Raw genomic sequence first — 42706 nt, forward strand, 5'->3', positions numbered from 1 at the left:
CTGCCATTCTGTAGGGATTAGAAGTACTGCATAGTAATTATTTAAACTGCTGAACTCATAGACACGGTAAGTGTCCAGTATATCGTAACCTCTGACTTCTTTAAGTAAATTATCGGCTAGTATCGTGTCGCATGCCGTAATTGACCATCTGGTAGGTACAAGTTTTCTGTTTTTTTCAATTCCCATTGTTCCAACAGAAAAAGCCTTCTGTATACTTGAAAAAGGAACTCCTTTACTGTGAAGGTCAATTGTGGCTTCAGCAGCCTTAAAATCAGTGTCATAATACACTTTTTCCAGTTGATGATCCCATTTAACACTTTCAATGTCAAATTTTTCAATTAGCGCACTTGGACCATGTGGAGCAGTTTCATCACTAAATGAGAGACCTCGTGGACGGCTGCCAAATTCGGCCTCGCTTTCAATGGATGTTGATGAAAGAGATATTTCCTGTAATTTCTCAACAAAAGAATTATCAAGATCCTGTATGCCTACTGTCTGTTTTCCCCTGACAAGGCTTAATCTATAACCTATTATATCTTCCTGTGTCTTCTGATTTGGAATCCATGACTCGGGCATGTCCATAATAGATGTATCACCCTGTATTGGGGCAATCATTGGTCCTGCATACACTTTAGGATAGTTCCAGCTTCCAATAAAAATAGATGGTGGCGTACTGCCGTCAAGTTCCCTACCAACGTCCACAGATTTAACATTCAAGTTAGCTGTAAGCTTTTTAAGGTAAGCTTCTTTGCCCTTAATCATGTTCATATATATTCACATTCTTTAATAAAAAAGTAATGAGAGCGGATGAAAAGTAATTTTCACTAAACAATGAATTATTTATAGTGGAATTAAAATAAAAAGAACCTATATGTGATTTATAAATAAAAAAGGGATGTTATGAACAACTCTCCAGATGAAATTCTACAAATTATCAATAAAACTATTTCTTTAAGCAGAGGAAATATATTTCAGCTTAGAAAAGATTTTGAGCATTTATATCTTAAATTAAGGTCAGATAAAGAGTTATATGTTAAAAAACGGGTCTTAGGTACAATAGATGGCCTTAAAATCTGTGCTGAAAAAGTTATTGATGGCCATGTGATACTCTTTTTTCATGGAGGAGGTTTCATAACTGGTTCTACAAATGATCATTTAGATTTATGCGGAAAACTATCAGATTTATCAGGTGTTCCTGTCTTAAGTATTGACTATAGACTCGCCCCTGAGCATAAATTTCCTGCAGCAGTTGAAGATTGTCTTATATCTTATTTGTGGCTTCTTAAACAGGGAATTGATTCATCGAAAATTGTTCTTGCAGGAATATCTACTGGTGGAACCCTTGTTTTATCTACACTTTTATCTTTACGCAATAACGGAGTTAAACTTCCTGCAGCTGCTGTTTGCATGTCTCCAGCAGTAGATATGACATTTCAAGGCCAATCAATGATTACAAACCGGGAAAAAGACTGGTTAACGAAAGAAAGTCTTGATAATTTAAGAAAAATTTACTTGAAAGGTGAAGATCCAAAAAACATGCTGGCTTCTCCAATTTATGCTGATTTAAAGGGATTACCTCCAATCATGCTCCAGGCAGGTAGCCATGAGCTTCTTCTAGATGATATAATTAAATTTCATGGAAAATTAAAGGATTCAGATGTTAAAATAACCTTTGAATTATGGAAAGGAATGTTTCATTGTTTCCAGATGTTTTATTCAAATATTCCAGAGGGACAGGAAGCTCTTGAAAATGCTGGAATATATATAAAGAAGATATTATCAATATAATGGATATATCATGCTTTTTTGAGGTTGAAGAAAATCTTTAATTTTCTGAACCCAAATCCATAAAAATTATAGATTTTTGGATGTTAAAAAATGCTGCGCATTTTCTAAAATTCAAAGAATTTGAGGAAGAACATGAAAACTATTCTGTGTTACGGTGATTCTCTAACATGGGGCTATGACCCTGCAACAGGTAATCGAATTGCCATGGATAAAAGATGGACTCAGGTTTTAAAGCACGATTTAGGTAATGAATACATTATTATTGAAGAAGGTTTGAACGGCAGGACAACTGTCTGGGATGATCCTCTACATGGAGGATACAAAAACGGTAAGAAATATCTAATTCCGTGTCTCGCTTCACATCGGCCTATAGATCTTGTAATACTGTTTTTAGGTACAAATGATCTTAAAATGCGATTTTCTCTTTCTGCAGCTGAAATTGCTCAAGGTATTCGTGTTTTAGTAAATATCATTTTAAAAAGCGAGTCAGGACCCGGTGGCGGTGTTCCAAAATTTTTATTAGTTTCACCCCCACATATTAAAGAATTATCTGATTTTACCGAAGAATTTAAAGATGGGAAGCCCAAATCACGTCAATTAAGTTACCATTATAAGCAAGTTGCAGAAGAATATGGCTGTAACTTTTTAGATTCTTCAAAAGTTGTTGTTACCAGTGATATTGATGGAATTCATCTCGATGCTGGAGAACATGTTAAATTAGGGCATGAAATTTCTAAAATTATTGGAAAAATCTTATAATAATAGTTCACAAGGCAGATAACATGAATATAACAAAAAATAAGTTTCCCAATATTAATACAAAAAGACTTTTTTTACGTGAAATTAATCTAAATGATGCTAGAACTCTATTCCACTACTGGTCAGATGACGAAGTAACACAATATTTGAATATAGACTCTTTCATTAATATCGGACAAGCATTAAATATGATCAGGCTATTAAAAAGCCTTTTTCCCCGAAAAGAAGGTATTCGCTGGGTAATTGTGAGAAAAGAGGATAATGCTGTTATTGGAACATGTGGTTTTAATAGCTGGGTAAAAAAGAGTTCTCGTGGAGAGATAGGATACGAATTGGGGCGTACATATTGGGGAAATGGATATGCAAGTGAAGCACTGTCAGAAATCATTAAATATGGATTTAATGTTATGGAATTAAATAGAATTGAAGCTTTCACAGTTCCAGAAGCCGTTCGCTCAATAAATCTACTTAAAAAGTTTGGTTTTAAAAAGGAAGGGATTCTAAGGGAATATGGGTACTGGAATAATCAGTACTGGGACGAAAATATTTATTCTTTGTTAAAAAAGGACTGGGTTTCTCAAAATAAGGCAGATTAAGTGATTATTATGAATTATAAAGTTAGAAAAACAGATGAAGATGGTTACATCGACGTTTTTAATGGAATTAAACGAAAAACACTCGTTTACGGTGATAATACACTATTAACAGAATTTATACTTAAAAAAGGGAAAATTTTACCTATGCATAGCCATCCTGAAGAACAAACAGGTTATCTTGTTTCTGGCCACATAATACTGATTATTGGAGGTAACAGGCATGAAATGAAGCCAGGTGATAGCTGGGCAATTCCAGGGAATACAGAGCATGGGGCTGAAACACTGGAAGACTCCATTGCCATTGAAATTTTTTCTCCAATTAGAGAAGATTATATTCCAAAATAATTATTATTTTACCTCTTCCTCCCAACATAATAAAAACCATTGGATTTATGGCCATTCATAGTATCATAAACAGTATTTTCAAATATTAATTCATTAAAATCTTTTGTTAATTTTAAAATATGTTCTTTAGTATGATGTCTGAAAACAGCCCCCTCTGGAAGTTCAAAAATGCCGTAAGCCCCATATTTATTTTCATATTTTTTATAACGTTTTAGATTTCTTTCATCTTGATTTAATAAATAATCATTGACATATAAAATTCCATCTTCTTTTAGAACTCTGGAGATCTCAGAAATTAGATTTTTCTGCTCTTTATCCTTATAACTGGAAGTTAAGACTGCAAGAAGAATTACAGCATCAAATTCATTATCTGGAAAAGGTATGGTATTTCCATCATTCTTAATTAGGTTTAAATGAGGATGAAGTCTTAATCCTCTGTTTATCATACCTTGTGAATAATCTATACCTGTTAAATTCTTGAATCCTTGATTATAAAGTTCATTTAATGTTCTTCCATAGCCACAACCTACATCCAGGATTTTCATTTCCTTTGAAACATACTTTTTAAACTCTTCCATCTGAAAAGGCGTTGGAAATTCCTTTTCTTCAGCTACTTTATTCCAGTATTCTTTTTGATCGGGAATTTTCATTTATTTTCCTCAAGTTTTAATTAGATTAATATTTTATATCATCAGATATGAGTATTATGAAAAAAGCATTACTTGTAATCGATGTACAGAATGAGTATTTTACTGGTAAATTACCAGTTACCTATCCAGAAAACAGTTTTCAAAATATTCTTAAAGCGATAGATTCAGCAAATAAAATGGAAATTCCTGTAATTTTGGTTCAACATTCGAATCTTGATAAAGAGGCAGCTACTTTTAAAATAGGTACTGATGAACATGATATCCATGAAGGAGTGCTTAAAAGAGATTTTGATAAAATTATAGAGAAAAATTTACCCGGAAGCTTCACAGGAACGGAACTAAAGTCTTTTTTGGATGTAAATAACATAGATACAGTTGTAATTTGCGGATATATGACACAGATGTGCTGTGATACAACATCAAGACAGGCGATGCATCTGGGCTTTAATGTTGAATTTTTAAGTGATGCCACTGGAACACTTGATATATCTAACTCTGCTGGGGAAATAAGTGCTCAAAACTTGCATAAAGCAATTTTAATCACACAAACTATGAGATTCAGCAAAGTTATGAAAACTGACGAATGGATTGGAAAAATAGAACCCTGAAAAAATTGAAATTTTTTGACAGCCTCAAACACTGTCAAAATTCATAGGATTTTGACGTGCTGAATCGAAGTTAGAAAAATACTTTGTATTTTTCTATAAAAAAAATCTTCGATTTTTTAAGATTCGCACACAAAAAATGTTTTGGGCATGAGAAACCATGTTTCTCGGCTGCAAAACTTTCAGTTTTTGCAAGCATGTGAAAATTTCAATTTTTACGGTTACGAAATTAAACATGCAAATCTTCGATTTGCTGCATCGAAATCAAAGATTTCGAATTTTATCACATCATCTTTCATTTTCTCACACAAGAATATGATAGAAAAGAGAAAAATTAGATGAAAATAAATTAAATTAATAATATAAAATTCTTAAGCAAATTCAATTGTACTTGGTGGTTTATCACTAACTGAAAGTGATACATGGGTTACTTCTGGAACTTCCGCCGTAATTCTGGCTGAAATTGTTCTAATCATTTCCCATGGAAGTTCAGGCACATGAGCAGTCATAGCATCCCATGATTCAACCATTCTAAGCACTACAAGATATCCAAAGTCTCTTATATCCCCTTTAACTCCTGTAACTTTAGTATCAGTTAAAACAGCAAAGTACTGCCAGAGTGTAGCGTCCAATCCTTCTTTTTTAACTTCTTCCTCAACTATAGCATTCGCTTTTCTACATATTTCTATTTTTTCCTTAGTTAACTTTCCAACAACCCGTACAGCCAGTCCCGGGCCGGGGAAAGGTTGCCTGTTAACCATTTCATCAGGAAGACCAAGTTCAGAACCTATTATTCTCACTTCATCTTTGTAAAGTTCCCTTATGGGCTCTACAAGCTCTAAAACCAGCCCATGAGGTAATGCAACATTGTGATGAGATTTAATTTTTCCCTCACTTTCTATCCAATCCGGAGCTATTGTGCCTTGAACTAAAAATTTAGCCCCTATTTTTTCTGCTTCTCTTTCAAAGACCCTTATAAAAACTTCACCTATTATTTTACGTTTCTCTTCAGGATCTTCTACACCTTCAAGCTCCTTTAAAAATTCTTCTTTAGCATCAATGCAGTCAAAATTCAACCGTTTTTCAAATGTTTTCTGCACATATTCAGCTTCCCCTTCACGGAGAAGTCCATGATCAACAAATATAGCTATAAGATTATCCCCAATAGCTTCAGAAGTAAGAACTGATGCGACAGAGCTATCAACTCCGCCAGATAAAGCAATAACTGCTTTTTCATCCCCTATTTGTTTTTTAATATTTTCGATTGACTCTTTTATAAAATCAGATGGGTTAAGCATTCTATTTTCACCTAAAAAATTGTATTTTCTTGAACTTTAAATTATTTTTAATATATTTTTAATAAATATGGCAATAAAATATACTCTCAAATTCAAATATCAATTTTAATATTTATAATCTTTTAGTATTCAAAAATTAGGTCTACTTAATCATTCGATCATTTTTTTATAAATTAAAAAACAGAATTAAAATATATGTCGATGATAAGTAAATTCAGAGATATAAACCCTCATACTGCTTTTCTTATCATAGGATTGATTTATGGGATTGGTTTTCTTTTTGCCACCCCTGCATTTCAGGTTCCCGACGAATATGAACATTTTTACCGGGCGATATATGTAAGTGAAGGCCATATAGTTCCTGAGAAATTGGGAGATAAATCAGGAGTATATGTACCTGAAAGTGTTCGAATAACATCTCTAATTGTTTCTGATGAATGGTATTCTTTTATTGAGAATAGGGATAAGATGAACTTAACATCTCTTTTTTATGTTCCATTTAAGAGTAAATACCTGGTTTTTGAAGACATATCACGGATAGCTGTGGTTACATATTCACCTGTCCCTTATATAGTGTCTGGATTTGCCATTAGCCTTGGAAAACTGTTTAATTTATCTCCAATATTCTTAATGTATTTAGGGAGGTTAGCAAACTTACTAGCATGGGTTTTATTAACATACTATGCTATAAAAATCACTCCTGTCCATAAATGGGTTTTCTTTATGATTTCATTTATTCCAGTAACGTTATTTGAGGTCGCTTCTCTTTCAGCAGATAGTTTTATGCTTGGTTTATCTTTTTTAGTTATTGCAGTTTTTTTTAATATTGCACTGGACGATTATAAAAAGAAAATCAATTTAAAGGATATATACATCTTATTTATAATTTTACTGCTTTTAGCATTATCTAAACAGGTTTATTTTATTTTATTGTTCCTGGTATTTCTTATTCCTTTAGAAAAATTTGGTAGCAGGAAAAAAATGATTATTGTAAGCGCATTTTTATTTTCATCTATATTATTGATTACTGGATTATGGAGTTTTCTTGTTAAAGACCTTTATGTCCCTATAGTGCCCCAGATATCCGTTTTAGGTCAGATTTTATATATTTTAGGCGATCCTTTTAGATTTCCTTTTGTTGTATTAAACACATTTCTGCAGCTTGGTCTTTCTTATCAGATTTTGTTTGTAGGTAACTTTGTGCTGGATATTCCCCTCCCGGTTTGGTGGATAGGTATATATCTCTTTACCATACTTCCTGTATCGTTATTAGATAAATGCGATGTCGAAGTAAGATTTAAACATAAATTGATATCTTTTATTATTTTTATTATGACTTCCATACTTTTATGCGCTTTTGTATATTTTTCATGGACTCCTGTAGGGCAGAATACTATTGATGGTATTCAGGGTAGATATTTTATCCCGGTACTGCCCCTGCTGTTTATTTTATTTTATAAATGGAGCTATTTGAAAGACTTTGACAAAAAAATCCCCTCAATTGTTAGAAATAATTTAAATTTAATAATCACGGGCTATGTCTTTATTTATCTGTCAATCACCCTCTTAATTTTCATAATAAGATACCATATTTAATAATTGTAAAAAATTTATTTATTAAGTACCAATCATATGGAGAAATCATATAAAATATTAATAGACATATTCTATAAATATTAAACCCCCACTATATCCTTAAAAAGAGATAAACAATGAATAAATATCTTAAGGTTACAAAATAATGAAATATTTATTATATTTTTATTATATTCATATAATAAGTCAAAACTACAAAAATATACAATTAATGGTCTTCAAAGTAAGTATTATTAATAACTTTTTGACTATTTATTTCATATAAAATGGTTTACTTCTATTGATCATAAAATAGATTATTATAAAATTTTACTTAATGTTCAGTGATTAATTTATTAATTAAAAAGTCTTATATTACATAAGCTAATATAAAGTAAAAAAAGTTATAATTCAATCTATTAAAGAGTTTATGCTTAAATTATGATTCTAAAATCATTAATTGTCAAATAAACATTTTTCTCATCAATCGAAAAAACTTATACACAACAGACCCCATATTATGATAAATAATAATTTTTTTATTACTGGTGAACATATGTCCAACGAAAAAACCATAGATAAATTGATAAAAAATCAAACTGATAAGACCCACATCCAGTTTTTTCGCTATATTTTTGTTGGAGGAGCAGCATTTGTAGTTGATTTTGTGTCACTATATGCATTTACAGACATATTTGGCGTATATTACCTTATTTCTGCTGCATTGGCCTTCATAATAGGTTTAATGGCAAATTATGCATTAAGTGTCACCTGGGTATTCAATAGCCGTACATTAAATAATATGTGGTCTGAATTTACGGTTTTTGCCATAATTGGAGTGGTAGGATTAGGTTTAAATGAAATATTTATCTGGTTATTTACTGATTATGTAGACATGTATTATCTTCTTTCAAAAATCATTGCTGCTGCATTAATCTTATTCTGGAATTTCTCTGCAAGAAAAATTACTTTATTTAGATAAAAATACAATTAATTCAACTAATTTATAATTAATTCATCAGGAAGATCATATGAGTCAAAAAAAAGCAATTATTATTGGTGCAGGACCAGCAGGATTAACCGCTGCCTATGAATTACTTGATAAAACTGATATTAAACCAGTTATTTATGAAATGAGCGGACATATTGGAGGGATTTCGAAAACTGTAAATTATAAAGGCAATAGGATTGATATTGGTGGACACAGGTTTTTTTCTAAATCAGATAGAGTTATGAAATGGTGGCAGAATATCCTGCCACTACAGGGAGCACCAGCAAAAGATGATATCTTACTTGGAAGAAAAATTCCAATTTCTAAAGAATATCTTAAAAGAGAAATAGGCAATAATAAACCAGTTAAAATTAAAGCTCCTGATCCTGAAAAAGAAGACAAAGTAATGCTGAATCGTGGTCGTCTCTCAAGAATATTCTTCCTTAGAAGTTTCTTCGATTATCCTGTTTCACTTAATTTTAACACTTTTTCTAATCTTGGAATGTTGCGAACTGCCAAGATAGGTTTAAGTTATATTAAAACATCCATATCTCCTATTAAAAAGGAAAAATCACTTGAAGACTTTTTTATCAACCGGTTCGGGAAGGAACTTTATTTAACCTTCTTTAAAGATTACACAGAAAAAGTTTGGGGAATTGATTGCTGTGAAATAAATTCTGATTGGGGTGCTCAGAGAATAAAAGGTTTATCCATAACCAAAGCTGTTGTCCATGCAGTTAAAAGTAAATTCTCGAATGATTCATCTATAGAACAAAAAAAGGTTGAAACCAGTCTAATTGAACAATTTATGTATCCTAAATTTGGTCCCGGACAAATGTGGGAAGAAGTTGCTAGGATCATCACTGAAAATGGTGGGGAAATACATTTCAAGAAGGAAGTTGTTGGAATCAAACATAATGGAGAAAATTTAAAGCAGATCAAAGTAAAAGATCATTCAAGTGGAGAAATCAAAACTGTAGAAGGTGATTATTTTTTCTCAACAATGCCTGTAAAAGATCTGATCAATTCCATGAACGATGTTCCTGACGGTATTAAAGAGATTGCAAATGGATTAATGTACCGTGACTTTATTACTGTAGGATTGCTCTTAAATGAACTTAAAATAAAAAATGAAACAAAACAGAAAACCATTAATAATATAGTCCCTGATAACTGGATCTACATACAGGAAAGAGATGTTAAACTGGGTAGACTTCAAATATTTAATAATTGGAGCCCATATCTTGTAAATGATGATAGTAAATCATGGATAGGCCTTGAATACTTCTGTAATGAAGGTGATGAATTATGGAATATGACTGATGATGATTTTGCAAGTTTTGCAATAGAAGAACTTGAAAAAATTGATATTATCGATAAAGACGATGTATTAGACAACGTGGTTATCAGAGTCCCCAAGACATATCCAGCTTATTTCGGAGCTTATGAGAATTTTGATGAAATTAAGAATTATACTGACGCATTTAAAAACCTATTTTTAATAGGAAGAAATGGGATGCACCGATATAATAATATGGACCATTCAATGCTTACTGCAATGACTGCAGTTGAAAATATTATTAATAATGTAAATTCCAAAGATAATCTTTGGCTTATAAACGCTGAAGAAGAATATCACGAAGAAAAATAAATTAATCAGTGATCACATGAAATTTAAACTAATTTGTATTTTCCTATTATTTTTAATCACATTTTTTGTATTTCAATATACCCTCGAATTAAGAGAACCTTGGAGAGTAGATGGACTCAGTAATGAAGATCATCAATGGCTTACAGCAAGTACAGTAAAATACAGTAAAAATTGGTACATAGAAGATCCTATAAGCCTTAAATTTGCCATGCTGGATAATCCAAAATCTATAGAATTCAACACATTATCCAGCAGGAAACCATACACATCATATCCCCCAGGAACAATTATTCCCATATATATAATCAGTGAAATAAAAGGTTCTGAACCTACACCTTTGCTAGTAATGGATTACAACCTATTAAATCATTTTTTAATAGCATTTTTACTGTCTCTAATAGTATTTTTCACTTTTTTAAGGCTTAAATTAGATTTAATCAGCGCATTCATATTTTCTACCATTCCAATATTGCTGGAGTTACTATTACCTGGTCCTCTTTATTGGCATCAAAATGTATTTTTCGCAGATCAGGCTGTCATTTTACCATTTGTGAGTTTTATATTTCTTGAAATAATTATATCAAGTTATACAAAAAGTAAGGAAATTTTAACTGCTTTAAGTATTTTTCAGTCCATAATAATGTTTTATGGAATTTTAACAGATTGGTTTTTCATTTTTATAGCATTTGTAGTGTACTTAAAACGTATCTTTAATAGAGAAATGATTGATGAAATAAATATCTATAGTTTTTTAAAAGAAAGCTTAAAATACTGGCTTCCTGCTATTCTATCACTATCTTTATTTATTATGCAATTGTTATATTTAGGAACTATAAATCAAACAATAGATAAGGGTTTACTTAGGACTGGCGGCTCACGTATAACTGATTTCGTCAGTAAACTGCAAAGCCATCTTTTCAATGATTATGGGGCAATGCTCACCGGCATTCTTCTTATTTCCCTAATAATATGTAGCATAATAGCTCTTTTCATGATATTAAGATATCTTAGAAATAAAAAAATATATGAAGACATCAATAATACTTTGTATATAATTGGAATATTGGCCATACCCTGTTTTTTGCAAATATTAACATTTAAAGATCACACTTTTTTCCATGAATTTTCAGTACTTAAATTTTCTGTTCTTTATGCGACAATTCCCTTTGTTTTTACTCCACTTTTACTGTATTTAGTTTTTAAACATTCTAAATTCATTAATAATAATCTAAAAGGACGTAAAATAAGTGGTTTGTTAATTCTATCTTTATTATGTTTAACTATGGTTAGTGGTTTAGTAGTTTATGAAAATCCTGATAAAACAAACCTTTTTCCAGATGTAAATGATAATATTAAACTTTTAGGGAATTCTATTAATAAGAATGTAGGTTATAATGACATAGTATTTTCTCCAGACTTTGAAGTACGCATGAATCCGCCCCAAATTATTTCATATTCAATGAAAAGAGTTTATAAAGTAAATTCAACCGATGAAATAAAAGAGAAAATAAAAAACATTGAAGGCGATTATAGAGTGGTTATTTTATTTTTAAATAAAACCAGAAATTGGGAAATTCTTGATAATGCAACTTTAATAAAGGACAATAATTATTATTACTACATAATCAGTCCAAAGAGCTTAAAATAGATTTTATATATTCTATGCTCCTTGTAGTTGAAAATATATAACCATTTTAAGGATATTTATGATTTATTTAAGCCATTTTATTTATTCAAATTTTTGAATACGTTTTACACACTCCATAGAAGTTTTCAAATACTTTAGGGCCATTTTCTGTATGGTAGACCTCTGGATGGAATTGTATACCGTAAATTGGCTTATTTTCATGTTTCATGGCTTCAATATCACAAATTTCAGAGTTTGCCAGTATTTTAAAGTTTTCTGGGAGTTTTCTGACTTCATCTTTATGTGAAGCCCAAACTTTCATCCTGTTTCCAAGCCCTTTGAAAATATCGTTCTCATCTATTATGTTTAAATCTATTTTTGCATAGCTTTCAATCCCCGCTGCACCAGTTTCGCCACCATAAGCCTCTGCAATTATTTGATGGCCAAGGCAGATGCCCAGAATAGGATAATCTAATTCAGTTACATATTTAAAGCAGTTTCCAGCCCTTTCAATAGAAGGACCGCCCCCAAGAACCAAGCCCATAGGTTCTTTTTCATTTATTTTTTCAATAGATGTTGAATTAGGTATTATCTCTGAAGGAATTTTTAAATAGTGTAGGGTTCTGTGAATTCGGTGATTGTACTGCCCATAATTGTTTACAACAAGTATTTTCATAATATATCCTCTGATTAATCTTTTTTTGATAATTTACGTTATTATTAACAGAAATGTATAAATATATTAAATTATAATTTTTATATATGGAACTTAAAGATATTGTATATATAATAATAGCTATTATACTAGCAGTGATTCTATTTAATATAATCTGGTGGTTACTACCAATAATCATTGTACTTGTCATAGCCTATGTTATATACATATATTTAAAGAATAGGGACACATACTAAAATATTTTTTTAAATTTTTAGACTTTAATTATTTTTAAATAATTTATAAACCCACTGATAGATACTACAGGTGAAATAATGCAAGATCTCACTTCTCTTGGAATGGAAAATGGATTACTGTACGAAACTATTATAACCACCAATAATGATGTAGGTGAGCCCAATGCTGCACCCATAGGGGTTATTTGTAAAAATAAAATGGAAATTGTATTATACTTGTATGAAGGGACCCATACACTTCAAAATATAAAATTAAACTCACATTTTGTGGTTAATATCACAAAAAATCCTCTCATTTTTGTTGATAGCACTATAGGAGATTTATCTTCACATTACTTTGAAAAATATAATGATAGTTATTATATTAAAAGCGCTGATTCCTTTTTTACTGCAACTGTAAAAAGCATTAAAGAAGTGGAAAAAAAAGATAAAATAGGTAAATCACGGTTATATATTATAAAAGCTGATGTAAAGGATGTAATTATTAAAGAAAAGAATTTCGAACCATTAAACAGGGCTATTTTTGCCATAATAGAATCTCTAGTATATATTTCAAGGATAGAACTGGTAGATGAAACCACTGCACAGTTTTATTCTGATAGGATTAAGGAAATGTCCAGACTTGTAAATCGTGTTGGAGGAACAGACCATAAAGAATCTATGAATCGAATTTTAAAGTATTTAGAAAATAGATAAGTTATTATTTATGGTTTAAAATCCCTGAATGTAATTTTAAATGTGGTACCGTTATTAATTTCAAGTTCAATAATGCCGTCAAGCTGCCTTACCAAAGTATTAACCAGCTGTAGTCCAGGAGTTTCGGCATATATGTAATTTAATTCTTCTGAAAGACCAATACCATCGTCACTAACTGTTAATTCAAAATTATCATGATTTAAAGAGAGTGTGACATTTATTTCTCCATGAACTTTATTTTTAAATGCATGTTTCAATGAGTTTGAAATCAGCTCATTTAAGATTAAACCCGATGGAATCGCTGTGTCAATATCAAGTAAGATTCCATTTATTCCAATATTCACTTTAATAAGATCTGGATCAATTGCATAAGATTTAAAGAGATATTTGACCAGTTCATCTGTATATCTGGCAAAATCAATAACTGCAAAATCTTCAGATTTTGAGAGTGTTTCATGGATCAGTGCTATTGCTTTTACGCGATTCTGGCTTTCCTGATATATTTCAATTGGTTCTTTGTCAGTAAGCGTATATTCCATCCCGATTAAATTTGAAACAGTAATTAAATTATTTTCGACGCGGTGGTGGATTTCTTCAAGAAGTATCTTTTTCTCATTAAGTGATGCTCTAATTTCTTCTTCAGCCTTTTTACGTGCCTTTATTTCTCTTTTTAGTTTCTCATTTGATTTTTGGAGCTCGTTTGTACGTTCTTTAACCAGTTCCTCTAGATGTTCCTGATATTTTTTCAGTTCAATCTCAATCTGCTTACGTTCAATTGCATAGGATATAGAACGTGTGAGAAGATCACTATCTACCTTTCCTTTAGTTAAATAATCCTGTGCATCTTCCTTGACTGCTTCAACCGCAGTATATTCATCATCAAATGCTGTTAATATTATTATAGGGACATTTGGTGCTTTTTCATTTGCTTTCTGAAATGTATCAAGTCCCTGACTATCCGGCAAGTTTAAATCAAGTAATAATACGTCTATTTCATTTTCTTCAAGATATTTAAGCCCTTCATCAAGATAATGGGCATCATATAATTTAAAAGTAGTATTCAATGATTCTTTTAACATTTCTTTTATTAGTACTATATCTGCAAGATTGTCTTCAATTAAAAGAACCTTAATAATTTTACCATCCATTCTATCATCCATATACACTTATTTTATAATAGAAAGTTATTTAATAGTATTAATTTACAATTATGACTACTTTTTGCGCTTTTATTATTATATAAAATTTTATTTAGTTTTTATTTAAAAATTTAACCTATTTTAGCCCATTTATAAATGAAAATACTTATTTTTATTCAATCAATCATTAAGTTGATTAATTACTTAAAATAATGGATTTAAAACAAAATAGAAAAATATTTATTTAATAAGATGGACACTTTGTAATATTTTTTTGAATTTAAAGTAATTGGAGAATAACAATCCCAATTTATAAGTTATTACTTCTATAAAATTCCTTTCGCCTTGCTTCTAATAAATAAGGTTCTCTGTTAATAATCTCTGATGCAACCAATATTTTACCGCCAGATTCCTCTTTCACCGATTTTATAAAATCAAAACATCTGAGATCCCTTAAAAGATGATGATCCACAACGACTTCCGGTATTTTATTTGATATTTCAATCAGATTTTTTCTTGCATTCTCTATTTGAGCTTTTTCAATGGCAAACCCCTGAAGATAAATAGGTGGGCCACTTAATATCAAAATATCTGGCTTTTCATCAAGAATGGCCTGTTTAGCTTCTTCTGAAATAGGTCCCTGAACATCAGAGGCGTGCATCAAGCTCTTTCCATCCCATTTGATGGTTAGAGTTACTACATAGCCCAATTTGCTTCCTTCCCCACCATGTGAGAGCGGATTTGAAAATTTAAGCATCGTATCTCCTATTTCAAACGAATTACCATCAGCATAAGACACTTCACAGTTTAAATTTTCTAAATTCTTTAAGAAGTCACTAGCTCGTTTCTGCTGACTTTTATTAACTTGAGAAGTGGGATGTTTTATAAACAGTTTTTTATCTTGATATAGCTTTTCTGCAGCCTTAGGAGATGAATCAAGAAACTTTCCAAGCTCAAATGGAGTATAATGATCATGATGATAATGACTGATGGTAATAATATCTGCAATTTCTCCATATTCCATTATTCTATTTCTTGTTTGATATAGTGCATCAAATTCGTTTTTCCATGGCGGATAGCCAAATCTTTTAGGGGCAATAGATGTTCCAGGGTCAATTAGGATTTTTTGATCAGTTTCGACGTATGTGGACATGGATCTTACGCCCATACTTTCAAAAGCAAGAGGTATTATTTTCATTTTGTCACCATAATCTAAAATATAATCATTATTTCATTACATCAACAAATTCAAACTTTTCAACGTCAAATAATCCCATATCACTGATTTTGAGCTTTGGAACCACCAGAAGAGCCATGAATGACATGGTCATGAAAGGTGAATCGAGTTTACATCCCATTTCCTTTAAGACATCATGTAATTTTTTAAGTTTGTTTGCAACTTCTTCAGCAGTTCCTGTACTCATAAGCCCTCCTATTGGTAGATTCAATGAATAATATTTGCCTTTTGATACTGCAACAAGCCCTCCTTTGTTTTGAACAAGTTTATTAACAGCGTCTGCCATATCCTCACTATTTGTTCCAGCTACAATTATGTTATGGGAATCATGAGCAACACTTGAAGCTATTGATCCTTCTTGAAGCCCAAAGCCGTTAATAAATGCATTAGTCATTCTATTATAACCATATCTTTCAAGAACAGCTATTTTTAGAATATCGTTTTCTATGTCTGGCTCTATATTACCATTTACAACTGGTAATATTGCTTCAGATTCTTCTGTAAGTAGCTGTCCTTCTATAGTCCTTATTACTCTTACTATTTCTTCTTTTTTGCCCGATGTGATTTCAAAATCTTCTGGTTTTTTATAATTCAATTTAAATGTGCTTTGAAGTTTTAATGGTTCAATTGAAAATAGAGGTTTACCATTGCTTGCCACTCTACTTCCACCAATGAAAACTTCTTTTACATTGAAATTTTTAAGATCATCAACAACAACTATGTCTGCAGCTTTTCCCGGAGCAATTAACCCTCTATTCAAATTATAATGAGTTGCTGGATTAAGGGTTACCATTTTAATTGCTTCAATTTCATCTAAACCTAACTCAACTGCTTCTTTTAGCATTAAATTAACATGTCCCTTCAGGAGATCTTCTGGATGTTTATCATCTGAAATGATGAAATCTCCACCAGCATCAATTAGGTTCTCTAAGTTCCTGGCAGATGAACCCTGCCTGAGCATTACCTTCATTCCAAGCTTTCTTTTCTCTTTTACTTCCTCAGGAATTGTGCATTCATGATCAGTTGATATTCCAACTCTTATATATTTACAAAGGTCTTTTCCGCTTAAAAGGGGTGCATGGCCATCAACTGGCTTTTTATGTTTTCTGGCTGCTTCAATTTTAGCCATGACTTCTGGATCATCACCTAAAACTCCTGGAAAATTCATCATTTCCCCCAAAGCAACTATTTCATCCATATCAAGCAGCATATCTATTTCTTTTGCACTGATTACTGCTCCTGAAGTTTCAAAAGGTGTTGCAGGAACACAAGAGGGGGCTGTGAAAAAAACATTCAATGGAACACTGACGGCATCTTTAATCATGTATTCTATTCCGCGGGTTCCCACAACATTTGCAATTTCATGGGGATCAGATACAACAGAAGTTGTTCCGTGAGGCACAACAGTTTCAGCAAATCTTGAAGGAGTAATCATTGAACTTTCGATATGTATATGTGCATCTATAAATCCCGGTAAAATATACTGGTTGAATTTACCTTCAACTGGCTTCACGCATTCTATCACATTGTTCTTAATTATTATTTCTGCTGGATAGATCTCTCCAGTAAATACATCAACTAAATTGCCTCTGATCATGATAATTACCCCATTTTTGAATGAATAAATTAGTTATAATCTCAGCATCTTATATTTTCTCCGCATATAACCCAAAGCAACTGGATAAATCAATCTGTAAATAAAATTAGAATTATGGAAATAATTGAGAAATTTTAAAGGATCCTTTGCCCCATGAATCCTGTTTACTATGAATGAATAATCCATAAAGTCCAATCTCTCCCATAAATAACGGTTAACAAGACTTACCTTTAATTTTTCCCTGAAATTCTCCTCTGCAGTTTTTTTATAATCTTCTCCATTAATTATATCTCTTGCAGCAAGATATCCGGAAGTTACAGCATATTTTATTCCAAATCCCCAGAGAAAATCCTGTAATCCAGCAGCTTCACCAACATATAAACTTTTTCCCCTCTTAAAGACATTATTATTGGAAAAACAGCCTATACCTCCCATTTTTCCCACTTCTTTTAGGTTCAAATCAAATTTATTATTAAAAATCCTCTTTGTTTTTTCAAAATATGAATTTGCATTCCTGAAATCGCCGAATAGAACAGTGACCATGCAACCCTGCCCATCAGCAATTAAAAGATACGAATAACCATTCCTTGCAGAAGTATAATTAACAAGCCCCACTGCAAGGTTTTCATGAGAAGTTTCAAAAGTAATCCCCTTTGCCACAGCGCAAATTTCACTTTTTATTGGCCCCGTTGCAACGATATCTGCTTCATTTTCAGGAATTGTTTCCCTAAAGCTAATATTTACCCCTAAATCCATAGCCTGATTTTTTAATGCTTCATCTAAAGTTCCCTCTTTTGATCCTCTCTTTACAAGATAAAATGCAGGTCGGTTACATTTAAAATCCCATATTTTGGATCCATTGGAAATTTTAAGCTCTAAAAAAGAATTATAATTAAAATTAGCATCAATATTCATACTTTTAAATAATTCAAGCGTATCTTTCCTATCAGACCAATTTTCAAGTCCTTGAAAGTCTCTGTGAAATCTTGAACCTACATCAGCATTCTTTTCAAAAATATCTACATTATAACCTGCTTTGGCAAGATTTATGGCTGCAGATAGACCTGCTGGACCTGCACCTAAAATTTTAACTTTATCCATATGATAATAATATTATTATTACAAATTAATAAATTTTAGCTAAATGTTAAAAAGAAGATTTAAAAACTGTATTTGTATCAAAGATTATGTAAAAATAAATTTAAAAACAAAAAGAATTGAAATATGGATATTCAATCATTGATGCATTCCAATCCTTCAAGATTTTCGTACAGAATTGGTAAAAACGCCCCAACATCAGTTACTATACTTACAACCTGTGCGCTTCCCCTATCAGCAAGTTTAGTGACTGTTGCAGGGTTTATATCAACACATATGCTCTTTACATATGATGGGAGTATATTACCTGTTGCTATTGAGTGAAGCATGGTTGCAATCATAATTACCATGTCAACGTTCTGTGCATATTTTCTCATTTCATCTTGTGCTTCTATTACATCGGTTATAACATCTGGAAGAGGTCCATCGTCCCTTATTGAACCTGCAAGCACAAATGGTACGTCATTTTTTACGCATTCATACATTATTCCGCTTGTTAGTATTCCTTTTTCAACCGCTTCTTTTATAGATCCAGCCTTGTTAATTTCGTTAATCGCATAAATATGATGTCTGTGTCCCCTAACAACGGCTTCTCCGTGTTTTGTGCATACGCCAAGAGATGTTCCATAGAGGGCATTTTCAATATCGTGGGTTGCAAGGGCATTTCCAGCAAATAAAATGTCAATTATTCCTTCCCTTATCATTCTGGCCAGGATTGGTGCTGATCCTGTGTGAATAATTGCAGGTCCAGCCACTATGGCAATTTTACCACCTTTTTCTTTAATTTCTCTGATTTCTGATGCTATTTTTTCTATTATGGATCTTACTGGTTTTTCTGATGAGGCCTCACTGGACATGAACTCAAAAACACCTTTTTTGCCCCTTGGTCTTTCTGGAGGTATAACTTTAATTCCCTCTCTCCCAACAACAACCAGATCTCCCTTCTTTATTTTCCCTATTGGTCTGCACAGTGCTCTTTTACTGTCTAAATCCATTATTATCATGCAGTCCATTTCTATATCTTCAACATCTATCCATTCTCCATCATATCTAACATATGTAGGATGGTTCGTGGTTGAATAAAAGTCTTCAGGAAGTGTTTTATCTTTCTGGGATTCCTGGAGTTCTACTTCCTTAATTTCAACAATAACAGCACCGATTTCACTCAGTTCATCAAGTATTTCGCCTAAATGAGCGGTGTCTTTTCCTATAACTTTGATATGGGCATGGCTAATGTCCTTTTTATGTTTTCCTACATGGAAATTCAGAATTTCAAAATCTCCACCCATGTCCATTATAAGATCAAGGGTTTTTGGAAGAATTAAAGAGTCAATTATATGTCCTGAAAGTTTAATTTCTCTTGTATTCATTATAACATCTCCTGACAAATGTACTGAACAATTAAAATATTTAAATTTAAATAAACTTTAATCATTTTGCTTTAGAACCCTGAATTTAATAGGATTTTATAGATTTCCTTAATAAAAGGATTTTAAATTATTTTTATTCAATTTTGATATGACTATTTATTAATTGATCATGATATATAAATTTTAAAATATAAATAAAATCAAAAAACAATTATTCATTTTATTGTGTGCATAAAAAGTCATGGATAGTTTTAGCACCGTTAACTGAAGTTATATCACCAATTTCAGTTGATGAAATTTCCACTAAATCAAATCCAACTACATTTTTCCCATTTAGACAATAAATCAGGCTTTCAAGCTGGAAAGGATTCAATCCACATGTAGATGGAGTGCAAACACTTGGAGCATAAGCCGGATCCAACACATCCATATCTACACTTACATATAAAGGCCCTTCAATGCTTTTAATTGCATTTTCAACCTTCTTTATGTCCTCATTAACCTCATGGGACATAAAATAATTTATATCATTTTCCTCTGCAAATTTTAATTCTTCTTTTGAACATGAACGTACACCAATCTGGACTATTTTTTCAGGGTTTAAATCAAATATTCTGCGCATTGCAGTTGCATGGGAATATTTTTCTCCCATATATTCATCTCTTAAATCCATATGGGCATCAAAATGAATAACGGTGATATCTTCAGCATCTATAACTTTTAAAACAGCGCAACTTATTGTATGTTCGCCGCCGATAGCTACTGGTGTAATGTTTTTATCTAAAAGTTCAGATACTGTTGTACCTATCATTTTACAGGTTTTATCGAAATTACCCTGAATAACTTCAATATCTCCAAAATCAAAAAGAGAAACATCTAATGTTTTATTTAAAGCCATATTATATCTTTCAAAATTATAAGAAGCTTCGCGAACAGCCTTTGGACCAAACCTTGCACCTGTTTTATAAGTAGAAGTGCTATCAAAGGGCACTCCAATTATACCAAAATTTTTGGATCCTTTATCCAGATTCACCAGATCATCATCTTCCCCCCTCTTTGAAAACGCAAACTGCAGGGGATTCTGTGTATAAAAAAGCATTTTATCAACTATTGCTTAAATGCTCCTAAAATAAAATTTATTTAAAAAAATAAGTAATTGCAGTAATTGCAATTCAATTATTTGACTCTCATGATTTTTTGTTTACCCATCGCTTCGATGTAGTCAACTTCTGCGCCCTCAACAATCTGATCTTTCAGATCTTCAGGGATGGGTAATTCAAATGTTTCATAAGATTCAAGATCCATAAGTTGAACGTCTTTTCCCATTAAAGCAAGAACCTGTCCTACTCTCTTATCAATTATTGGAACATCACATTTTGCATCAACAGGTTTAACAAGGCTACGTTTTTGACCATCGAATATTCCAATAGCTTCAACTCTAGCTTTAGCAGCGCCGTGTTTTCCTGGGGATGATGTCTGGATACTTGAAATTTTTGATGCTTCACCATCTAATATGACATATTTACCAACTTTTAAGGTTTTTACCTCTACAACCTTCTTTGACATAATATTTACCTCCAAATTAACAGTATTAAAGAACTTATATAAGTTTAAAAATATATTAAACATAAACATTATTATTTATTAATTCAGCTCTTTAATCTTAGAACCTAAAAATATTTTTAGTTATTTATGATTATAAACGTTTTATAGGTGACCCCAAAACTCATAAAGTTAAGTTATCTACTATGATAAACGATCAAATAATCTTATAAAATAGCTTTATCTTTTTCAATATTTAAATATTAAGTGATAAGTCATGAAAATAGCAATAACATCAGGAAAAGCAGAAGGTCCCAGTAAACTCAATGCATTCGACAATGCTTTATTAGATGCAGGAATAGGGGACGTAAATCTAATTAAAGTAAGTAGTATAATTCCAGCAGATTCAAAATTCGTAGAACTTCCACAGCTTAAACCCGGAGACATGATTAATTGTGTTTTAGCTCATGCAACATCTGACAAGGAGGGAGACATTATTACTGCTGTAATAGCTGTTGCAACATCCGATGATTTTGGATGTGTGGTAGAACATTCAGATGTAAATAAAGATCCAGAGGAAGTAAGAGAAAATGCCGTATTTATGGTAAAAGAAATGATGAAAATAAGGGAAATGGAAATAAAAGAGATAATAGTAGAAGAAATAAACCATACAGTACAAAAAGAAGGATCTGTGGTCGCTGCTATTGTTTACCTGGAGTAAAAATATGAAAAAAGAAGATATGGAATTTTGGAGAGATATTTCATACAAAATAATTCAAGAAGTTGAAAAATCCATTTCTCCACTTGTTGGCAGTAAAAAGGCAGGTAAAGTAGTTAAAATGGGTGCTGATGGTACTCCTACTAAACTGATTGATGAAGTAGCAGAAGAAAAAGTTATTGAAGTATTAGAAAACACCAGAAAAGCTGTAAAACTTATAAGCGAAGAAATAGGTGAACTTAAAATAGGTAATGGCTCATCTGAAGCTATTTTTATAGTTGATCCATTGGATGGCACTGCAAATGCGATAAAAAATATTCCTGCTTATGGAATATCGATTGCAATAGCCACCCCTTCTGATTCTATTATAGATGATATTAAAATGGGTTTTGTAAAAAATATTGCAACAGGAGACCTTTATGAGGCTTTTAAAGGACATGGATCCTATATTAACGGGAAAAGTTCAATTCCTTCAAAACAAAAAGAAATCACCCTTTCATCAATAGGGACCTATATACGCGGAGTAAAAATGGAGAAAATGGATAAAATCTGCAATACCGTAAAAAGAATCAGGTTACTGGGATCTATTGCTATAGAATTAAGTTATGTTGCAGATGGAACCTATGATGCTTTTCTTGATATTAGAGGAAACATAAGAATAATAGACATGGCCGCTGCAAAACTGATTATAGAAGAAGCAGGGGGAATTATTACTGATGAAAAAGGAGAAATTCTGAACAACCCATTAAATGTAAAGGAAAGGACTTCTGTAATCGCAGCATGTAATTTAAATATTCATAAAAACATAGTTAATATGATGGGGGTCTGATGATGCGTATAGGTATTGTAACACGTCATGATATCCACAGAGGTGTAGAACTCGCCGAAGAAATTGTTGAATTTTTAATCAAGAGAAATATAGATGTTTTTTTAGATCCTCTGATTGTCAGCGAACTTCGTAGATTCCATAACTTAAGCTGCGATATTGATGAAATGGATGTTGATATCATAATTACTATTGGAGGCGATGGCACAATATTAAGAACTCAGAGCCTTATTACTGGTAAGAAAATACCTATATTCGGTATAAACATGGGTACAGTTGGTTTCCTCACAGAAATTAGTCCTGAAGAGACCTTTCATGCGCTTAAAGAAGTTTTAGATGGTAATTATTTTATAGAGGAACGTACACGACTTGAAGTATGGCATAATCGTAAATTAGCGCCTGCATTAAATGAAGTAGTTCTTATGACCAGAAAACCTGCAAAAATGCTTCATCTCGAAATAAAGGTTGATGAAGAACATGTAGAGGAATTACGTGCTGATGGGCTGATAATAGCAACCCCCAGCGGCTCAACAGCTTATGCAATGTCCGCAGGTGGCCCAATAGTTGATCCACGTGTAGATGCATTTATAATTGTCCCCATATGTCCATTTAAACTTGGGTCACGCCCTACAGTAGTTTCTGGAAGTAGTGTAATTCAGGTGAAACTTTTAAGGGAAGGTAAAAAGGCTAAAGCCGTGATAGATGGCCAGTATGAGGAAGAAATTAATTATATGGAGGAAGTGATATTTTCTAAATCAAAGGAAAATGCTTATTTTGTAAGATTAACCAAGGATTTCTATAAAAAAGTTAGAGAAAAACTCATTAAAGGTGGAATAGATGCTGTTTAGTTTAAATTCAATATAATTGCAATTTCAGCCGTAAATTAGTAATTTCTAAAGGATGGAAAATCAATGAATGTCTTGATTATTGATATGACACACGGTGGAACGCTTATCGCTTCAGAATTTTCAGATCAACCTGATTTCAATGTCTTTGCACTGGACAATTACAATACTCTATCTGAAGAAAAAAAGAAATCCTTAAAACAGAGAGGAATTAAATTCGTTGAAAAAGAATTTTTAGACAATATAAATATCAAAAATGATGTTAAAAACCTTTCAAATGATGATTTTTTAATAGTTGCCCCTATACACTGTAATATTAACTCTAAAATCCATTTAACCCACCATGAAGCTGTTAATTTTTTAATGAAAAACGGGATTAAAGTTCCAGTAATAGAAGTAACTGGTGTTAAAGGAAAAACCAGTGTTGTCTGGATGTTAAAAGAGATATTTATAGAAAATAATCCTTTAATTTTAAGCAGCTTAGGAATTGAAGTTACAAAAAACATGGAAAACCACATATTAGAACATGACATCAGTATAACCCCTGCAAATATAATAAATGCATGGAAACTTGGAAAAGATTTTAATCCACAAATCTGCATATTTGAAACTTCTCTTGGAGGAACAGGACTTGCAGATGTGGGCATAATTACCAATATAGCTGAAAATTATCCTGTAGCATCTGGTGAGAAAAATGCATGTCTTGCCAAAGCCCAGATGTTTAAAAGTAAAATTACAGCCTGTGATTTTGATTCTTTTAAAAATTATTATCCTAATATTGATGCAAAAGTGAATACATTTGGTTTAAACCATGAAGCGAATGTTTATGCATCTGATATCAAATTTAAACTGGATAAAACAATGTTTACAGCCAAAATAGAGAATCTTGAAACTTATGAAGGGGATTTATTAAATACTGAATTTGAAGTTGAAACGTTTGCTCCAGCCAAACACCATTTAAATAATGTACTTTGCGCAATATGTGCAGCTTTAATTCTCAATACTCCTATTAACCAAATCAAAAACGGTTTAAAAAATTTTAAAGGTATTAAAGGTCGGACATCCATCAGAAAATATAAAGGAAGTAAAATTATTGAAGAAATAAATCCGGGTCTTAATGTTACAGCAATTAAAAAATCAGTGGATATTATTAAGGATTTCAATGATTCAACCCTTATTTTTGGTGGTAAATATGGAATAACATGCGAAGAAATTGACGAAGATTCTACAGTAGAATTTCTGAATATGTTGAATAATGAGATCTCACTTATACTGGTTGATGAACTTGGTAAAAACATCAAAAATAAAATAAAACGAAAATATAAGTATATGAATAATTTTAATAATGCTATTGAAAAAGCAGTTGAAATGAATTCAAGAATGATTCTTTTAATATACAGGTCAAGATTTTCTGATCAAAGTAAAAGATAATTATATAAATTGCTCATTTCCTTTTGCATTTCATTTAGTTAATAAACAATCATAATTTATTTGTGGATTAATTAAACTGGAAATACAAAAATCTAAATAAAAATAAGAAATATTGTTAAATAGCGGAAATCTTTTTAAAGATCAATAAAGAATTATTGAATATAATTAGAAAAAAATTTAATTTTTAATGTTTAATGATTTTGGAGAGGATTCTTTGAAAGTGGGTACCAGAGGAAGCAATTTAGCTATGACACAGACAAAAAATATAATCAATCAGTTATCCAAAATAATAAATGAAGATATAACTATTGAAGTAATAAAAACAACAGGAGATAAAATCACTGATTCTCAACTTTATACCATTGATATAAAAGGTATATTCACCAAAGAACTGGATAAAGCAGTTTTGGAAGAAGAAGTTGATTTTGCAGTTCACAGCCTGAAAGACCTTCCAACAGAACTTTCCGGCGATCTCGAAATAGTGGCTGTTCCTAAAAGAGAATCTCCAAATGAAGTGCTTGTCTCCAATTATGACTGGGACGAGTTGGAAGAAGGAGCATCCATAGGAACAAGCAGCCTTCGAAGGGAAGCCTTCTGTAATTATCATAAAAAAAAACTGAATATAAAACCAATAAGAGGAAATATAGATACCAGAGTTAGAAAAGTAGAATATGGAGAATATGACGCCACAATAATGGCTGAAGCTGGCCTTAAAAGGCTTGGACTTTCAAATCATATAAAAAAAGTATTCCCACTTGAATATTTTACTCCCGCAGCAGGTCAGGGGGCACTTGCTGTAGTTGCAAGGAAAGATAGCAGCGTACGGACAGAGCTGGAGAAATTAACTCACTTTAATTCATTACAAGAGATAAAAGCTGAAAAAATTGTACTTGAAGAGCTTGGAGTGGGCTGTCAATGGCCTCTTGGAGTATCAGCAAGAGCAGATAATGGTAAAATGGATTTATTCAGTATTTTACTTACAAAGGAAGGTGAAATACTTTCTAAAGTTAAATTAAGTGGTTCAATAAATGATGCAGAAAGACTGGGTAAAGAAGCTGCAAAAAAAATGATGGAGGAATACGTGTGAACAAAGTAAATGTAGGTGTAATCGGCGTTGGAGCAATGGGCTACAACCATGCCAGAGTATATTCTAAAATTGAAAATGCTAATCTTATGGCTGTATCAGATCTTATGAAGACAAAGGTAGATGAAGTAGCTCAAGAATATAATGCTTCAAGCTTTGTAGATTATAATGATATCCTTAAAATGCCTGAAATAGATGCTGTCAGCGTATGTGTTCCAACAACCCATCATTTTAACGTTGTTATGGATGCAATTGAACATGGAAAACATGTATTGGTAGAAAAACCAATAGCATTTACTTTGAGGGAAGCAAAATCCATGGTAAAGGCAGCTAAGGACAATGGAGTTAAACTTGCAACTGGACATGTTGAAAGGTTTAATCCTGCAGTAGGGAAGGCTAAAGAACTTATAAAAAATGACGTTATTGGAGAAGTAGTATCTGCATCTGCAAAAAGAGTTGGCCCATTTCCACCAAGAATAAAAGACGTTGGTGTTACTATAGATCTTGCTATTCATGAAGTGGATATAATGTTCTATCTCTTTGATAGCCCTGTATCTCAAATATACGCCCATATGGGTAGTAGACTTGAAAAATGCGAATATGAAGACCATGCAGAGATAATGAGCACTTTTGAAAATGGTATAATAGGTATGCTTGAAGTTAACTGGCTTACTCCATATAAAAAGAGAAAACTTGAGATTACAGGAGTTGATGGAATAATATCAATAGATTATATAGACCAAACAGTTAATGTATATGGGAAATCAACTCAGAATGTAGATATAGACTACAAAGAGCCTTTAAGGGAAGAACTAAGCTCTTTCTTATCTGCGGTTAAAAATGATGAAGATCCTAAAATTACCGGTGAAGATGGAATATACGCACTGAAAGTTGTTACTGCTGCCATGAAATCTGCTAAAGAAAACACACCTGTCAAATTAGATGAATACTAAATTTGAAGCTGAAAAGATATCTAAAAAATTTTAAAAAAATTAAGATTAGAGAATAATTATAAGTTTAATGAACAATATAAATAAAATTTAGATTAAAACATTCATTAAATTTTAAAATAATTATTTATTTGAAATTAAATTGTCTTTAATTAAATTGGATGTGTTTTTATGAACGAAGAGCTTATAAAAAAGGCTTATGAATTAAGAAGCAGGGGTTTTACAACCGGTGAAATAGCAGATGAACTTAATGTGTCTAAAGACACTGCTAGATGGCTTATTTTACAAATGGGTAGTAAAAATATTGAATTTAAAGCTCAAAAAGCCCCGGTTGATTTTGCAATAGATTGGAAGAATTTGGGCAGCAGCTCTGCGCGAATGATGAATGTGTCTGCGGCCATGGCTGATTTAGCCCTTGAATATGGCAATGTTGAAGTTGTAGTAGGTATAACTGTAAGCGGAGTGCCATTTGCAACAATGATGGCTGAGATAATCGGTGCAGATATAACTGTATTCCACCCCATAAAACACAGAAAAGAAGAAGATGCAAAAGGTGCCATAAGCAGTAATTTTGCATCAGTTGAAGGCAAAAACGTTGTAATTGTAGATGACGTCATAACAAGTGGAAGAACAATCAAAGAGGCCATTGATGTTTTAAATGACCTTGGAGCAAATCCATTAGGTGTTGTAGTCCTTATAGATAAAAAAGGAATCTTTAAAATGGATAAAATTCCTGTAGAGTCATTGATTCGTGTTAGCAGGCTTGGATAAAGTCTAATTCTTATTTTATTATCTTATTTTATCTGATTTTTAATTTATTGATAATATTTTTATTTTATCACTACAATATTATTAACAATATTAAAATAATCCAATAGGAGTTTGTGCTATATTAAATTTGGAGAGTACAAAAACATTAGAAGTCAGCTTATACTAATTTTTTTCGTTGTTTTAATAGGTATGACTATTTATGAAGTTACAAAACAGTTGATTCTCCCAAATATAGGTATTTGGGAATCACATATTATCACTATTATTTTTACAACTATTTTAGCAACTATTGGAGCTTACTTTGTATTAAATGAAAGGGAGAACTTAATTAATAAATATTTTACCGAAAAAAATCGCTATAAAGAAGCTGAAAAAGAATATCGGACAATATTTGAAAACACAGGTACTGCAACTGTTATTATCGAAGAAGATACTACTATTTCCCTAGCAAATCATGAATTTGAAAAGATTTCAGGTTATGGTAAAAAAGAAATTGAAGATGTAATGAAATGGATTGATTTCATTGCTAAAGAAGATCTAGAAAAGATGTTGAAATATCATAGACAAAGAAGAGAAAAAGGTCAGATTCCTCCCAGAACCTATGAAGCTCATTTTATAGACAGATATGGAAATATGAAAAACGTTATTTTTACTGTTAGCTTAATTCCAGGAACTAAAAAAAGTGTGGCTTCCCTTTTAGATATTACTGAACGTAAAAGAATAGAAGAAGCTCTTAAAGAATCAGAAGAAAAGTTCCGTGAAGTTTTCAATAATGCTAATGATGCAATGTTTTTACATAAAATAAATAAAAATGGCTTACCTGGAACAATTATCGAAGTAAATGATATTGCATCAAAAAGACTGGGATATTCAAGGGAAGAACTTCTCAAAATGTCCCCAATGGATATTGATGCAATAGGAGAAAAAATGTGGCCTCCAGTCATGGATAAGTTATTTGAGATAGGAGATATCACTTTTGAAGGTCTTCATTTAGCTAAAGATGGGTTAAAAATTCCTGTTGAGATTAGTTCCCATATCTTTATTTTAAATAATGAAAGAGTTGTTTTGTCAATTGCCAGAGATATTACTGAACGTAAGATTGCTCAAGAAGAAATGGAAGAATTGCTATATACATTAGAACTTAGGGTAAAGGATCGTACAATAGAATTAGAAGAAGCTTATCAGTCACTTAGAGAAAGCGAACTAAAATTTAGAACATTAGCCGAAAATTCACCAGATATAATAACCCGGTGTGATAAAAACCTAAAAATAACCTATTTTAGCAAAGATTCGGAAGATCTGGGATTATCCAGGGATGATTTTATTGGTAAAAAAATTGAAGATTTAAAAATTGATGATGACTTAAAAGATTTATGGATTGAAAAAGTTCTTGATGCATTCAGTACATGTGAAAATCAAGAATTTGAATATAAGTTTTCTGGAACTAAAGGGGTAAGATATTCTCAAGCCATTATTACTCCAGAATATGACGATAAAGGAAAAATAGAAACATGTATTGGAATAATAAGAGATATTACAAAACGCAAACTGGTTGAAAATGCTTTGCGTGAGAGTGAGGAAAAGTTCAGAACACTTGCTGAAAATTCACCTGCAATCATATATCGCTTTGAATTAGTTCCAGAAAGATGTTTTTCTTATATAAATCCAGTTGTCACATCAATTACAGGCTATACTCCCGAAGAACATTACTCAGATCCTGATCTTGGTTTTAAATTAGTTTACGATGAAGATAAACATTTTTTAGATGAATTATCTAGAGGAATTTTTAAAAATCCTCTTGTCTTAAGATGGGTACGTAGAGATGGTGAAATTATATGGACAGAACAATATAATGCGCCAGTTTACAATGATAATGGCGAAATTGTAGCTATTCAAGGAATAACCTTCGATATAACTGAAAGAATAGAAATAGAAAAATCTTTAGAAAGAAGCGAAGCAAAATATAAGGAATTAGTTGAAAATGCAAATAGCAGCATTATCCGACTTGATAAAAACGGGTGCATAACTTTTTTTAATGAATTTGCAGAAAAATTTTTTGGCTTTTCTAAAGAAGAAATTTTAGGTAAAAATGTTATTGGTACTATAGTCCCTGAAACTGAATCTTCGGGTAGAGACCTTAAAAAACTTATAGATAGGATAATAGATAATCCTGAGGCATATTATTATGTTGAAAATGAAAATATGAAAAAAAATGGAGAAAGAGTTTGGGTTTCATGGACCAATAAAGGAATTTATAATGAAAATGGAGAGTTAGCTGGAATTTTAAGTATAGGAATAAATATTACAGAACTAAAAAAGGCGAGAGAATCTATAGAAAATGAACGTAACAGACTATTTAAAGTATTAGATTTAATTCCTGCTTTTTTGTATCTACAAGCCCCTGATTATTCCATTAAATTTGTTAATAAGGAATTTAAAAAGCGTTTTGGTGAGCCAGAAGATAGAAAATTTTATGATATGATCCATGATTGTCAAGAACCAAATAAACCATGCCCTACATTTAAGGTTTTTGAAACAAAAACTCCACAGTCATGGGAGTGGACTGATAACAAAGGTAGGAATTACATTGTTTATGATTATCCATTTCCTAGTTTTAATGAAGAAGAATTGGTTTTAGAAGTAGGCATAGATGTTACTGAATTAAAGAATACAGAAAAAAAGTTAAAAAGAACTATAGCAGAATTAGAGCGTTCTAATGATGAATTACGGCAGTTTGCTTATATTACCAGCCATGATCTCCAAGAACCACTTCGAAGTATTGCCAGTTATGCGCAACTTATAGATAGGCGTTATAAAGGAAAACTAGATTCAGATGCTGATGAATTTCTTGATTTCATGGTTGAAGGTGCAATAAGAATGAAAACAATGATACAAGGACTTCTCGAATATTCAAAGATAGGTAAAGGAGATGAATTTAAGCCAACCAATATTGAAGATGTACTTAATCAAGTATTAGCTAATTTAAATGCAACAATAAACGAAAACAATGCCATTATAACTCATGATCAATTACCTATTGTAACTGCAGATTCCAGACAACTTATTCAAGTATTCCAGAATTTAATTGGCAATGCCATTAAATTCCGTAAAAAGGATGAAACTCCTAAAATTCATATCTCAACTAAAAAAATAAATAATGAACACTTATTTTCAGTATCAGATAATAGTATTGGAATGGAACAACAATACACCGCTAAAATTTTTGAATTATTTAAAAGATTACATACCATTGACAAATACAGTGGTTCAGGAATTGGTCTAGCAATTGTAAAAAGGATTATTGATCGTCATGGTGGCCGTATTTGGGTAGAATCTAAATATGGTAAAGGATCAACATTTTACTTCACTATTCCCCTTAAAGAAGAAAAAGAATATAATTTAAAATAAGTCTTTAATTTAAAGACTGATTTAAACTCTGTATCTTAATATAGCGGCAAATCCACCAAAAGCCCTCAATAATTGCATTCCTTCTTCAGTTTCTGTTGATATTATTTCTACTTCAGAACCTACTTCTTCAGCCATGTCAACAAAATCATCAATGATATCTTTGGCTTTACTTTCCTTCATTTTTTCTCCACACTCAGGACATCGCATTTCTTCAGATTCATCTATATTTTTAACTGTTTTTTCCTGAACACAACTACAAAGTGGGCATTCATATGTTTCACGGTTGGATTTAACACCCTCTGAAAGTAAGAGGATTTCAACCGCGCCCATTTCAAGATTTTTCCTCACATCAGCTTCTCCATAGGATGCAAGTCCATCCTCACTTATAAGCTCCTTTAAAAACCTCTGAACCAGCTTTTTTTCACGCATTATATCTATTTCAGTTAAAACATCCATGGACTTGTCAATGACTTCCCTTATTCCAAATTCGCCAGTGTATGATGTATCCACAGTAGTTATAACCTTGTCTTTAATTTCATAGTGCATGTAGTCCCCTTTAAGGAAATCTTCCTTTGTATGGCCGGGACCACCGAGTATTACGCCCTTTAAATCTTCTATTGGTAAGAAAGCATCGTTAATTTGCTCACCAATCCTCTTTAAAAATTCATGGGCTGCAAGTTCAATTAAACGGTCAAATCTTCTCTGAGATTGTCCACCAGCCTTATGTTTACCGGGAACTCCGCTTGTAAGTGTTTTTATTATATCTATCCGTTTACCACGTAAAGTTGCAATTGTAGCTTCCTTTCTATCTAAAACTGCAAGCCCATATGTTTCTTTTACATCAATCATATCTTGTAAAGGTTCAAGATAGAATTCTGAGTTACAGTGATAAGTATAGGTTTGAATTGGTTCTGGAGGTTCAAAAACGTATGTTTCCATTTTTTCAGTTCCAGGACCGCCTTTGGGAATCATTCCAACAAAAAGGAGAAGTCCATTCTCTGGAGGTTTGGGAAACAGCTTTAATCTCTGCATAATAACCTCAATTGCAGACTGTACGTTCTTCTTTGTTTGTTTACTTTTTATATTGGCACTCTGGCTTAGTTCTTCCCTCATGTGCTTTACCACATCACTTATTTGCTTATCAGGAGGGATATAAACTGACACCAGTTCTGTTCCTCTGCCTTTTTTATCTGCGAGTTCTTCAATAGTTCTTTTAAACTCATATAACTCTTTTGATGATACTTCAGTCAAAATAATCTCTCCTTAACAATAATAATAGTAAATTAACATGTTATTTATAAATTTTAAAAGATCAAGAGCAGGAATTATTCTATTTATATTATCTCCCATATATAATTAGATTAAATTCTATATTTTACTCTATTTAATATGGTTAGAATTATATTTATTTATGTTCCATGACATTTAATTATGGTGATAAGATGAAGATAGTTATTACAGTTGGCGGTTCAATAATGATTAAAGATAATGATCACGAAAAATTCAGAGCTTATGCTGATGTTTTAAAAGATATGAACAGTGAAAATCAATTATTTATCGTTGTTGGTGGCGGAAAACCTGCTCGGGATTATATAGGAATAGCAAGAGGCCTTGAAGCTTCTGAAGCGGCCTGTGATGATATAGGTATAGATGTTACAAGATTAAATGCTAAACTTTTAATTATGGCTCTTGGCGAAGACGTGTATCCCCAGGTGGCAAAAAACTTCCATGAGGCACTAGAATTTTCAGTTAGCGGTAAAATAGTTGTAATGGGTGGAACTGAGCCTGCACACAGTACTGATGCTGTTGGAAGTATTCTTGCAGAATTTGTGGGGGCTGATCTCATGATTAATGCCACATCTGTAGATGGATTATATGATAAGGATCCAAACAAGTTTGAAGATGCAAAGAAGTTTGATGAAATAACCCCTTCAGAAATGCTTACCATTTTAAGCAGTAAAGAAAATAAAGCAGGTACGTATGAATTTCTGGATATGACTGCAATACAAATTATTAAAAGATCAAATATCAAAACATTAATTGTCAATGGAGAAAATCCTGAAAATCTTCAAAAAGCAGTTCTTGGAAATATAGGAACCAGCATAGTTCCTGATATCCAATAGCTAATTTTTCTTAATCTATAAATCAAATATTTGAGGTTGAGAAAGACCATAACTTGCAAATCTTTGATTTGCGCTATCGAAAGTAAACTTTCGATGCACCAAACACTTTTTGTTTGATTGCTCCAAAAATTCCCTCGAAAATCTACAATTTTCGGGCTGCAAAAACAATGTTTTTGCAAGCTTCGAATTTTTGAGAGGTTTTTCGAACCACAAATTAACAAATATGAGGTGTAAATATGACAAAACCACATAAACACTGCCCAATGTGCGGGACACCGATTCCAATGGACGAAAGATTCTGCTCTCCTAATTGTGAACGGGTGTTTGCAGAAAGACAGCAAAAAGTAATGCGTACAAGGAAAATAATGTATGTAGCCTTTGCAGTACTTATTATAATTTATCTTATATATGTTTTTAGAGGAAGACTTTTTTAAATTACTTTTATTGTCTTTCTTCTCATTTATTTTTGAATTCTTTAAAAAAATAGAAATTTATTTATTGAAAAAGTCTATAATAAAATAAAATTTTTTTAATCAATATTGTTCAGGTTTTAATTAAAATAAAAAGATTTAAGGCATAACTTATAAAGTTACACCCATATCGAGCTGTTCAGTGAGCTCTTTGTATCTGTTACGAATAGTTACTTCAGTTACACCAGCAATGTCTGCAACATCTCTTTGAGTTTTTCTCTCACCGAGAAGTACAGATGCAATGTATAGCGCTGCTGCTGCAACTCCTGTAGGTCCTCTACCTGAAGTAAGACCTTTTTCCATTGCTTTTTCAATTATTTCAATTGCTTTTGATTGCACTTCACCAGATAAGCTTAATTCACTCGCAAATCTTGGAACATAATCTACTGGTGACGTTGGTGGTAATTTTATGTTAAGTTCACGGGTTAAGAACCTGTAAGTTCTTCCCACTTCTTTTTTACTTACACGTGATACTTCAGCAATCTCATCAAGGGTTCTTGGAACGTTACATCTTCTGCATGCTGCATATAGCGATGCTGCAACTACTCCTTCAATACTTCTCCCTCTAATGAGCTTGTTTTCCACAGCACTTCTGTAAACAACAGATGCTGCTTCTCTCACGCTTCTTGGTAAACCTAACCTTGATGAATCTCTATCAAGTTCACTTAATGCAAAGGCCAGGTTTCTTTCTGTAGCACCAGAAATCCTTATTTTTCTCTGCCATTTTCTTAAACGATACCATTGAGCACGGTTTCTTGCAGGGATGTCTCTACCATAGATATCCTTATTCCTCCAGTCGATCATGGTACTTAAACCTTTATCGTGGATTGTATAAGTAATTGGAGCACCCACCCTTGTTCTTTTATCCCTCTGCTCATGGTCAAAGGCTCTCCATTCTGGCCCCATATCAACAAGATTATCATCTATAACCAGACCACATGCACCACATACAATTTCTCCGCGTTCGTGGTCGTTGATTAACTTTTCAGAATCGCATTCTGGGCATTTTGTTTCTACTTTTTCGATTTCTGAAACATCTACCTTCATTCTTTCTTTCGTTTTTTCCGCCCCCATCTTTTTGTAGGTTTTGATGATACAAACAATGTCTCTCCAACTCGGTTCTTTAAGTTTTTAGAGTTTTTTGCATAGACTTTAACTGAAATATATGGCTTTTTTGTAGGTCCAAATACGTCAATAACAGTTCCAATTCTTTTTTTATCATCCGTAAAAACAGGCAAGCCAAAACCAGGCGTTTGATCAGATCTCACTATTATTCTACCCTTGTTAGAGAAATGCGAGATTATTCCCAATTTTTTCATTTATCATCATACCGATAATTTTATATATTATAAATAGTGTTAAGAAGTTATATATAAATGTTTCGATATTTTTAAATATTAAATATTAACCTATAATATATATTTTTTGATATAATCCTAGAATATAAAAAAACAATCAATGAATACAATTAATTTAATACGGAATTATACCTGAATTTTCACATTACTTTTCTTATCTCTGTATTTTTTTCCATAGTAAAAAGTAGTAATTGCTCCAATAAATGTGGGCATTATATAAGTTACCAGTCTATCCAGCAATGATGTAGCGAGAACAACATCTGCAGGGACACCGACAGGTATGAAAAGAGCCACCATAGTACCCTCACGAATTCCCAAAGATCCAGGTATTGCAGGGATTATAGAAACTAAAATAGCTATGGTATAAATTATTATCATGGGTATTATTGGAGGATAATAACCTATCGCTACAAATGTCAAATAAAATCGGAGATTATCTATACCCCATATTAAAAATGAAAGAAATACACCCAAAATAAACATTCTATGATCCCTTAACACTCCCTGGAAACCTGAAGTAAATGTTTCAATATATTCAATTAATTTATTTTTGACATTTGTAAATGAAGTTTCTCTGGAAGTTATTTTTTTTGCATATGGATATATACGCCTTGCTAGCGATATTATTACTTTTGTAGCAACTTCTTTTTTAAGACCAACATATATTATCAATCCAAAAAAGATCATTGTAATTATTATCATTATACTGACCACTAAACTGGTCCAGAAACCAATATTTAAAGTAAATATCAGATATGCTGCAAGTGTAGAAACTAATAAAAATGGGAAAAATTCAAAAACTCTATCAGCAGTTGCAGAAGCAAAACCTGTCTCAAAAGGAATATCTTCAAATTTATTTAGAAGATATGCGCGTAATGGTTCTCCTCCTGCTGAACCGGGCGTAACATTATTTCCAAAAAGACTGGTAAACATCATTAAAAGGACCTGTTTATATTTAGGTGCACTGTGAAGTACATTCAGGATCAATTTCCATCTCAATGTCCAAAATGTTATAATGATAAATTCAATAAGTAATGTTATTATCATTATTCTAAAATCAGTTTTGCTTAAAACAGTTAAAATATCATCTAAACCTACTAAAAATGATACTAAAAATATAATGAATGCTCCTGCTATAAATGTAATTGAAATTTCCCATTTATGACTCTTTAAATAGTGGGTTGTGCTTTGCATATCAAAATTCCTTTAATAAATTAAAACATGGTTAAATTTGAAATTCATATTTTATTCCATGTCTATTAAATAATTTTTTATTTTAATCCCAAAATAGATGAGAGTGAATCTCCTTTTTCAATCCTTCTAATGATTTCATTTTCCTTTTTTTTAATATTCAACGCTTCTTCAATGACATCATTTAAATTTTCTTTAGCTATGACAACTACACCACATTCATCGCCAGCGATTATATCTCCAGGATTCACTGTGACATCTCCACATTCTATTGTAATATTAATTTTACCTTGCGCCTTGGGACTCCCAGCATTCGGAACAACATTTTTCGAAAAAACAGGATATCTCAATTCTTTAATTGCTCCTATATCCCTTACAGCACCATCTATAATTGTGCATATAATTCCTTTTTCACGTGCAGTTTTTGAGGTTAATTCCCCCCAAACTGCCTGATCCTGCCCTTCAACCTTAATAACTAATATTTCACCTTTTTTAGCAACATCTATTGCTTTAACACATGTTCCCCAATCATCTGCATCTGTTTTAACTGTTACTGCACTTCCAATGACCATATTGCCTAATAAAGGTTTAATGTCCTTCATTACTCCAGAATTACCAGTAACATTTTTTAGAGCATCTGAAATTTGAGAACTTGTCAAATTAGAACGGATTAATTTAGAATAAGAAAATTTAGGTGAAAATTTATCTAAGAGGCTTTCTGGGGAAAGCTTCCTTCCATATTTCATTAAAATCAGTCCTGAGGTGTTGTAACTTCTTCAACAAGCTTTTTACCTGCTACTACCTCATCAACACTGTGGATTGAACCGCCGTATTGTTTAATTGCATCATTTATTTTATCAAAATTAAGGTCATTTCCCTGCATTGTTACTTTAACATTCTCAGTTTCTTTATCAATTTCCATTAAAGTAACATTTACTCCATCAACTCCCTCTAATTCACTTAAATACTTTGCGAAATAGGGTATATTCGGTTCATGGGGTTTAAGTATATCTAAAACAATTCTTATCAGGCCTTTTGCCACTTTCGTATCCTCCAAAAAAATTTTCTATTTTTTTGGGGTTTAGGAAAATCCTTTAGGATTTTCCTTCAACCTCCAATTATTTTCAATAATTGAGGTTCGGGAAATTAAAAGTCGAAGCTGTAAGAAATGCTAATTTCTTACGCACAAAAAATCGTGGATTTTTTGTAGATTTCTAATTTCATTAACCTCCGGATTTTCAATCATATATTGAAATAAATCTATAATATATTTAAAATTTTACATTTGATTATATAAAAATTAGATACATAAAATCTATTTTTTTTATATTGTGTTTAGTAATGCAATGTATGTTTTTATGTTTTTAAATAGTTCTAAAAAACATTTTTATCTTTTACAAAGTTTAATATCTAAATTAAAGGATTTACAAACATCTTTTTTTACCAATTTAAAAAGATATTTTAAGCTTATATAATAAGCACCGTTTTATTTTTGACTCTTCAATTTTATATATAAGATTAGTTATATAATTTCATAGATACTATTAAAAATTTCATAATGGCTTTAATCATGAGTTTTAGAAGATTATCACGTATAGTTGAAGAGCTATCACATTGCGTAGAACAAGGAGTGCCAATTCTTATCGAGGGTAAGAAAGACGAAGAAGCCTTAAATGAGCTTGGAATAAATGGCAAAATAATTAAGGTTTCTGGATCTGGTCTTAAACTCTTTGAAATTGCTGAAATGGCTACTGAATCATCTTCAAAAGTAATAATACTGACAGATTTTGATAAAAAAGGCGAAATACTTGCAAAAAAGCTGTCAGAAGATATACAGAGTCTTGGCTCTCATCCTGATCTTAGTATAAGAAAGAAAATTATGGGTATTTCACGGAAATACATTAAAGATATTGAAAGTCTTCCAAAACATATAAGACAACTGGAACTTGAAAATAATCCATATGGCAGTTACCAGTAACTTGAACATATGATCATCCAATGAAGCCTATTCACACCATGATGTTAACATCATGAAGGTATCTATAATCAAAAGGAGGCCCATTTATGGGAAAAGGCGAAGAAATAAGTACAACTAAATATCTCATTCATGCTCAAATTAATGCTAATGGTATTGTTGAAAAACCTGACGTCGTCGGTGCTATTTTTGGACAGACAGAAGGTCTTTTAAGCAATGATCTTGATTTAAGAGAATTACAGAAAACAGGACGTATAGGCAGAATTAAAGTAAATATTAATTCAAGAGGAGGCCGCTCCAAAGGGGAAATCGTAATTCCCTCAAGTCTTGATAGAGTTGAAACAGCTATCCTTGCAGCATCACTTGAAACAATAAACAGAGTGGGACCCTGTGAAGCTTACATACAAGTATCCAAAGTAGAAGATGTAAGGGCTGTTAAAAGAAGGAAAGTTGTAGACCGGGCAAAGGAACTCTACAAAGGAATGATGGAAGAAGTAACTCCCGAAAGCCTTAAAATGATAGAAGAAGTCAAAGAAGCCATGAGAATTCACGAAATAACTGAATTTGGTGACGAAAAACTACCTGCAGGACCTAACGTTGCTACATCAGACGCTATTCTTGTAGTTGAGGGGAGAGCTGATGTTTTGAATCTCCTAAGGTATGGTGTTAAGAATGCAATTGCTGTTGAAGGAGTAAGTGTCCCTAAAACTGTTGCTGAATTAACCAAAAATAAAACAGTAACTGCATTTGTTGACGGTGACCGTGGTGGAGAACTTATATTAAAAGAATTACTCCAGGTTGGAGAGGTTGACTACGTTACAAGAGCTCCAAGAGGAAAAGAAGTTGAAGATCTGGAAAAAGAAGAAGTAATGGTGGCTTTGAGAGATAAAGTACCTGTTGAACAGATGTATCATGATCTTGGGGTAAAGGTTGAAAAAATAGAAGAAAAAGAAAAAGAGAAAGGCGAAGATAAAATTAAAGTATTGAAGGGTGTCTTAAAAGAATTAGAAGGTACTGGCAATGCAGAAATTTTTGATGACGCTTTAAACATATTAAAAGAAGTAAAAGTAGAAAATCTCTATGATGAACTTAAAAGTGTTGAAAATAATACCTATGCAGTAGTATTTGACGGAGTTATAAGTCAAAGATTAATTGACATTGCAAAGGAAAAAGGACTTAAGCATATCGTTGCAGTAAGAATGAGCGATGTGGTTAGAAAACCAAGCCCAATTAAAGTTATAACCAGATAATATCTCAATTTCCACAGAATTGCTATTTCTGTGGAAAAAATATTTTTTATTATTATACATTTATCATCATTTAAGCCAGATAGAGGTATTAATTATGTATATAAACATGAATCATGAGTTTTTAAAGGATATAGAAACTACAAAAGACATTTTAATACCAAAAGACCCTCTGGAAAGAGTTATTGGGCACGAAGATATTATTAAATTTGTAAAAATCGCTGCAAAACAGAGGAGAAACCTGCTGCTTGTTGGACCTCCAGGCATAGGTAAATCCTTAATAGCTCAAGCAATTTCTTTTCATCTTGGAGAGCCTAACGAAGAAATTAATGTGGTGCATAATCCAGAAAGGCCTGAAAGACCCTTTGTTGAAATAAAAACCCGAAAAGAAATGAAAAGTGAACAAATAAATCTTCAAAAGGCCGAGGGAGCTATTGTAGATCCTCGGGGTGTTCCTGAAGCTGTTGCAGAAAGATTAGGATTTAGATGTGTTCATTGCGGGGGTTATAACAGCGCATATCAAAGCATATGTTCTAACTGTGGTGGAGACAAATTTTCCCATATAAATGCAAGGAGAAAACATTTAGGTGATCTTTTAGGAATGTTTGAAATGAATTCTGGCCATATAAGCATTCCACAAGAACGTGTAACAACAACAAGGATAAATAACGGGAAAGAAGAAGTCGTAATCTATGAAAGAATTGATGGGGATAAAATAAAAATACTTGATCAGGACGCTCTTGAAAAGAGGCGTGAAATCGTTGATGAAAAGCCAAAAAACGTTGTTGTACCCCTTGATAGAAAAATGTTCATACAGGCCACAGGTGCCAGTGAAACTGAATTATTAGGTGATGTTAGACATGATCCCTATGGAGGCCATCCTGATTTAGGAACACAGCCCTATGAAAGAGTTGTACCTGGCGCAATCCATGAAGCTCATGAAGGAGTTCTTTTTATAGATGAAATAGTCCATATTGCTGGATTACAGCGTTATATATTAAGTGCAATGCAGGATAAGGTGTTTCCTATTATTGGAAGAAATCCTCAAAGTGCTGGAAGCTCTGTTAAAGTTGAAAATTGTCCTTGTGACTTTATTTTTGTAGCAGCATGCAATATACGTGATGTGCAGTATATATTGCCACCATTACGCTCAAGAATTCAGGGAGAAGGATATGAAATCCTGATGAAGACAACCATGCCTGATACTGAAGAGAATGTTGCAAGACTTGCCCAGTTTGTAGCTCAGGAAATTGAAATGGATGGTAAGATACCCCATGCAACCAGAACAGCTGTTGAAGCACTTATTGAAGAGGCAAGAAAAAGAGCAAGAGTTATTGATGACCAGAGAGATTCACTTACCCTTCGATTACGAGATCTGGGTGGAGTGGTGAGAATGGCTGGAGATATGGCTGTTATGGATGGAAATCAATACATACTGGAAAAACATATGAATTTTGCCATTAAAAACGCTATTTCAATAGAAGATCAGATAATCAAAAGATATTCCAGTTTTGAGAATGCAGTGCAAAAAGATATTTCCAGTTCTCAAAGAATGAACGGTGGCTCATTTAATGGAAATCATGAAAATGTTGACAGGAGTTACATGTAAATAATTTTAAATACATCCTAAATTGATATATAGCTGATAACATGAATCCCTATTCAAATCAAATAAGAAGAAACTCTCCTGATGATTTATCAAATTCAGGAAGTATAACAGCGAATGGACACGGCTATATACTTGCAGAATCACTTTTAGAGACTTTTGATTTTCCTGAAATGATTGAAGATTATCTAATAGAACTGGAGATAAGAAATTATTCAAGGAACACCATAAAAACATATAGATCCATTGTAATTAATTTTTATAACTTTTTACTTAATGAAGAGAATTTAACAGACGAAAAAAGAGTTTTAAGAGCTTTTAAAAAGTATATACAGTATTTAAAACGTGACAAAGGCGTTTCACAAAATTATATCTATCTTGTAACCGTTGTGGTAAAAAAGTTTTTTGAATTTGGAGGCATACACGTTTTAAAGGAAATTAAGACTCCTAAAAGAACCAAATCACTCCCTAAACATTTGAATGAACATGAAGTTGAGAACCTGATCAATGCCTTTGATAAAAAGGAGACATGTAAAACAGAACGTGGTAAAGCCATAAATCTTAGAAATAAAGTTATTTTAGCCTTACTTTACTCATCAGGCTTAAGAGTTTCAGAATTAGTGAATCTTTACACAGATAACGTGGATTTACATGAAAGAACCATAAGAATAAGAGGTAAAGGTGAAAAAGACCGTATTGTGCTTTTTGATGAAGAAACAAAGAAACTGATTGAAGATTATCTCGAAAGAAAGGACGATGACAGCGAATACCTTTTTGTTAACCGGTCTGGAAATCATTTAACTCCCCGATATATACAGATGATGATTAAAGAGCATGCGAAGGCTGCAGGGATTAAAAAGAAGGTAACACCGCATATTTTAAGGCATTCATTTGCAACCCACCTGTTAAAGAATGGTGTTGATATTAGGGCTATTCAGCAGCTTTTAGGGCATTCAAACCTGAGTACAACTCAGATTTATACCAGCGTGGATATGCAGACTCTTAAGAATGTTTATGATCGGGCAAAGCTTGTTTAATTCTTATTTTAACATATTTACTGTCTTTTTTGATCAGCATAAAAGCCATATATCAACTCGATCATAATTAAAATATGGAAAATAATATTAATTCTTTAATCTGTAATGCTATACGATCAAAGCAGATCATAAATTTTAATATGATGATGGAACTCGTATAGCCGAACCATACTGTTATGGGAAAAGCACC

The 42706-nt window shown here is 32.1% G+C and carries 41 protein-coding genes; 24 read left to right on the top strand and 17 right to left on the bottom strand.

What is annotated here, in order from left to right; translation table 11 throughout:
- Positions 1-762 (bottom strand): hypothetical protein (locus tag QMD61_08625; GenBank protein ID MDI6724691.1); only part of this gene is annotated, 762 nt, incomplete at its 3' end.
- Between the two features lie 138 nt (positions 763-900).
- Here QMD61_08625 and QMD61_08630 point away from each other — a divergent pair.
- The 4 genes from QMD61_08630 (at position 901) to QMD61_08645 (ending at position 3488) form a co-directional block, all read left to right on the top strand.
- Complete coding sequence (locus tag QMD61_08630; GenBank protein ID MDI6724692.1) at positions 901-1788, top strand: alpha/beta hydrolase; 888 nt, start codon at positions 901-903, stop codon at positions 1786-1788.
- A 132-nt stretch (positions 1789-1920) separates the two neighbouring features.
- Positions 1921-2547 (top strand): SGNH/GDSL hydrolase family protein, encoded by a 627-nt coding sequence (locus QMD61_08635; GenBank protein MDI6724693.1) that lies wholly within the window; start codon positions 1921-1923, stop codon positions 2545-2547.
- Positions 2548-2570: 23 nt separating this feature from the next.
- Positions 2571-3143, top strand: a complete 573-nt coding sequence (locus tag QMD61_08640; GenBank protein MDI6724694.1) for a GNAT family protein — start codon at positions 2571-2573, stop codon at positions 3141-3143.
- A 9-nt stretch (positions 3144-3152) separates the two neighbouring features.
- A complete protein-coding gene (locus QMD61_08645) occupies positions 3153-3488 on the top strand; it encodes a cupin domain-containing protein (GenBank protein MDI6724695.1) in 336 nt (111 codons plus the stop codon).
- 8 nt (positions 3489-3496) lie between these two features.
- On the opposite strand, the gene QMD61_08650 is transcribed toward QMD61_08645, so the two are convergent.
- On the bottom strand, positions 3497-4138 hold the full coding sequence (locus QMD61_08650) for a methyltransferase domain-containing protein (protein MDI6724696.1): 642 nt from the start codon (positions 4136-4138) through the stop codon (positions 3497-3499).
- Positions 4139-4194: 56 nt separating this feature from the next.
- Between QMD61_08650 and QMD61_08655 the strand changes: the two genes are divergently transcribed.
- Positions 4195-4746, top strand: coding sequence for a cysteine hydrolase family protein (locus QMD61_08655; GenBank protein ID MDI6724697.1), 552 nt, complete (start codon positions 4195-4197; stop codon positions 4744-4746).
- A gap of 368 nt (positions 4747-5114) precedes the next feature.
- Here QMD61_08655 and guaA read toward each other — a convergent pair whose 3' ends face one another.
- Complete coding sequence (gene guaA, locus QMD61_08660) at positions 5115-6041, bottom strand: glutamine-hydrolyzing GMP synthase (protein ID MDI6724698.1); 927 nt, start codon at positions 6039-6041, stop codon at positions 5115-5117.
- Between the two features lie 195 nt (positions 6042-6236).
- Between guaA and QMD61_08665 the strand changes: the two genes are divergently transcribed.
- The 4 genes from QMD61_08665 to QMD61_08680 all read left to right on the top strand — a co-directional run bounded on the left by QMD61_08665 (position 6237) and on the right by QMD61_08680 (position 11906).
- Entirely contained in the window at positions 6237-7637 is a 1401-nt protein-coding gene (locus QMD61_08665) for a DUF2142 domain-containing protein (protein ID MDI6724699.1), read from the top strand.
- Between the two features lie 535 nt (positions 7638-8172).
- Entirely contained in the window at positions 8173-8598 is a 426-nt protein-coding gene (locus tag QMD61_08670; GenBank protein ID MDI6724700.1) for a GtrA family protein, read from the top strand.
- 49 nt (positions 8599-8647) lie between these two features.
- Positions 8648-10258, top strand: a complete 1611-nt coding sequence (locus tag QMD61_08675; protein MDI6724701.1) for an NAD(P)/FAD-dependent oxidoreductase — start codon at positions 8648-8650, stop codon at positions 10256-10258.
- Between the two features lie 16 nt (positions 10259-10274).
- Positions 10275-11906 carry a hypothetical protein gene (locus QMD61_08680; protein ID MDI6724702.1) on the top strand — a complete coding sequence of 544 codons (1632 nt, stop codon included), beginning with the start codon at positions 10275-10277 and terminating at the stop codon, positions 11904-11906.
- Positions 11907-11991: 85 nt separating this feature from the next.
- Here the strand turns inward: QMD61_08680 and QMD61_08685 are convergent, their stop codons facing one another.
- Positions 11992-12561: a GMP synthase subunit A gene (locus QMD61_08685; GenBank protein ID MDI6724703.1), complete on the bottom strand. Its 570-nt coding sequence runs from the start codon at positions 12559-12561 to the stop codon at positions 11992-11994.
- 314 nt (positions 12562-12875) lie between these two features.
- On the opposite strand from QMD61_08685, the gene QMD61_08690 reads away from it, so the two are divergent.
- Entirely contained in the window at positions 12876-13493 is a 618-nt protein-coding gene (locus tag QMD61_08690) for a DUF447 family protein (protein ID MDI6724704.1), read from the top strand.
- An 8-nt stretch (positions 13494-13501) separates the two neighbouring features.
- Here QMD61_08690 and QMD61_08695 read toward each other — a convergent pair whose 3' ends face one another.
- From QMD61_08695 to QMD61_08725, 7 genes are all read right to left on the bottom strand, one after another.
- A complete protein-coding gene (locus tag QMD61_08695; GenBank protein ID MDI6724705.1) occupies positions 13502-14641 on the bottom strand; it encodes a histidine kinase dimerization/phosphoacceptor domain -containing protein in 1140 nt (379 codons plus the stop codon).
- A 301-nt stretch (positions 14642-14942) separates the two neighbouring features.
- On the bottom strand, positions 14943-15830 hold the full coding sequence (locus QMD61_08700) for an MBL fold metallo-hydrolase (protein MDI6724706.1): 888 nt from the start codon (positions 15828-15830) through the stop codon (positions 14943-14945).
- 28 nt (positions 15831-15858) lie between these two features.
- On the bottom strand, positions 15859-17466 hold the full coding sequence (ade, locus tag QMD61_08705) for an adenine deaminase (protein MDI6724707.1): 1608 nt from the start codon (positions 17464-17466) through the stop codon (positions 15859-15861).
- A gap of 33 nt (positions 17467-17499) precedes the next feature.
- On the bottom strand, positions 17500-18567 hold the full coding sequence (locus QMD61_08710) for an NAD(P)/FAD-dependent oxidoreductase (GenBank protein ID MDI6724708.1): 1068 nt from the start codon (positions 18565-18567) through the stop codon (positions 17500-17502).
- 131 nt (positions 18568-18698) lie between these two features.
- Positions 18699-19934, bottom strand: a complete 1236-nt coding sequence (locus QMD61_08715; protein ID MDI6724709.1) for a TIGR00300 family protein — start codon at positions 19932-19934, stop codon at positions 18699-18701.
- A gap of 220 nt (positions 19935-20154) precedes the next feature.
- The gene (speB, locus tag QMD61_08720; GenBank protein ID MDI6724710.1) at positions 20155-21033 is read right to left on the bottom strand and encodes an agmatinase; all 879 of its coding nucleotides are present in this window, start codon (positions 21031-21033) and stop codon (positions 20155-20157) included.
- Positions 21034-21110: 77 nt separating this feature from the next.
- Positions 21111-21500 (bottom strand): translation initiation factor IF-5A, encoded by a 390-nt coding sequence (locus tag QMD61_08725; protein MDI6724711.1) that lies wholly within the window; start codon positions 21498-21500, stop codon positions 21111-21113.
- A 253-nt stretch (positions 21501-21753) separates the two neighbouring features.
- On the opposite strand from QMD61_08725, the gene QMD61_08730 reads away from it, so the two are divergent.
- From QMD61_08730 to QMD61_08765, 8 genes are all read left to right on the top strand, one after another.
- Complete coding sequence (locus QMD61_08730; GenBank protein ID MDI6724712.1) at positions 21754-22197, top strand: arginine decarboxylase, pyruvoyl-dependent; 444 nt, start codon at positions 21754-21756, stop codon at positions 22195-22197.
- Between the two features lie 4 nt (positions 22198-22201).
- Positions 22202-23023 (top strand): bifunctional fructose-bisphosphatase/inositol-phosphate phosphatase, encoded by an 822-nt coding sequence (locus QMD61_08735; GenBank protein ID MDI6724713.1) that lies wholly within the window; start codon positions 22202-22204, stop codon positions 23021-23023.
- Between the two features lie 2 nt (positions 23024-23025).
- The gene (locus QMD61_08740; protein MDI6724714.1) at positions 23026-23868 is read left to right on the top strand and encodes an NAD(+) kinase; all 843 of its coding nucleotides are present in this window, start codon (positions 23026-23028) and stop codon (positions 23866-23868) included.
- A 63-nt stretch (positions 23869-23931) separates the two neighbouring features.
- Positions 23932-25296, top strand: coding sequence for a coenzyme F430 synthase (gene cfbE, locus QMD61_08745; GenBank protein MDI6724715.1), 1365 nt, complete (start codon positions 23932-23934; stop codon positions 25294-25296).
- Positions 25297-25510: 214 nt separating this feature from the next.
- Positions 25511-26383 carry a hydroxymethylbilane synthase gene (gene hemC / locus QMD61_08750; GenBank protein MDI6724716.1) on the top strand — a complete coding sequence of 291 codons (873 nt, stop codon included), beginning with the start codon at positions 25511-25513 and terminating at the stop codon, positions 26381-26383.
- A complete protein-coding gene (locus tag QMD61_08755; protein ID MDI6724717.1) occupies positions 26380-27333 on the top strand; it encodes a Gfo/Idh/MocA family oxidoreductase in 954 nt (317 codons plus the stop codon). The genes hemC and QMD61_08755 overlap by 4 nt, the downstream gene beginning before the upstream one ends.
- A gap of 168 nt (positions 27334-27501) precedes the next feature.
- Positions 27502-28101, top strand: coding sequence for an orotate phosphoribosyltransferase-like protein (locus tag QMD61_08760; GenBank protein MDI6724718.1), 600 nt, complete (start codon positions 27502-27504; stop codon positions 28099-28101).
- A 111-nt stretch (positions 28102-28212) separates the two neighbouring features.
- The gene (locus tag QMD61_08765) at positions 28213-31509 is read left to right on the top strand and encodes a PAS domain S-box protein (GenBank protein MDI6724719.1); all 3297 of its coding nucleotides are present in this window, start codon (positions 28213-28215) and stop codon (positions 31507-31509) included.
- 21 nt (positions 31510-31530) lie between these two features.
- On the opposite strand, the gene prf1 is transcribed toward QMD61_08765, so the two are convergent.
- Positions 31531-32760 carry a peptide chain release factor aRF-1 gene (prf1, locus tag QMD61_08770; protein ID MDI6724720.1) on the bottom strand — a complete coding sequence of 410 codons (1230 nt, stop codon included), beginning with the start codon at positions 32758-32760 and terminating at the stop codon, positions 31531-31533.
- A 191-nt stretch (positions 32761-32951) separates the two neighbouring features.
- On the opposite strand from prf1, the gene pyrH reads away from it, so the two are divergent.
- Both pyrH and QMD61_08780 read left to right on the top strand, forming a co-directional pair.
- On the top strand, positions 32952-33632 hold the full coding sequence (gene pyrH, locus QMD61_08775; GenBank protein MDI6724721.1) for a UMP kinase: 681 nt from the start codon (positions 32952-32954) through the stop codon (positions 33630-33632).
- A 236-nt stretch (positions 33633-33868) separates the two neighbouring features.
- The gene (locus QMD61_08780) at positions 33869-34066 is read left to right on the top strand and encodes a DUF2116 family Zn-ribbon domain-containing protein (GenBank protein ID MDI6724722.1); all 198 of its coding nucleotides are present in this window, start codon (positions 33869-33871) and stop codon (positions 34064-34066) included.
- A gap of 147 nt (positions 34067-34213) precedes the next feature.
- Here QMD61_08780 and QMD61_08785 read toward each other — a convergent pair whose 3' ends face one another.
- The 5 genes from QMD61_08785 to QMD61_08805 all read right to left on the bottom strand — a co-directional run bounded on the left by QMD61_08785 (position 34214) and on the right by QMD61_08805 (position 37693).
- Entirely contained in the window at positions 34214-35149 is a 936-nt protein-coding gene (locus QMD61_08785) for a transcription initiation factor IIB (GenBank protein ID MDI6724723.1), read from the bottom strand.
- Positions 35146-35421, bottom strand: a complete 276-nt coding sequence (locus QMD61_08790) for a Gar1/Naf1 family protein (protein MDI6724724.1) — start codon at positions 35419-35421, stop codon at positions 35146-35148. The genes QMD61_08785 and QMD61_08790 overlap by 4 nt, the downstream gene beginning before the upstream one ends.
- A gap of 165 nt (positions 35422-35586) precedes the next feature.
- The gene (locus tag QMD61_08795) at positions 35587-36654 is read right to left on the bottom strand and encodes a UPF0104 family protein (protein MDI6724725.1); all 1068 of its coding nucleotides are present in this window, start codon (positions 36652-36654) and stop codon (positions 35587-35589) included.
- A gap of 77 nt (positions 36655-36731) precedes the next feature.
- Positions 36732-37397, bottom strand: coding sequence for an RraA family protein (locus QMD61_08800; GenBank protein MDI6724726.1), 666 nt, complete (start codon positions 37395-37397; stop codon positions 36732-36734).
- A 5-nt stretch (positions 37398-37402) separates the two neighbouring features.
- On the bottom strand, positions 37403-37693 hold the full coding sequence (locus QMD61_08805) for a DUF211 domain-containing protein (GenBank protein MDI6724727.1): 291 nt from the start codon (positions 37691-37693) through the stop codon (positions 37403-37405).
- A 528-nt stretch (positions 37694-38221) separates the two neighbouring features.
- Here QMD61_08805 and QMD61_08810 point away from each other — a divergent pair.
- The 4 genes from QMD61_08810 to QMD61_08825 all read left to right on the top strand — a co-directional run bounded on the left by QMD61_08810 (position 38222) and on the right by QMD61_08825 (position 42516).
- Complete coding sequence (locus QMD61_08810; protein ID MDI6724728.1) at positions 38222-38629, top strand: toprim domain-containing protein; 408 nt, start codon at positions 38222-38224, stop codon at positions 38627-38629.
- 86 nt (positions 38630-38715) lie between these two features.
- A complete protein-coding gene (gene dnaG, locus QMD61_08815) occupies positions 38716-39876 on the top strand; it encodes a DNA primase DnaG (protein ID MDI6724729.1) in 1161 nt (386 codons plus the stop codon).
- A gap of 94 nt (positions 39877-39970) precedes the next feature.
- Positions 39971-41482 carry an ATP-binding protein gene (locus QMD61_08820; GenBank protein ID MDI6724730.1) on the top strand — a complete coding sequence of 504 codons (1512 nt, stop codon included), beginning with the start codon at positions 39971-39973 and terminating at the stop codon, positions 41480-41482.
- A 41-nt stretch (positions 41483-41523) separates the two neighbouring features.
- Positions 41524-42516, top strand: coding sequence for a tyrosine-type recombinase/integrase (locus tag QMD61_08825; protein ID MDI6724731.1), 993 nt, complete (start codon positions 41524-41526; stop codon positions 42514-42516).
- Positions 42517-42706 lie beyond the last annotated feature (190 nt).

The organism is Methanobacterium sp. (assembly GCA_030017655.1).
Classification (GTDB): domain Archaea; phylum Methanobacteriota; class Methanobacteria; order Methanobacteriales; family Methanobacteriaceae; genus Methanobacterium_D.

What these genes read in the sequence shown, in the direction of transcription:
- QMD61_08630 (MDI6724692.1), top strand. Translation starts at nt 901, where the DNA reads ATGAACAACTCTCCAGATGAAATTCTACAAATTATCAATAAAACTATT.
- QMD61_08635 (MDI6724693.1), top strand. Translation starts at nt 1,921, where the DNA reads ATGAAAACTATTCTGTGTTACGGTGATTCTCTAACATGGGGCTATGAC.
- QMD61_08640 (MDI6724694.1), top strand. Translation starts at nt 2,571, where the DNA reads ATGAATATAACAAAAAATAAGTTTCCCAATATTAATACAAAAAGACTT.
- QMD61_08645 (MDI6724695.1), top strand. Translation starts at nt 3,153, where the DNA reads ATGAATTATAAAGTTAGAAAAACAGATGAAGATGGTTACATCGACGTT.
- QMD61_08650 (MDI6724696.1), bottom strand. Translation starts at nt 4,138, where the DNA reads ATGAAAATTCCCGATCAAAAAGAATACTGGAATAAAGTAGCTGAAGAA.
- QMD61_08655 (MDI6724697.1), top strand. Translation starts at nt 4,195, where the DNA reads ATGAAAAAAGCATTACTTGTAATCGATGTACAGAATGAGTATTTTACT.
- guaA (MDI6724698.1), bottom strand. Translation starts at nt 6,041, where the DNA reads ATGCTTAACCCATCTGATTTTATAAAAGAGTCAATCGAAAATATTAAA.
- QMD61_08665 (MDI6724699.1), top strand. Translation starts at nt 6,237, where the DNA reads ATGTCGATGATAAGTAAATTCAGAGATATAAACCCTCATACTGCTTTT.
- QMD61_08670 (MDI6724700.1), top strand. Translation starts at nt 8,173, where the DNA reads ATGTCCAACGAAAAAACCATAGATAAATTGATAAAAAATCAAACTGAT.
- QMD61_08675 (MDI6724701.1), top strand. Translation starts at nt 8,648, where the DNA reads ATGAGTCAAAAAAAAGCAATTATTATTGGTGCAGGACCAGCAGGATTA.
- QMD61_08680 (MDI6724702.1), top strand. Translation starts at nt 10,275, where the DNA reads ATGAAATTTAAACTAATTTGTATTTTCCTATTATTTTTAATCACATTT.
- QMD61_08685 (MDI6724703.1), bottom strand. Translation starts at nt 12,561, where the DNA reads ATGAAAATACTTGTTGTAAACAATTATGGGCAGTACAATCACCGAATT.
- QMD61_08690 (MDI6724704.1), top strand. Translation starts at nt 12,876, where the DNA reads ATGCAAGATCTCACTTCTCTTGGAATGGAAAATGGATTACTGTACGAA.
- QMD61_08695 (MDI6724705.1), bottom strand. Translation starts at nt 14,641, where the DNA reads ATGGATGGTAAAATTATTAAGGTTCTTTTAATTGAAGACAATCTTGCA.
- QMD61_08700 (MDI6724706.1), bottom strand. Translation starts at nt 15,830, where the DNA reads ATGAAAATAATACCTCTTGCTTTTGAAAGTATGGGCGTAAGATCCATG.
- ade (MDI6724707.1), bottom strand. Translation starts at nt 17,466, where the DNA reads ATGATCAGAGGCAATTTAGTTGATGTATTTACTGGAGAGATCTATCCA.
- QMD61_08710 (MDI6724708.1), bottom strand. Translation starts at nt 18,567, where the DNA reads ATGGATAAAGTTAAAATTTTAGGTGCAGGTCCAGCAGGTCTATCTGCA.
- QMD61_08715 (MDI6724709.1), bottom strand. Translation starts at nt 19,934, where the DNA reads ATGAATACAAGAGAAATTAAACTTTCAGGACATATAATTGACTCTTTA.
- speB (MDI6724710.1), bottom strand. Translation starts at nt 21,033, where the DNA reads ATGCTTTTTTATACACAGAATCCCCTGCAGTTTGCGTTTTCAAAGAGG.
- QMD61_08725 (MDI6724711.1), bottom strand. Translation starts at nt 21,500, where the DNA reads ATGTCAAAGAAGGTTGTAGAGGTAAAAACCTTAAAAGTTGGTAAATAT.
- QMD61_08730 (MDI6724712.1), top strand. Translation starts at nt 21,754, where the DNA reads ATGAAAATAGCAATAACATCAGGAAAAGCAGAAGGTCCCAGTAAACTC.
- QMD61_08735 (MDI6724713.1), top strand. Translation starts at nt 22,202, where the DNA reads ATGAAAAAAGAAGATATGGAATTTTGGAGAGATATTTCATACAAAATA.
- QMD61_08740 (MDI6724714.1), top strand. Translation starts at nt 23,026, where the DNA reads ATGCGTATAGGTATTGTAACACGTCATGATATCCACAGAGGTGTAGAA.
- cfbE (MDI6724715.1), top strand. Translation starts at nt 23,932, where the DNA reads ATGAATGTCTTGATTATTGATATGACACACGGTGGAACGCTTATCGCT.
- QMD61_08760 (MDI6724718.1), top strand. Translation starts at nt 27,502, where the DNA reads ATGAACGAAGAGCTTATAAAAAAGGCTTATGAATTAAGAAGCAGGGGT.
- pyrH (MDI6724721.1), top strand. Translation starts at nt 32,952, where the DNA reads ATGAAGATAGTTATTACAGTTGGCGGTTCAATAATGATTAAAGATAAT.
- QMD61_08780 (MDI6724722.1), top strand. Translation starts at nt 33,869, where the DNA reads ATGACAAAACCACATAAACACTGCCCAATGTGCGGGACACCGATTCCA.
- QMD61_08785 (MDI6724723.1), bottom strand. Translation starts at nt 35,149, where the DNA reads ATGAAGGTAGATGTTTCAGAAATCGAAAAAGTAGAAACAAAATGCCCA.
- QMD61_08790 (MDI6724724.1), bottom strand. Translation starts at nt 35,421, where the DNA reads ATGAAAAAATTGGGAATAATCTCGCATTTCTCTAACAAGGGTAGAATA.
- QMD61_08795 (MDI6724725.1), bottom strand. Translation starts at nt 36,654, where the DNA reads ATGCAAAGCACAACCCACTATTTAAAGAGTCATAAATGGGAAATTTCA.
- QMD61_08800 (MDI6724726.1), bottom strand. Translation starts at nt 37,397, where the DNA reads ATGAAATATGGAAGGAAGCTTTCCCCAGAAAGCCTCTTAGATAAATTT.
- QMD61_08810 (MDI6724728.1), top strand. Translation starts at nt 38,222, where the DNA reads ATGAGTTTTAGAAGATTATCACGTATAGTTGAAGAGCTATCACATTGC.
- dnaG (MDI6724729.1), top strand. Translation starts at nt 38,716, where the DNA reads ATGGGAAAAGGCGAAGAAATAAGTACAACTAAATATCTCATTCATGCT.
- QMD61_08820 (MDI6724730.1), top strand. Translation starts at nt 39,971, where the DNA reads ATGTATATAAACATGAATCATGAGTTTTTAAAGGATATAGAAACTACA.
- QMD61_08825 (MDI6724731.1), top strand. Translation starts at nt 41,524, where the DNA reads ATGAATCCCTATTCAAATCAAATAAGAAGAAACTCTCCTGATGATTTA.